At 42.8% G+C, this 57,671-nt stretch carries 46 protein-coding genes, 1 tRNA gene and 1 riboswitch (1 of these 48 running past the window's edge); of the genes, 8 read left to right on the top strand and 39 right to left on the bottom strand.

Annotation, left to right across the window (positions count from 1 at the left end; translation table 11 throughout):
- The 16 genes from LJE72_RS05090 to LJE72_RS05015 all read right to left on the bottom strand — a co-directional run.
- Positions 1-1,118, bottom strand: the 5' portion of a protein-coding gene (locus tag LJE72_RS05090; RefSeq protein WP_229246545.1) for an NCS2 family permease. Its footprint begins 259 nt before the window's first position; the window shows 1,118 of its 1,377 coding nt (coding positions 1-1,118); the start codon lies at positions 1,116-1,118; its stop codon lies off the left edge, out of view.
- Between the two features lie 106 nt (positions 1,119-1,224).
- Positions 1,225-2,220 (bottom strand): xanthine dehydrogenase family protein molybdopterin-binding subunit, encoded by a 996-nt coding sequence (locus LJE72_RS26165; RefSeq protein WP_282437838.1) that lies wholly within the window; start codon positions 2,218-2,220, stop codon positions 1,225-1,227.
- Positions 2,217-3,482 carry a xanthine dehydrogenase family protein molybdopterin-binding subunit gene (locus tag LJE72_RS26160; RefSeq protein WP_282437837.1) on the bottom strand — a complete coding sequence of 422 codons (1,266 nt, stop codon included), beginning with the start codon at positions 3,480-3,482 and terminating at the stop codon, positions 2,217-2,219. Before LJE72_RS26160 ends, LJE72_RS26165 begins: the two co-directional genes overlap by 4 nt.
- Positions 3,479-3,946 (bottom strand): (2Fe-2S)-binding protein, encoded by a 468-nt coding sequence (locus tag LJE72_RS05075; protein WP_229246544.1) that lies wholly within the window; start codon positions 3,944-3,946, stop codon positions 3,479-3,481. The genes LJE72_RS26160 and LJE72_RS05075 overlap by 4 nt, the downstream gene beginning before the upstream one ends.
- A complete protein-coding gene (locus LJE72_RS05070; protein ID WP_229246543.1) occupies positions 3,943-4,785 on the bottom strand; it encodes an FAD binding domain-containing protein in 843 nt (280 codons plus the stop codon). Before LJE72_RS05070 ends, LJE72_RS05075 begins: the two co-directional genes overlap by 4 nt.
- Positions 4,786-4,840: 55 nt before the next feature.
- Positions 4,841-4,940: riboswitch (purine riboswitch) on the bottom strand.
- A 231-nt stretch (positions 4,941-5,171) separates the two neighbouring features.
- On the bottom strand, positions 5,172-6,020 hold the full coding sequence (gene yqeB / locus LJE72_RS05065) for a selenium-dependent molybdenum cofactor biosynthesis protein YqeB (protein ID WP_229246542.1): 849 nt from the start codon (positions 6,018-6,020) through the stop codon (positions 5,172-5,174).
- Between the two features lie 98 nt (positions 6,021-6,118).
- The gene (locus LJE72_RS05060) at positions 6,119-6,742 is read right to left on the bottom strand and encodes a nucleotidyltransferase family protein (RefSeq protein ID WP_229246541.1); all 624 of its coding nucleotides are present in this window, start codon (positions 6,740-6,742) and stop codon (positions 6,119-6,121) included.
- A complete protein-coding gene (yqeC, locus tag LJE72_RS05055) occupies positions 6,724-7,569 on the bottom strand; it encodes a selenium cofactor biosynthesis protein YqeC (RefSeq protein WP_229246540.1) in 846 nt (281 codons plus the stop codon). Before yqeC ends, LJE72_RS05060 begins: the two co-directional genes overlap by 19 nt.
- Before the next feature lie 82 nt (positions 7,570-7,651).
- The gene (gene xdh / locus LJE72_RS05050) at positions 7,652-10,213 is read right to left on the bottom strand and encodes a selenium-dependent xanthine dehydrogenase (RefSeq protein WP_229246539.1); all 2,562 of its coding nucleotides are present in this window, start codon (positions 10,211-10,213) and stop codon (positions 7,652-7,654) included.
- Between the two features lie 2 nt (positions 10,214-10,215).
- Entirely contained in the window at positions 10,216-11,610 is a 1,395-nt protein-coding gene (hydA, locus tag LJE72_RS05045; protein ID WP_229246538.1) for a dihydropyrimidinase, read from the bottom strand.
- Between the two features lie 555 nt (positions 11,611-12,165).
- Entirely contained in the window at positions 12,166-13,116 is a 951-nt protein-coding gene (gene arcC / locus LJE72_RS05040; protein WP_229246537.1) for a carbamate kinase, read from the bottom strand.
- 2 nt (positions 13,117-13,118) lie between these two features.
- The gene (locus LJE72_RS05035) at positions 13,119-14,123 is read right to left on the bottom strand and encodes an ornithine carbamoyltransferase (RefSeq protein WP_073029515.1); all 1,005 of its coding nucleotides are present in this window, start codon (positions 14,121-14,123) and stop codon (positions 13,119-13,121) included.
- A 486-nt stretch (positions 14,124-14,609) separates the two neighbouring features.
- Positions 14,610-15,857 carry a YgeY family selenium metabolism-linked hydrolase gene (locus LJE72_RS05030; RefSeq protein WP_229246700.1) on the bottom strand — a complete coding sequence of 416 codons (1,248 nt, stop codon included), beginning with the start codon at positions 15,855-15,857 and terminating at the stop codon, positions 14,610-14,612.
- Between the two features lie 354 nt (positions 15,858-16,211).
- Positions 16,212-17,978 carry a sigma-54-dependent Fis family transcriptional regulator gene (locus LJE72_RS05025; RefSeq protein ID WP_229246536.1) on the bottom strand — a complete coding sequence of 589 codons (1,767 nt, stop codon included), beginning with the start codon at positions 17,976-17,978 and terminating at the stop codon, positions 16,212-16,214.
- Positions 17,979-18,153: 175 nt separating this feature from the next.
- Entirely contained in the window at positions 18,154-19,377 is a 1,224-nt protein-coding gene (gene dpaL, locus LJE72_RS05020; RefSeq protein ID WP_229246535.1) for a diaminopropionate ammonia-lyase, read from the bottom strand.
- 374 nt (positions 19,378-19,751) lie between these two features.
- Positions 19,752-20,027 (bottom strand): Uma2 family endonuclease, encoded by a 276-nt coding sequence (locus tag LJE72_RS05015; protein WP_282437835.1) that lies wholly within the window; start codon positions 20,025-20,027, stop codon positions 19,752-19,754.
- 98 nt (positions 20,028-20,125) lie between these two features.
- On the opposite strand from LJE72_RS05015, the gene LJE72_RS05010 reads away from it, so the two are divergent.
- The gene (locus tag LJE72_RS05010) at positions 20,126-20,470 is read left to right on the top strand and encodes a hypothetical protein (RefSeq protein ID WP_229246533.1); all 345 of its coding nucleotides are present in this window, start codon (positions 20,126-20,128) and stop codon (positions 20,468-20,470) included.
- 26 nt (positions 20,471-20,496) lie between these two features.
- Here the strand turns inward: LJE72_RS05010 and LJE72_RS05005 are convergent, their stop codons facing one another.
- From LJE72_RS05005 to LJE72_RS04950, 12 genes are all read right to left on the bottom strand, one after another.
- Complete coding sequence (locus LJE72_RS05005; protein ID WP_229246532.1) at positions 20,497-21,978, bottom strand: pyridoxal-phosphate dependent enzyme; 1,482 nt, start codon at positions 21,976-21,978, stop codon at positions 20,497-20,499.
- Between the two features lie 161 nt (positions 21,979-22,139).
- On the bottom strand, positions 22,140-23,381 hold the full coding sequence (gene thrC, locus LJE72_RS05000) for a threonine synthase (RefSeq protein WP_229246531.1): 1,242 nt from the start codon (positions 23,379-23,381) through the stop codon (positions 22,140-22,142).
- A gap of 10 nt (positions 23,382-23,391) precedes the next feature.
- Positions 23,392-24,720, bottom strand: a complete 1,329-nt coding sequence (ssnA, locus tag LJE72_RS04995; protein ID WP_229246530.1) for a putative aminohydrolase SsnA — start codon at positions 24,718-24,720, stop codon at positions 23,392-23,394.
- 336 nt (positions 24,721-25,056) lie between these two features.
- Complete coding sequence (gene preA, locus LJE72_RS04990) at positions 25,057-26,262, bottom strand: NAD-dependent dihydropyrimidine dehydrogenase subunit PreA (protein WP_229246529.1); 1,206 nt, start codon at positions 26,260-26,262, stop codon at positions 25,057-25,059.
- Positions 26,263-26,342: 80 nt separating this feature from the next.
- Positions 26,343-27,692 carry a nucleobase:cation symporter-2 family protein gene (locus LJE72_RS04985; protein WP_229246528.1) on the bottom strand — a complete coding sequence of 450 codons (1,350 nt, stop codon included), beginning with the start codon at positions 27,690-27,692 and terminating at the stop codon, positions 26,343-26,345.
- Positions 27,693-28,272: 580 nt separating this feature from the next.
- Complete coding sequence (gene ygfK, locus LJE72_RS04980) at positions 28,273-31,341, bottom strand: putative selenate reductase subunit YgfK (protein ID WP_229246527.1); 3,069 nt, start codon at positions 31,339-31,341, stop codon at positions 28,273-28,275.
- A gap of 369 nt (positions 31,342-31,710) precedes the next feature.
- A complete protein-coding gene (gene xdhC, locus LJE72_RS04975; protein WP_229246526.1) occupies positions 31,711-32,217 on the bottom strand; it encodes a xanthine dehydrogenase subunit XdhC in 507 nt (168 codons plus the stop codon).
- On the bottom strand, positions 32,210-33,091 hold the full coding sequence (xdhB, locus tag LJE72_RS04970; RefSeq protein WP_229246525.1) for a xanthine dehydrogenase FAD-binding subunit XdhB: 882 nt from the start codon (positions 33,089-33,091) through the stop codon (positions 32,210-32,212). The genes xdhC and xdhB overlap by 8 nt, the downstream gene beginning before the upstream one ends.
- Before the next feature lie 15 nt (positions 33,092-33,106).
- Entirely contained in the window at positions 33,107-35,467 is a 2,361-nt protein-coding gene (gene xdhA / locus LJE72_RS04965) for a xanthine dehydrogenase molybdenum-binding subunit XdhA (protein ID WP_229246524.1), read from the bottom strand.
- A gap of 309 nt (positions 35,468-35,776) precedes the next feature.
- Positions 35,777-37,546: a sigma-54 interaction domain-containing protein gene (locus LJE72_RS04960; RefSeq protein WP_229246523.1), complete on the bottom strand. Its 1,770-nt coding sequence runs from the start codon at positions 37,544-37,546 to the stop codon at positions 35,777-35,779.
- 150 nt (positions 37,547-37,696) lie between these two features.
- Complete coding sequence (locus LJE72_RS04955; RefSeq protein ID WP_229246522.1) at positions 37,697-37,990, bottom strand: DUF1294 domain-containing protein; 294 nt, start codon at positions 37,988-37,990, stop codon at positions 37,697-37,699.
- 100 nt (positions 37,991-38,090) lie between these two features.
- Positions 38,091-38,849: a YkgJ family cysteine cluster protein gene (locus LJE72_RS04950; RefSeq protein WP_229246521.1), complete on the bottom strand. Its 759-nt coding sequence runs from the start codon at positions 38,847-38,849 to the stop codon at positions 38,091-38,093.
- Between the two features lie 156 nt (positions 38,850-39,005).
- Between LJE72_RS04950 and LJE72_RS04945 the strand changes: the two genes are divergently transcribed.
- From LJE72_RS04945 to LJE72_RS04935, 3 genes are all read left to right on the top strand, one after another.
- A tRNA-Leu gene (locus LJE72_RS04945) sits at positions 39,006-39,092 on the top strand.
- A 376-nt stretch (positions 39,093-39,468) separates the two neighbouring features.
- Positions 39,469-39,660 carry a helix-turn-helix domain-containing protein gene (locus tag LJE72_RS04940; RefSeq protein WP_229246520.1) on the top strand — a complete coding sequence of 64 codons (192 nt, stop codon included), beginning with the start codon at positions 39,469-39,471 and terminating at the stop codon, positions 39,658-39,660.
- A gap of 503 nt (positions 39,661-40,163) precedes the next feature.
- The gene (locus LJE72_RS04935) at positions 40,164-40,643 is read left to right on the top strand and encodes a hypothetical protein (protein WP_229246519.1); all 480 of its coding nucleotides are present in this window, start codon (positions 40,164-40,166) and stop codon (positions 40,641-40,643) included.
- A 99-nt stretch (positions 40,644-40,742) separates the two neighbouring features.
- Here LJE72_RS04935 and LJE72_RS04930 read toward each other — a convergent pair whose 3' ends face one another.
- The 4 genes from LJE72_RS04930 to ppx all read right to left on the bottom strand — a co-directional run bounded on the left by LJE72_RS04930 (position 40,743) and on the right by ppx (position 44,783).
- Positions 40,743-40,976, bottom strand: coding sequence for a hypothetical protein (locus LJE72_RS04930; protein WP_229246518.1), 234 nt, complete (start codon positions 40,974-40,976; stop codon positions 40,743-40,745).
- A 106-nt stretch (positions 40,977-41,082) separates the two neighbouring features.
- Positions 41,083-41,514: a hypothetical protein gene (locus tag LJE72_RS04925; protein WP_229246517.1), complete on the bottom strand. Its 432-nt coding sequence runs from the start codon at positions 41,512-41,514 to the stop codon at positions 41,083-41,085.
- 49 nt (positions 41,515-41,563) lie between these two features.
- Positions 41,564-42,313, bottom strand: a complete 750-nt coding sequence (locus tag LJE72_RS04920; RefSeq protein ID WP_229246516.1) for an N-acetylmuramoyl-L-alanine amidase — start codon at positions 42,311-42,313, stop codon at positions 41,564-41,566.
- Positions 42,314-43,286: 973 nt separating this feature from the next.
- Positions 43,287-44,783 (bottom strand): exopolyphosphatase, encoded by a 1,497-nt coding sequence (gene ppx, locus LJE72_RS04915; RefSeq protein ID WP_229246515.1) that lies wholly within the window; start codon positions 44,781-44,783, stop codon positions 43,287-43,289.
- Between the two features lie 129 nt (positions 44,784-44,912).
- Between ppx and LJE72_RS04910 the strand changes: the two genes are divergently transcribed.
- The 3 genes from LJE72_RS04910 (at position 44,913) to LJE72_RS04900 (ending at position 49,286) form a co-directional block, all read left to right on the top strand.
- On the top strand, positions 44,913-46,442 hold the full coding sequence (locus tag LJE72_RS04910) for a Ppx/GppA phosphatase family protein (RefSeq protein ID WP_229246514.1): 1,530 nt from the start codon (positions 44,913-44,915) through the stop codon (positions 46,440-46,442).
- Positions 46,443-46,448: 6 nt separating this feature from the next.
- A complete protein-coding gene (locus tag LJE72_RS04905) occupies positions 46,449-48,563 on the top strand; it encodes an RNA degradosome polyphosphate kinase (protein WP_229246513.1) in 2,115 nt (704 codons plus the stop codon).
- A gap of 201 nt (positions 48,564-48,764) precedes the next feature.
- Positions 48,765-49,286, top strand: a complete 522-nt coding sequence (locus LJE72_RS04900; RefSeq protein WP_229246512.1) for a hypothetical protein — start codon at positions 48,765-48,767, stop codon at positions 49,284-49,286.
- 1,747 nt (positions 49,287-51,033) lie between these two features.
- On the opposite strand, the gene LJE72_RS04895 is transcribed toward LJE72_RS04900, so the two are convergent.
- The 7 genes from LJE72_RS04895 to LJE72_RS04865 form a co-directional block, all read right to left on the bottom strand.
- Positions 51,034-52,038 carry a sulfurtransferase gene (locus LJE72_RS04895; RefSeq protein WP_229246511.1) on the bottom strand — a complete coding sequence of 335 codons (1,005 nt, stop codon included), beginning with the start codon at positions 52,036-52,038 and terminating at the stop codon, positions 51,034-51,036.
- A gap of 413 nt (positions 52,039-52,451) precedes the next feature.
- Entirely contained in the window at positions 52,452-53,474 is a 1,023-nt protein-coding gene (locus tag LJE72_RS04890; protein WP_229246510.1) for a radical SAM protein, read from the bottom strand.
- Positions 53,475-54,137: a TIGR04282 family arsenosugar biosynthesis glycosyltransferase gene (locus LJE72_RS04885; protein WP_229246509.1), complete on the bottom strand. Its 663-nt coding sequence runs from the start codon at positions 54,135-54,137 to the stop codon at positions 53,475-53,477.
- A gap of 18 nt (positions 54,138-54,155) precedes the next feature.
- The gene (locus tag LJE72_RS04880) at positions 54,156-54,851 is read right to left on the bottom strand and encodes a TIGR04283 family arsenosugar biosynthesis glycosyltransferase (protein ID WP_229246508.1); all 696 of its coding nucleotides are present in this window, start codon (positions 54,849-54,851) and stop codon (positions 54,156-54,158) included.
- Positions 54,805-55,272, bottom strand: a complete 468-nt coding sequence (locus LJE72_RS04875) for a C-GCAxxG-C-C family protein (protein ID WP_229246507.1) — start codon at positions 55,270-55,272, stop codon at positions 54,805-54,807. Before LJE72_RS04875 ends, LJE72_RS04880 begins: the two co-directional genes overlap by 47 nt.
- Positions 55,211-56,227, bottom strand: a complete 1,017-nt coding sequence (locus tag LJE72_RS04870) for a lysylphosphatidylglycerol synthase transmembrane domain-containing protein (RefSeq protein ID WP_229246506.1) — start codon at positions 56,225-56,227, stop codon at positions 55,211-55,213. Before LJE72_RS04870 ends, LJE72_RS04875 begins: the two co-directional genes overlap by 62 nt.
- A 60-nt stretch (positions 56,228-56,287) precedes the next feature.
- Complete coding sequence (locus LJE72_RS04865; protein WP_229246505.1) at positions 56,288-56,803, bottom strand: rhodanese-like domain-containing protein; 516 nt, start codon at positions 56,801-56,803, stop codon at positions 56,288-56,290.
- Positions 56,804-57,098: 295 nt separating this feature from the next.
- Between LJE72_RS04865 and LJE72_RS04860 the strand changes: the two genes are divergently transcribed.
- Positions 57,099-57,350: a hypothetical protein gene (locus tag LJE72_RS04860; protein ID WP_229246504.1), complete on the top strand. Its 252-nt coding sequence runs from the start codon at positions 57,099-57,101 to the stop codon at positions 57,348-57,350.
- The last annotated feature ends 321 nt before the right edge of the window (positions 57,351-57,671 follow it).

Here is a 57,671-nt window from a genome sequence, read left to right as displayed (position 1 = left end):
GGTGCTGTTGCTTCTCCAGGAATCAACAAGATCAGCGGAGCAAAAATAAGGGATATCAAAAACAGACCTGCAACTGTAACTGCAGTCAATCCAGTTTTTCCACCCTCAGCCACGCCAGAAGCACTTTCAATGTATGATGTTACAGTTGGTGTTCCTGCGACGGCTCCAAACATTGTCCCAACAGAATCTGCCATTAAGGCTTTTCCAGCCCGGGGCAAATTTCCATTTTCGTCTAAAAGTCCCGCTTTACGTGACACACCTAGCAATGTCCCAATATTATCAAATAAATCCACTAACGTAAATGCAAATAGAATGGAAACCAAGCCATAGCTTAAAGCCCCTAAAATATCAAGTTGAAACGCCACCGGAGCTATGACTGTAAACGGATTGGTGACCGATACAAAACTAGATAGGCCCGTTGGTAATGAAGAGTAACCCATGAGCATGCTGAAAAGTGTTGTCAATAATATACCGATTAGTAAGCCGCCTTTGACCTTTCTCGCTATGAAAAATCCAGTAACAATCAAACCAAAAACAGTCACAATCGCACTTGCCGACTTCATGTTGCCCAGTGTCACAAATGTGTTGGCGTCTGCAACTACAATCCCACCATTCTTAAGACCGATAAAAGCAATAAATATGCCAATGCCCACTCCAATGGAGAGCCGAAGCACTTCAGGAATTCCCTCGATAATCCATTCCCGAACTTTAGTTACCGTCATTAGAAAAAAGACAACTCCCGAGATAAAGACAGCACCTAGTGCGGTCTGCCAAGGAAGTCCCATACCCAGGACGACAGTGTACGTAAAAAATGCATTAAGCCCCATTCCGGGAGCCAAAGCAATTGGATAATTCGCGTACAAACCCATAATCAGGGTACCAAAGGCTGCGGCTATCGCTGTTGCAGCAAATGTCGCATTAATTGGCATACCGGCATCAGCCAAAATATTAGGATTTACAAACAAGATATAGGCCATGGTAACAAATGTTGTTATTCCCGCCAGAATTTCTGTCCGTAGGTTAGTTCCCATTTCTGTCAAATGAAAAAATCGATCAAATAATCCCGTTGGCTCGTTCATAGGTGGTTTCTTCTGATCATTATTCGTAACGGTTGACATGTACAGCCCTCCCCATTAAGATAAATGCTCTATACTTACTTGGGTAGTTTGGTCTAAACCTATGCAAATTATTTGTCCTATTGCTTAAACCCTAACTTAGTACCACTCACCCCTCCTTCTTCTCTGCTAACCCTTGCAGAATTTTTTCCGGTGTCGCTGGTAGAGACGTAATCCTCACTCCCACAGCATCATCAATAGCATTAATGATGGCCGCAACTGTTGGAAGCATTGCCGGTTCACCGAGTCCCTTAGCACCAAAAGGACCAGTGCACTCTGCATCTTCCACGAATAAAGCTTCTATACTAGGCACATCTAAGGCCGTGGGAATCAAATAACTGGAAAGGGCCGGATTATTAATTTTACCCTCTTTTAATTCCAGTTCCTCAAGCAAAGCAAACCCTATTCCCTGGGTTACTCCTCCCGCAATTTGCCCTTCTACTTGAGTTGGATTCAGGGCTTTTCCTACGTCATGAACAGCAACCACTTTGAGAACACGGACCATACCCGTTTCAGTATTCACTTCTACCTCAGCCATCTGACATCCAAAGGCATATGGCCAGTAAGGAGCCCCCTGTCCGGTCTCCGGATCGACAGGAGTCGAACGCGCCGTCGAGCTTTCGGCACTTATAAACCGTTCACCCTTTAAACGTGCTTGAAAAACCATGTCAGCTAAAGGCATACAGCGTGAAGGATCACCTTTGACTCCTATATAACCCTCTTTAAGCTCTATGCCTTCTGACGTTGGGCAAGAAAACTCATGGGCAGCATAATCTAACAAAGAGGATTTTGCTTGGCGAACAGCTTTAAGGACAGCATTTCCCGTATTATAGGTTTGCCGAGTCGCTGCCGTCGTTCCTGAATCAGGCGTTGCATCCGTATCACCGGAATAAACGCAGATATCCTTGGACTCTAGTCCAAGCTCTTCCGCTGCGATTTGGGCAAAGATCGAGTTGCTTCCTTGCCCTACGTCGACCGCTCCCGTCAACACCGTCGCTGACCCGTCATCGTGAATTTCTACAAAGGCACTGGACACGTCCGGGAAACCGTTCCCATAACCCGTGCCATACCAGGAGCAACCTAAGCCAATTCCCCTCTTTTTCATTGAGAGACCCCCCCTCTTTGGAGATACGGCGCGATTTTCGCCAGGCACTGATCAAGTGGGACACTTCCCGTCAATACTTGTCCTGTAGCCGTAATACTTCCAACCTTAAAAAGATTACGCAAACGGATCTCTAACGGAGAAATTCCAATCTCCTTCGCGAGGAGATCCATTTGACTCTCATAAGCCAAGACTGTTTGGGCCGCACCAAAGCCACGCATGGCTCCAGAATAAGGATTGTTGGTAAAGACAGCATAACTGTCAATTGAAACATTCGGGATGACATAGGGTCCGCTGGCATGTACCGCAGACTTACGCAAAACGTTGATACTCCAAGAAGAGTAAGCACCTGCATCCCCAATAATTTTAGCTTCCAGGGCAACTAATTTTCCGTCCTTCGTCGCTCCTGTTTTATAGTGCATCCGCATAGGATGACGTTTGGAATGAGAATAAAAGGATTCTTCCCGGGTGTTTTCCATTTTTACAGGTCGGAGCGTATTCCAGGCCATTAAAGCCGCCATAATTTGAAGTGAAATGTCTTCCCGTCCTCCGAAAGCTCCTCCCACCGCTAAGGTTTTGACTTGAACCTGGCTAAAACGAAGCCCTAAAGCATGGGCAATCTCGCCCCGATCATAGTGAGCGTATTGGGTAGCTGTTTGCACCACCATGTGTCCCCGTTCATCCACATGAGCCAGCACTGCTTCGGGTTGCAGAAAGGCATGGTCCACATGTTGAGTACTGTACTCTTTTTCAATTACCACGTCTGCTTGAGCCCAGCCTTCTTGCAAATTGCCCCGCCGAATCGGCATGTGATATAAAACGTTTGTCGGCCGTAGGGTTGGATGAAGAGGGAGCGCATCAGGCATCATAGCCTCCTCCGGGTCAAACACCGCCGGCAAAACCTGGTATTCTACTTCTACGAGCTTGGCAGCGGCTCGAGCAATTTCCTCTGTTTCCGCTCCGACAACCGCCACCGGGTCCCCGACCATTCGAATATACTCTGCCAGGACAGGCTGGTCGCGAAAGAGTACACCGTGAGAATTATTAGGAACATCCTTAGCCGTTAAGACAGCCACCACACCAGCCAGGCTCATTGCCTGTTCACTGTTAATTCCCAGAACTCTGGCATGAGGATGCGGACTGCGAATAACTACTGCGTAGATCTGACCCTGCAAATTCACGTCTGCAGGGAATTTGGTTTGCCCGAAGACTTTCCCCCAGGCGTCTTCTCTGACAACTCGGGAACCTACTACTGAAGTTTTCATTCTTTTCCCTCCTCAGCAGCAATTTTTACAGCCCGCAAAATTTTATCATACCCTGTACAGCGACAAAGATTCCCTGACATGGCAATTCCAATTTCTTCATTACTAGGCTTCGAGTTTTTATCCAGTAAATTCTTCGCTGATAAAACCATTCCAGGGGTACAAAAACCACATTGAACGGCTCCAACCTCGACAAAGGCCTTCTGTACCGGATGGGGTGAGCGCCGATTTCCTACTCCCTCAATTGACGTAATGACACTTCCGTTGGCTTGAGCTGCCAGAACAAGACAGGAGTTCACTGTTTTGCCGTCCATAATCACGGTGCAGGCCCCACATTCTCCTTCCCCACACCCTTCTTTCGTTCCCAGCAGTCCCAAACGGTTGCGTAAAGCATCAATGAGACGTTCACTTGGTTCAACTTCCAAAGTATAAGGCTTGTCATTTACAACAAGTTTAATCTCTATCATGCCTGTGTCCCTCCTTCTGTGATGATCGACGCTAACGCCTCACGAAAGACTCCAGAAACCGCTACCCTTTTATAGGGTGCAGATGCCCGGGCCCCCAAAGCTTCTCGAACTATCTGTTGGACTTCCAAAATCCCTTTTTCCAACCAAGCCCCATTTAAGTCCAGACCGCTTAATTCCCGGCCAAGAGATTCACTTAAGAAAGCTCGTCTGCCTACTGCTCCTAAGGCTACGCGAACATTTTCCACCCGGGTTCCATTTATTTCTACCGCTACAGCGACACTTAATCGGGCAATGGCTAACGCTCTGCGCTTGCCTAATTTTGCAAAGCCACTCTGCCAACTATTGATAGGGATACGGAATCCACGAATGAGGGTGTCCTGCCCGAAGAGCGGTGTACGGCTTAAGAGAGTGGATAAAGGTACAAATTCCTCCCCCTCTTGCGAAATCAAATGGACCTCTGCCCCTAAGGCTAGTAGTGGCGGCAAGCCATCCGCAGCCGGTGAGCAGTTACCTAAGTTTCCGCCCAAAGTCGCTTGATTTCGAATTTGGGGAGAACCCATGGATTGACAGGCCTGCCAAAGGGCATAAGCATTTTGGGCAACGAGTTCACTATTTCCTAATTCTGCAAAGGTGGCCATGCTCCCGATTTCTATAAATCCGTCAACTTCTTTGATCTCGCGAAGTACGGGGATTTTGCCCAGGTCTATGAGACCCGAGGGCTGAGCTTTGCCGGTACGCATATGAAGTACAAGGTCGGTTCCCCCAGCCAAGAAAGTCGACTCGGATGCATGGGCTATTTCTATAGCCTCTTCCACGCTGTACGGTTGAAAATACTTCATTTTTTCACCTCATTTATTATTTTGCACGCAAAAAAACAACCTCTATTGCAAGACTCTATGGCCATCCCTGGCTCATAGAGAAGCAATTTCGGTTGCCTCGTAGAAACCCTCGAACCAATTATCGAGGTTATATGAGTAGAATTCAGTATTTAATTATTGAGCAATCAATTAATCTGATTCATTCTCTAAAACGGTTTTAAGACATAAGATCTAATACACATATTACAATATAAACATTCGATTTGTATATAGTTTATTCTGCTAAATATAAAAAATCGTCTTACATTTTAGGTAAAATGATCCACAAAGTGAATAAGCATCAATCGCCAAGTAAGAAGACTATTTTTCAAACTATCGAACTCGTTCAACTAAAGTTAAAACAATTTCTAGCCTTTTAAACGCAGTGGACTAATGATACCGGATTCCAGGATGCTTAATAAAACTGCGGCCCCTATAGCACGTGCTTTCTCCGAAATCGTCCAACAGTATTCTTCGTTCCCACGAGGATCTATATCCCCAATTTTTATATTCTCAGAAATCTGGGTATTTGTTCTCAATAACCCTCTTAAAACCCCATCGATTAAGGACACTACTTTGGCATTCTCTATCCCGTCTTCAATTTCACCCAAGCAATCTCCCGCAGAAACCTGTTCTCCAATTGCCCGCTTAGCTTTAAAGACCCCAATCTTATTAGAGTAGACAACTCGTTCTTTAGAAATACCCTTAACTTCTCCCGGAATCCCGGTATTGGGCTGAGCCGGTCCGGAATAAATAATCCGGCCTAGATGATGCCCTCGGTTAGTTTCTATAACGACATCTACATCTTCTCCCGCAGTAAACCCCGGTCCTAAACCGATGGTTAACGGGGCCATATTCTGTGTCGTCCCGATGTTTTGTTTCGCCATAATAGCATCCACCAATATTATAGGATTAAGCGCAGGTAATGTCTCCAAATCAGGGTCGACAAGGACTGGGATTTCTCCCGCTTTCCAAGCAGTTTCACAATCTGAGGGTAGAGAAGCTATACGACAAGCCGTAATTTCTTCAACTTGCCAACGGCCTTCTTCGATTGCAGTACCAAAACATACCGGCCAGCGGACCATTAAAGGCTCAGCTACTTCCGTCATTACTACTCTAAATCCTGCTTTAGCCAAAGCCCAACCGACGCCGGAAGCTTGTTCACCTGCCCCACGAATTAAAACCACCGGCCCATCCATTACCAGTTTATTGTTCATTCGCACATTTCTCCTTGTCTATAGGGTTTAAATTATTAACTGTTTAAAGCAGATATTAGAATTACATCTGTTTAGGAGGTTTAACTCTCTTAGCAGAACTATAGTTTGTTAAATAAAGCGTTATATTGTTCAGGTGTATCAACATCCAAAAACAAAGTTTCCTTAACAGTAAATTTAAGCCATCGATCCGGATATTTATTTAAAACAGCTCTTCCACCTTGCTCACCCCGAAGCGCCAATAGTTCCGGGAGGTATCGTTTATGAAAAAACACAGGGGAACCTGTTGTATCCTCGGCAATGGGAACAATGAAATCCGGACATAACCTAAGCACCTCTCCCAGGCAGGCTGAGAGCTCTTGAACATTAATTCCTACCTGATCCCCAGGTAAAAAAGCGTAACTATGTACTTGATTATTTATATTTTGTAATCCTATGTTAATCGTCTGCGCAAGAGGTTTAGGACTTGGAACATAATGCCAAATCCCGCCATGCTCTCTAAACTCTCTAATACCCTCTTCTGAAACATAGGTATCAATGGATTGCCGTGAGACAACGTGAATCTCAATCTTTGCTAACATTGATTCACTCTTATGCAGTTTGATCGTCTCAAGAACCGTTTCAATAACATGCCCTAGGACAGTGGTCTTCTTCCAAGGCAGAGCAAGTTTATCTCGCCCCATTCGAGTAGCCAAACCTGCGGCCATTACCACAAATCGAACCATCGTAAGCCCCCCTCTTTGGCATCCCCCACGGCTAGGCGTAAATGACTGGGTCTCGCTTCGAAGGGTACAGGATTCTGTTGGATTTCTAACCATTTATGCTTAAGATCGTGTAATAGATCCAATGAATCCATTGGATCTATTACCTTTTTGTTCTCAATGGTTTTTCCCGGACCATTCAAGAGAATAACCCAAAACATCTGCTCATATTGAGGAGCAAAGACAGGAGACCTCAAAAAATATCTCCAAGCACTCTCAGCTTTCCAAACCTGACCGAGAAGATCCTTACACCTGTGAGATCTATGAACCTGATCCTCTTGCAGAAGATCTCCCCATAACCCGAGATCCAGCACTAACACAGCACAATCCGTATACTTAGGAATTTGCGGTTCATAGGACTCCCAACACTTTAACTTGCGCTCTCGTGCACCATCTCCTTCAATCACCCAAAAACGGCGACCCTTCAAGTCGTGCAAGTCAAATGAGAGAATATCCTTTGAGATGGCATTGTCAACGGCTGTAACTGATGGGCCAAGCCATTTTCCACTTTCACCCTCAAGTTTATTATACCAGAACCAAGCACCCTTTTGTTTGGGGGGAGGATTGAGATTCCTCCAAGCCTTCATGTGTTCCTCAGGATAGACCTTTGTTGTAGTCGTTGCCACAACTTGCAAACCGGCGGATGCGATTTCATGAGACAGTGATTGAAGACACGTTGTCTTCCCGCCAGCCCCGATGAAGGTAGTAACAGGTAAATGCTGAGTCATATCCCAAAGACTGCCGCTTCCGATTGTCGAACTGATGGTAGATCTTGTTGTCGAACTAGTCATGTTTAACTCCTAAAGACTGTTTACGGATAGTTTACGTGAGTCTAAGACATTGTTCAAGCGCCAAAAATTAGAAAATTCAAAATTATTTTTTATTATACGGAGTTTCTTTCAGAGGCAAGGAACAACGCAGTTTGCCATCAAACTTGTAATATGCGGATGCAACTGCCGGAGCCGTCGGAATCGAGGCGATCTCCCCTACTCCTTTGGCACCGTAAGCTAATGGAGAAGAATTCTTTTCAATAATTACGGATTCAACCTCAGGCATTTCTGTCGAGCGCAAAAGTCCTAACTTGGCATACTTTACTGCCGGAACACCATTAAGAAGCGGAAAATCCTCACGCAAAGCATAGCCTAATCCCATGCAAACTCCGCCCTCAATCTGCCCTTCGATGGCTTTCGGATTGATGGCCCTTCCCACATCATGAGCTGCGACCACTTTTTCCACCATTCCCTGTTCATTTAGGAGAACAACATGAGTTGCATAACTATAGGCGACGTGGCTAATTGGGTTTGGCTTGTCTGAATTCATGGGGTCGGTTTCCCCAAAGTATTCCCCGTAAAATTCTTGCCCGTCTAAGTCCTCAAAGGTGGCATTATGCATCGCTTGTTGCAGTTTCAGAGAAGCTTGACGCACGGCCTCACCACTAAACATAGTCTGACGCGAAGCAGTTGTTGTCCCAGAATTAGGCGTCAAACAGGTATCAGGAGCACCAACTTCAATCTGTTCCAGAGGCAAACCCGTTGCTTCATGAACGATCTGTGTTGCAATAGTGGCAAAACCTTGTCCAATGCAGGCAGCACTGGTCAGGACTACCGCTTTCCCATTAAGAATTTTAATTTTTACCCGCCCTGTATCCGGAAGACCCACTCCAATACCGGTATTTTTCATAGCACAGGCAATTCCCGCAGCATGTGGATGAGACTCATACACTTCCCGAACTGCACGAAGTGTCTCCTTGATGGCAGTTCCTTCATCTGTAATCTGACCGGTGGAATTAACCATCCCTGGTTCGAGTGCGTTAAGGTAGCGAATTTCCCAAGGAGAAATCCCCACTTTTTCTGCTAAGAGGTCCATATTTGTTTCAGCCGCAAAAGAAGACTGGGGAACACCAAAGCCTCTAAATGCACCAGCCGGAAGATTATTTGTATAAACGCAGAGCCCGGTTATATCTACGTTGGCTATTTGATAAGGACCACTAGCATGGGTACACGCCCGTTGCAGAACAGCGGTGCCTAAAGAGGCATAAGCCCCCGTATCAGCAACAATCTTGGCTGACATAGCCGTCAGCTTCCCCTTCTCGTCACATCCAGTGGTGACTTCCAATTCCATAGCATGGCGCTTGGGGTGCACTAAGATACTTTCCTGGCGAGTAAAGGTTAGTTTGACAGGTTTTTGGGTTTTTATCGCTAGTAAAGCGGCATGATGTTGGACACTTAAATCTTCTTTACCTCCAAATCCGCCACCGACCAATTTGCTGATTACACGCACCTTTTCTGCGGGCAAGCCAAGCATCGCCATAATCCCATGTTGATCATCATAAACACTTTGATCTCCAACGTAAATTGTGACCCCTCCGTCTTCCTGAGGGATGGCTAAAGCACTTTCCGGTTCCATAAAGGCATGTTCAGTAGGCGGGGTTGTATAACGATTCGTAACCACATGTGCGGAATTAGCAAGCGCTTCCTCAGGATTTCCTCGTTTAATCTTGGTTGTGCTTAACAGATTCCCTTTTTCGTGAATGCGAGGAGCTCCTTCAGCAAGGGCTTCTGTCGGACTCAGGATCGGTTTGAGCTCTTCATACTCCACTTTAATCAAATTTAAGGCTTCTCGAGCTTGCTTTTTCGTCTGAGCGGCAACCAAGGCAATTGCATCCCCGATATACCTTGTTTCTTGTCCGATGGAAACCATGGTCGGCCAATCAGGAAAAATATGACCGTGATTGCGATCTGCCGGAATGTCCTCTGCGGTTAATGCCGCTTCCACACCCGGATAAGAACGCGCTTCAGATACATCAATGGCTTTGACAATGGCTCTAGGGTACTTAGTTCTTAAAACCGCTGCATAAAGCATATTATCTACCTGCATATCATCCACATATTGTCCCGTTCCCATTGCTTTTTCACGAGCGTCCACACGTTGTACACTTGTTCCGATTCTAGCCCCGGGCTGCAGAGACGACTTAGGGTGTATTTCCCCCCGTAATACCTGAGCTGCCAAGAAAATGCCTTGTTCAATTTTTATATATCCTGTGCAACGACAAATATTTCCGCGTATACTCTGCTTTATTTCTTGAGAAGTGGGGTTGGCATTCTTATCAAGCAAAGCTTTAGCACTGATAATCATACCTGGTATACAAAAGCCGCATTGAACTGCGCCTGCTTCGGCAAACGCCCAAGTATAAGCTTCCTTTTCTCCCTCGGATAGCCCTTCAACGGTCAGAAGTTTTTTTCCGGATGCCTTAGCGACGGTCAAAATACAAGCTCGCATAGCCTTGCCATCCACTAAAAGCATGCACGCACCACAAGCTCCTTCTCCACATCCATTTTTAAGTGAAGTTACCTGTGCCTCATCTCGCAAGAAATCAAGCAGATTCTTATCCTCCTGCACGCTATGAATTGCGCCATTAATATCAACAATATACATTATTACCCAACCTTTCTCTTAAGGAATGGCTTACGGGATAAGTATATCCCCGTGGGTTTATCCACCTTTAGCTGTCCATCCCGGACAACCTGTTTTCCACGTAAGAATACATGAATCGCCTGACCGGTCTGCTTAAAACCTTCGTAAGGGGTGTAATCGACCTGCTGATGCAAATCCGCAGCCCTTATCACCGATGATATACGGGGATCCCAAACGACAAGGTCTGCGTCACTCCCAGGAGCTATGGTTCCTTTTCGGGGGAACAAGCCAAAGAGTTTTGCTGCATTCGTTGAAGTTAACGCTACGAAATCGTTTAAGGTTAACTTCCCAGTCAAAACCCCATAGGTATACAACAATCCCATGCGGGTTTCAACGCCTGCCGCTCCATTGGGGATTTTGCTGAAATCATTCAGGCCCTTATCTTTTTGTCCTTGATAATTTAAGGCGCAATGATCCGTGGCGACCACATCTAAGACCCTATTTTTTAAGCCTGCCCATAAAACTTCCTGATTACACACCGGACGCAAAGGCGGTGAAATTACATATTTAGCACCGTTAAAACCTTCGGCACTGTAATAGCTGTCATCTAACAAAAGATATTGAGGACAGGTTTCAGCGTAAACCTCTTGCCCTTTCAACTTCGCATCATTCACTGCCTTAAGTGCCCCGCTGCAGGTAAGGTGGACAATATAGAGGGGAGCATCAGCCAACTGAGCAAGGGTAATAACTCGTGAAGTGGCTTCCTCTTCTACTACCGGAGGCCGAGACAGCGGATGATATTTTGGAGCAGTTTTACCCTGAGTTATATGTTCATGTACCAAATCATAGACGATATCACCATTCTCACAATGCACACAAACCAGGGCCCCATATTCTCCGGCTTGGCGCAGAGCTTGTAACAAATCCCCGTCGTCAACTTGCAAGACGTTCTTATAAGCCATATAAAGCTTAAATGACGGTATCCCTTCTTCTCGAATCAACTCCGGCATTTCTTGGGCTATGGACTCATTCCAATCTGTGATTGCCATATGAAAACCGTAGTCGGCATAACACTTGTCCCTAGCCTTTGTATGCCAATTCATCAAGCCCTCTTTTAAAGTTTCCCCTTTAAACTGAGTGGCAAAATCCAGGATAGTTGTTGTCCCGCCTAATACAGCTGCTTTTGTACCAGATGAAAAATCATCTGATGTCGAAAAATCCCCCATTGGGAGATCGAAGTGAGTATGTGGGTCAATTCCTCCCGGAAACAAAAAGCAGCCATCCACATCTATTGCCTGATCACCAGGTTGCTTGATATCGCAGCCAATAGCTACAATTCTCTCGCCTTCAATGCGGAGGTCTGCTTGATATAGATCTGCAGCCGTAACAATAGTTCCACCGTTTAATACTATACCCATGTTCATTTCTCCTTAAGGGAAATCTCCTCATCTTGGGTCACAAACATTATGGAAACTTCCTCAGTGTTTAATCTGAAGAATCTATCTATCTTATCAAGGGCGATTCAGATTCTTTAAATATTCATCTGGCCTTCGGCCTCTGATTACTGATCTCTGTAATAGTGGCATTCTCAAAATTCTGACTCATGGGCTATTAATCGAGATTAAACCTATGACATGCTATCTAGGAGCTTAGCGCCACTTTTCCCACGGGCATGGGCGATCTAGTTGTCGCTGTAACCACGTCGATAACGAGAAGCTACTCTCCTCTAAAAGAAAAGCCGGTATTAGTGAGACAGTTAGTTATTGGATAAAGAATTGACGCAGATCGTTTCCCAAGAGGAATCGTTTCTGCGCATATTTTGAATTCAAAAAGCAACTTAAAAAGATTCGCCCTTCTCATTCCAGGTAAATAACAGAATAAATATATCCTTTTTACTATTGTCTGTGAGACTTGAGATGAAGAATTTAAACTTCTTCATCTCAAGTTTTTTATTAATTTAAATATATCTAGGATCAAGGATATATATGGGTCCCAGTCTTCCCTGCGACGGCTTCTTCCAGCGATTCAGGATTGGTAATGATCGCTTCTTTTCCGCCATTTTCCAGGAAGCTGATAACGGCTTGGATTTTAGGCAACATGCTTCCCGGAGCAAAATGGTTTTCAACCACATATTGCTTCAGTTCAGCCAGCGTCACCTTATCTAAGGCTTTTTCGTCAGGCTTGCCGTAATTCAAATAAACAGTAGGCACTCCCGTCGAAATAATTAAGACGTCCGCCTTAATATCCGCGGCCAAAAGGCTCGTCGCAAAATCCTTGTCGATAACCGCGTCAACACCGTGTAATAAACCGTCCTCACCTTTGACTACAGGGATTCCGCCGCCACCAACGCTAATTACACAATATCCATCGCGTACTAGCTTATTGATAACATTTTTTTCAACAATCTCTTGAGGCTGAGGGGAGGCAACCATCCGGCGATACCCTCTGCCTGCATCTTCAATCATAACCCAGGCTGGGTTAGCCTTTTGAATTTCCGCGGTTTGCTCTTTGGTGTAAAATGAACCAATGGGTTTAGTTGGTTTCTGAAAAGCCGGGTCATTTTCGGAAACCACGACTTGAGTCACAATAGTGACAGCCGTTTTATCCATACCCCTTTTCTTGAATTCATTATCCATTGCTTGTTGGATTTGATAACCAATGGCCCCTTGGGTGTCTGCCCCACAGCTGACCAAAGGAACCTGATGCATTGCTGCAACATCCTTAGCAATTTCCGACCTTCTTAAGATAAACCCTACTTGTGGACCGTTGCCATGAGTAACAATCACTTCATAGCCCTGCTCGATCATCCCGACAATATGCTTGGCTGTTTCTACAACAGCCTGATATTGATCCTCAACGGACTCATGCGCGTTATCACGAATCAGAGAATTCCCACCAATTGCTACAACAGCTAGTGTACTCACAATTATTTTCCACCTACCAACAATGTCATAACAGCTTTAGCTGTATGCAAACGGTTTTCTGCAGCATCATAAGCGATAGAATGAGGTCCATCGATAACAGAGTCTTCAACTTCATTGTTGCGGTCAGCAGGTAAAGCATGCATATACATTACATCTTTGCTGGCAGTAGCCATTTTTGCTTCAGTGCACTTCCAGCTCTTATTAGAAACGAGGGCATCATCAATAACTGCAGTTGCACCGGAAACTGAAGCACCGGTTTGATCCGTAACCCAGTTACCCCAGCTCTTAGGAATAACGATATCCGCATCTTTATAAGCTTCAGCCTCATCATGAGTAATTGTCAAAGTACCGCCATGCTTCTCAGCATTTTCTCTGGCTTGGGTGATAACCCACTCAGGAAGCTCCCAACCCTTCGGATAAGCCAGCCAAACATCCATACCATAACGAGGGAAGAGAAGAACTTGGGTTACAGGCACAGAGATTGGTTTCTTATGGCTTTCAGCATAAGCCCAAATGATCGAAATCTTTTTGCGTCTCAAGTCTTGGTGCTTCTCTTTAATCGTCAGCAGATCTGCCAAACCTTGGAATGGGTGATAAAGGTCATCTTGCAAGTTCATCACCGGAACTGACGACCATTTTGCCATCTCGGTCAAGTATTGGTTACCGCGACCCCAGTTGCAATAACGGCAAGCAATCATATGGCCAAAACGAGAAAGAATAATCGCGGTATCTTTCGCAGTCTCACCATGAGCAATTTGCATACTGCTGGAATCCAAGAATCCTGCATGACCGCCCAATTGAGCCATACCGGCTTCCATTGAGTTTCTGGTTCGAGTGGATTGCTCGAAGAACATTAAAAAGCCGGTTTTATTATGAAGATAATCAGTATCTTCGCCCATAGCAAATTTTCTCTTAAGATCTAAAGAAACATCAAGCATTGTATCTATTTCTTCTTTAGTAAAATCCTCTAAGTTGATAAAATGTCTTCCTCTGAATACTGTGTTCATTTATTAATTCCTCCTAATAATTATGTTTTATTGAGAGTAGACCTCATGCCGCTATGCGCCACTATCCGAAGATGAAAACAGGTCGCTGGGGTCGGACGGCTTCGCCCACATCCGCTCACCCAGCACTCCGAGGCTCGCCCACACGCTGGCGCGGGGCTATCTTCAGCGGGGAAGTATTCTTTGGAGATTGCCGCTTCAGCGAAAATGTCCACCGGACACTTTCGTGCCAAACCTCCGGGTAATACCTGATGTGAACCTGTGGCTCCGCTTCCCCGCGCCAGCTTTGTGGGCCTTACCGCCTCTCTCCATGCAATGGGTTCTCTCTTGTGGGCGAAGCCGCCCTTTGGGGTCTGACTGGGGTTTTTCAGGGTAGCCAATTATTAAGACTAAAAAATATGAAACTTCAACTAAAGGTTACCGCCGAATCGCGACAAAGAGTAGCGACGGAACGTGTGCGAACGGAGTAATGCCGCCTTGCTCCCATACTTACTTCTTAATCTCTACTAAATTCTCAGTATCCTTAGGCATCTTATCAGCATACTCCTTGACATAAATGCTAGGAATCGCTGCATACATAGCCGCACAATCCACAAGTTCCTTTTTCCAGGTTCGCTCATTTGGAGCATGTGCTTGGTCTTCATGTCCCGGTCCAAAACCGATGCAAGGAATTCCATAGCGACCCATGATGGAAACACCATTTGTGGAGAAGGTCCACTTGTCTACCACTGGATCTTTACCGAATAAGCCTTTGTAAGCATCTTCAAGAGTACTGGTTACAGGATGTCCCTCTTCGATTAGCCAGGTTGGGAAATAGCATTCAGTTGGATAAACCAGATTAGTATAGGACGGTCTATCATACATATACATGGTAACTTCTGCATTAGCAGCTTTTACTGAAGGAAGGTTTTTAATTTGTTGAACTGCATATTCCCATGATTCGCCAGCAGTTAAGCGACGATCGACGGAAATCCAGCAACTGTCTGCAACTGCACAACGTGAAGGGGAAGTGTGGAAGATTTCCGAAACTGTCAAGCTGCCTTTTCCAAGGAATGGGTGGTCCATAAGATTTTCATGCAAGCTGCGCAGCTCTTGCAGAATTGGGGCCATTTTATAAATGGCATTGTCCCCACGCTCTGGAGCAGAACCATGACAACTAACACCTTTTGTCAATACCTTAATTTCCATCCGGCCACGATGTCCGCGGTAGATCTTTCCATCGGTAGGTTCGGTAATTACAACAAATTCAGGTACGACCTTGTCTTCTTTGATAATGTACTGCCAGCATAATCCATCACAATCTTCTTCCTGGACGGAACCGACAACAACCATGGTATAATCATCTTCTAAGCCAAGATCCTTAATGATCTTACCTGCATAAACCATCGATGCCATTCCACCGATTTGGTCAGAGGCACCACGGCCGATAATGATTTCATCATCTTCAAACCCTTTATAAGGGTCATACTGCCAATTCTCCAAGCTGCCTACGCCTACTGTGTCAATATGTGCATCCATGGCAATTAAGTGTTTGCCATGGCCAATATAACCAAGAACGTTACCTTGAGGATCAATCTCAACTTTGTCAAAGCCGACTTTTTCCATCTCTTCTTTGATGCGAAGAACTGTCCCTTTTTCATCGCAACTTTCACCTGGTATTGCGATTAGATCCCGTAAAAACCGACTCATTTCCGGCTCATATTTTTTAGCCAGTTCGAGAACTTTCGTGAATTCCATTTTCAAAATACAATCCCCTTTCAATGCTGCTTTAAATTTAATGTGAATTGTCGGATCCCCTTACTTTAAAGATGACCTTTCGTTTTACATGGTTTAATAAATGCAAGAACCATGCCAAGTAGTTTCATTCAAAAAAAACATTTATATCTTAGGTCAGGTGTATCTTTCCCCAGAAATCTTTGTATTATCACTTTGTTCCAATCTCATTCTGAGACACTTTAATAACCACCTGAAATAAAAATAATCTCTGAAAGACTGTCAATTCGACATTCTTCGTTATAAGTCTCATTATGAGACAAAAGTCTACCTTTGAAACATATCTTAGCTATGAAAATAGAAACCTGATTTAATTAACTAAGAAAAAGTTCTATTTTCACCGATTTCGTATTCCTTAATCTTGCGATAGAGAGACGCTCTGCTAATTCCTAATAATTTTGCTGCATCTTCCTTATGCCCATTCACATCAACAAGCGTTAAGGCTTTCATAATTGTTTCCCGTTCTAAGACTTTGAGGTTTAACGAGGAATCTATCATTTCGGGTTTATGTTCCGTCTTGATTCTTTTTGGCAAGGTATCAGAGGTAATCATCCCCCCAGCCACCATGGTTACGCAGTATTCAATCACATTCCCCAATTCTCGGACATTCCCCGGCCAAGTATAACGGGACAAGATTTCTATAGTTTCCGAGGTGATTCCACTAACCGACCTATCAGTTACTACAGAATAATAATCTAAATAAAATTTGGTCAATATAGGGACATCTTCTAAACGTTCTCGCAAGGGTGGAATCGTCAGCGGAATAACATTTAAACGATAATAAAGGTCTTCTCTAAATTCGCCCGTTATTACCATGTTATCCAAATCTCTGTGAGTGGCAGCTATGACACGTACATCCACTGGAATTGAGCGAGTACTGCCTATTCGCTCAACCCTCCTTTCTTGTAGCACTCTCAATATCTTAACCTGTAAGTGAAGGGGCATATCCCCAATCTCGTCTAAAAAAAGAGTACCATTATGAGCAAGCTCAAACTTTCCTAGTTTCCCACCTCGCTTAGCCCCTGTAAAGGATCCTTCTTCATATCCGAACAATTCGCTTTCCAGTAGATTTTCAGGAATGGCACCACAATTTATGGCGATGAAGGCATGCCCTTTTCGTTTACTGCTCTGGTGGATCGCTCGAGCTAACAGTTCTTTTCCTGTTCCGCTTTCTCCTTGGATCAAGAGGGTTGCCTTACTGGGAGCAACATGTAAGGCCATGGCTTTTAAGTCTTTCATCTTCTTAGAATTTCCGACAATCTGTGAAAAATGAGTTTCAATATCGTTCACAGTCGCCGCTTTGACCAATTTCTTGATTTGCTGAAGATCCCTGAGAGTAATTACTGCGCCTTCAATAATTCCGTCTTTCTTTATTGGCACTACGTCACAATATAGTTGTGTAGCCACCCTTTTCCCCTGAATGTTGCCAGAAAAGGTTTCTCCCCGTTCAACGGCAAGCCAAAGATTTTTGTTATCCAACAGGTGATATAAAGCTTGTTCTTCTTGCGCATCAATGTCCAATAATTTAGCCGCCAGCGTATTATAATGCGTCACTTTTTGCTGATCGTTAACTAACAAAATGCCGTCATGCAACAGATTCAGTACTGTAACTAATTGGCTTGTTAAAATGTCGCGATCATGATTTTGTTGGATTTCAGTTGCCTTCCCAACAAGAAGATCAGCCATCTTTTCCAAAAAAAGCAACAGGGATTGTTTATTGTCCATTAGCCGCTGAGTTTGCTCCTCATCAAAGCTTACTAATCCAATAACCCCTATGATCTGATCCTCTATGCGTATGGGTATGGCAACCTCAGCATACTCCATACAGTTCCCTCTGCAGGGGCAAGGCTGACAGAGTTCGTTGAAGCCAGGGTTGTCAATAATAACCGGAACTCCTGTTTTCATTACGTGCCGATAGACAAAGCCATCATCCATTGGGCAACCGCATTGGCTTTTATATTTCCCCGTACCGGCAACCCGAATTAAGTCGGCATCCGCAATTTCAACTTCGATTTTTAGCGCTGCAGCAATCGCGTCTGCAGTTTGTTGGACTGTGCTCTTAATATTACGCAGGTAATACAACATGCTTTACACCTCATATTATTCGCTTTAACCTACATTATATACAACTATTCGCCTTATATCGCTTACTTCCTACTCCATAAGGCATGTAAGAATAAAAGAATTATAAAAGGGAAAAGAAGCACCTTATCTTTAACGATTGTGTGCTTCCTTTCTATACTAGTTCCAGAACTAATTATTAACGTCCCGCAGAGGGCAATTCTCCATCCCAAACAATACTGCGATATTTAAAGGGGTCAGTATTTCCTTCTGTATTAAAGAGTAGTATTTGAGATTTTTCGTCCAGATGAAGAGCTTCACGGGCCTCTTTTAAGCCCTCATCTATCATTAGCGTGCTAAGCAAACCGGCGGTTACAGCGCCAGATTCACCCGAGATCACTTTCGGATCCCCCAGCAATGGATTTGCCAACACACGCATTCCTTTCGCCGCTACCCAGTCAGGGCATGAAACGAACACATCACTGTAATCGCGCAAGATATTCCACCCTATCAAGTTAGGTTCTCCGCAGGCAAGTCCTGCCATAACAGTAGCCATGTCACCGCCAACTACCCGTGGTCTGCCATCCGCTGCAAGAGCAGATTTATATAAGCAATCCGCTTGATCCGCCTCCACAATCACGGTTTCCGGGCGTCCCTCTTTAAATAAGGAAGCAAAATATCCTTGTACAGAACCTGCCAGAGCTCCAACTCCTGCCTGAACAAAAATATGAGTGGGCTTCTCAATACCCAGATTGTTAAGCTGTTCTATGGACTCCGCCGCCATTGTCCCGTAACCTTGCATAATCCAACTTGGAATCTCCTCGTAACCTTCCCAAGATGTATCCTGTACAACTACCCATCCGTGCTTTTCTGCTTCTACAGCTGTCATTCGTACAGCATCATCATAATTCATATCAGTAATCTCAGCTTCAGCACCTTCAGACCTGATCCTTTCCAGACGATATTGTGAAGAGCCTTTGGGCATATAGACTACAGACTTTTGACGTAATTGTCGAGCAGTCCAAGCGATTCCACGACCATGGTTTCCGTCTGTAGTGGTGGCAAAGGTTATATCGCCCAATTGCTCTTTAACCTCTGGGGAAGTAAGGACTTCGAAAGGCAGTTCACTAATATCCTTGTTCAGTCGTTTCGCTAGGTATCTGCCGATTGCATAGGAACCCCCCAAGGCTTTAAACGCATTGAGGCCAAACCGATATGACTCATCTTTTACATAGATTCCACCGACCCCTAAATTGTTAGCAAGCTTGCTAAGTTCGCGAAGGGGGGTAGGTTGATAATCCGGGAATGTGCGGTGGAAATTTATTGCCTTTTCTATGGCCATTTTATTAAAAAGTTCTGTTGAAGCACCGATTCCGTTTTGTTTAACCATACTGTTTTGTATCCATTTAATCTTTTCAGACATTTAAAGTACCTCTCCTCTTTTTTGAATATTGTGCAATAAAACGACACATTTAATACGGTATCAAAAAAACAATTTCTTGTTTTGCCTATAAACCTTCTATCTCCCCCTAAAACGAATTCATTGACTAAGCTTTCCGCTATGATATTCAATGCAATTATCATGCCAACGTCGAATGCCAATCCAAAAAAGAAACCTGCCAGATATTTTTTGATCTAGCAGGTCTCTTTTTTGGGGATTTGAGATTCTTGCAATCTCTATAATTTAGTGATTATCATAAAAAGAGAAGTGTTCATTAACCGGATACGATAATGCGAATCATTCAGGCGGAAACCGATGAGTCTGATGTCAGTGTACTTCTCTAAAGCTGTATCTCCTTATGTAAATACTAAACCCAAATCAATCTCCAAGTCTTCAAAAATTTCAACCTTTATTTTATCATAGTATTGATACAGCCCACTTCGTTGATACTTGTTATCCTTATCAAGAACATATACATCCACAACCCTATCCAAAGGAAATGCCAACCAGTATTCACTTACTCCACTCTGCTCGTACAAGAGGAATTCTTCCTGCATATCCTTTTTGGCAGTCGTGAGTGATATAATTCTAATTATCGAATCAACGGCACCCTTACACCCCTTTTTGTCCATTTAAAAAGATGTGACATGTTTCTGTTACGATTATTCTTATAAGCTATGATTAAGTGGTTATCATAGCTTACGAAGTGTTAATTAAGGAAGTGATTCAAATGGACTTAGTGAAATGGGTAAAAATACAGGCTCTCTATGACTCTGAAAAACAAGCCCAGAAAACTGCAAATATTGTTGCTACAACCGAAGCCAGGTTAGCCAATCAACAACACGGACCTCAGTATGAAGTGGAAACCCGCGTAGATCAAATAGACGGAAAATGGCAAGTGTTTTGGCGAAAAGTTTTTATCGGCAATAAAACTGATTGTGGCGGAGGCTGCCAATCTTGTAGCGACAGTGAACCAAAACCTAAGAAAAGTACGGGCAAAGTGTTACCTTTTCTGCAATACTGCTTGTCCCTAAAAAAGAGGCAGTGGTTCCTGTGCAAGAACCGCTGCCTCTAGATAATCGATTTACTTATTTAGCAAATTTATTTTGCAATACCGACTTTCTCATTGAATTGTTCGATGAGTTTATCGAGTTCTGGTCCCATCTGGTGCAACTTACCCCAGTATTCGTCATAATCATACCATTGTGCATTAAGATCGTCTACATCATACTCTTGTTGTTCAATCCATGTGTAGTACTTAAGGTTGTGGATACGCTTCTTGGTCATGTAAGTTAACTCTTCCATGCTGTCAGTTCTAACGCCCAAAACGTTTCTGTTATGATCAATGGCAGCGTTAAGCGAAGCATATTTACTGCCTCTTTCCGCTTCCATTTCCTGCAATCTCGACTGATACATCTCTGCAGAGTCTGTAAGTACCGTCATAACAATGTCATTCTCGGTCAACTCATAGTATTTGGCAAATTTTATGCAGGATAGAATATTTGCTGCACCGGAAATTCCAACCCAAGAAAGCTTCTCAATAACCTCTTCAGATATCCCTTGCTCTCTCAAATAGTCCTGGCCGGCAGGCTCATTAAAGAGACGGAACAATCCCAAGCTGTCATTGTCATCAATGGCGATGACCATATCAGTATTTTTAACATTATGAACCCAGGGGATATGTTTATCCCCGATTCCTTCAATTCTATGTTCACCAAAACCGTTATCTAGTAAGGTTGGGCATTGTAAGGCTTCGCCAACAGCGATTTTAGCATGTGGATATTGATCTTTTAAGTAGTCTCCGCTGCCCAGCGTACCGGCAGAACCCGAAGTTAAGCATACTCCCGCAAATTTCCCCTTCGAGCCGATTTCAGCTTTGATAATATCATTCATAGCATTTCCGGTAACTTCATAATGCCATAAATGATTACCAAGTTCTCCAAATTGATTAAAGATCACAACATTATCTCGGGTTCTTCGGAGTTCCCAGGTTTTATCATAAATTTCCTTGACATTACTTTCACTGCCGGGAGTTGCAATAATTTCCCCTGCGACGGTTTTCAGCCATTCAAAACGCTCTCTACTCATATTTTCCGGTAGAATAGCAATCGATTTGCACCCTAATAAGGCGGAATTGTAGGCTCCGCCACGGCAGTAGTTACCGGTTGAAGGCCAAACTGCTTCATGATATTTAGGATCAAATTGTCCCGTCACTAAACGAGGTACTAAACAAGCAAAACTTGCCCCAACCTTATGAGCACCCGTCGGGAAATACTTACCTGCCATAGCAATAATTCTAGCTTTAACCCCTGAAATTTCAGGAGGGATTTCAACGTAGTTCGGCAACGGATTAAATAAGCCGCCATCTTTAACCGGTTGGTTTTTCCAAGAAATTCTGAATAAGTTAATGGGATCAACATCCCATAAGCCAGTTTTCTTCAACTTCTCTTTTACTGATGCCGGTATCTTATTTGGGTCCTTCATTTGGGCCAGGGTAGGAATAACAACATTTTTTTCTTTAACACTCTGCACGGTCTTTTTTAGTTGCTCTTCATTAATGGTTAAATTGATCAAGCTTCTCATATTTGACCTCCTTCAATTCGTGGTTCGAAATTTAGTAGTTCCTCTTCTTTTGTCAGGCAATTCACGAATTACTTTTACGTCGTCCTTTTCGTATATCGCGTTCGCAGTTCATCACTTCCCGTTCGAACCTCGAACAACGAATATCAAATATCGAACCACGACTAAACCTTCCCTTCCAACTTCACCAAGAGCTCCTTCAGGGAAGGCTCGACTTTGATGGGCTCGCCCACCGCTTTAATCGCGTTTTGAACATCCTTCAATCCATTGCCTGTGACAATAGAAACGACTTTTTCGTCGGCTCCTATAACTCCTTTTTCCACCAGGACCTTAAGCCCGGCAGTTCCGGTCACACCGGCAGGCTCTCCGAAGATACCGCTTGTTCTGCCCAATTCACGCATGGCATCCAAGATAGCCTCATCGGATACTGCGACCATCGTACCACCCGATTCACGAACAGCGTTTAAGGCCTTATCCGGATTGCGCGGCACTCCAACTGCAATACTATCGGCAATCGTGTTCTCTTCCTTGGGAGTCCAAGGGCGATCTTCCACGAAGGCATCGACGAGGGGGCAACATCCTGTAGACTGAACTCCGGCAATTTTAGGCAAGCGGTCGATCCACCCGGCATTATAGAGGTCCTTAAAGCCTTTCCAAACCCCGGCTATAGTGCAACCATCCCCAACAGAAAGGATCACCCAATCCGGTACTTCCCAGTTTAATTGCTCAGCAATCTCCAAAGCGACGGTCTTCTTCCCTTCAACCAGGTAGGGGTTAATCGCAGCATTACGATTATACCAACCAAAACGTTCAATCGCCTCCGCTGAAAGCCTGAAGGTGTCTTCGTAAGACCCTTGAACACTAATCACTGTAGCTCCAAAGATCAGCAATTGGGCAATCTTCCCTTGGGGTGCACGGCTCGGAACAAAAATAACAGATTTAATACCCATGGCAGCGGCGCTGCCTGCCAAAGATGAGGCCGCATTACCGGTAGAAGAAGCGGCGACCGTCGGTGCCTTTTCTTCCACTGCTTTAATGACAGCAATGATCGAGGCTCGGTCTTTCAACGAAGCTGTCGGATTCTGACCGTCGTCTTTAACATACAGGTTACTCATACCTAAACTTTTGCCTAAACCCTGAGGTTTATAAAGAGGACTCCAACCCACTCGCAGATGAGGGCGTGCAGAGTCTGGACCAATGGGCAGAAAAGGCAGGTAGCGGAAAATAGAATAGTCTTTGGATTGGGTTAGTTGCTCGCGAGAAGTCAGCCGATTGATTTCTTTGTAGTCGTATTCTACATCCATAATGCCGCCTTTTTTGCCGCAGGATGGACAAGTATAGGTACCCGCCTCGGCAGGAACTTGCTTTCCACAATCAATACAGCGCAGTCCTAATACATTCTTCATCAAGATCACCTCAAATTCTATTCCAAAGTTTCTGAGCCAACTCCCTGGAACGAGCACCAATAGCTTCTTCATCAATGTCTATGAGTTTTCTGTCGAGCATACGTACGCGCCCATTAATGACGGTTGTTTCAACAGACCGTCCCGAAACTCCGAAGAGGAGATGTCCGCTCCAATTGTTGGACCCTATGGGAGTCGGCGGTACATAATCAACAACGATGACATCCGCCCATGCACCTTCGGTCAATTCGCCAAATTTCCCGCCAAACAAGTCTGAGGCAATCTCAGGATTATTGCCATAAAGCATTTGCGGCACCTCACCCCAAGCTACACTCGGATTGGCCATGGCATGTTTATGAAGGATATTTGCCACTTTTCCGCTCTCAAACATGTCACAGGTATAGCCATCGGTCCCAAGTCCTACTTTAACCCCTTCACTGAGCATTTTTAGAACCGGAGTTACTCCGACAGCATTCCCCATATTTGATTCCGGATTATGCACAACTTGAGTTTTCGAAGCTTTTAAGAGATCGATTTCATGATCATCGATATGTACGCAGTGGACAGCAATGGTTTTTGGTCCCAGAACTCCGAATTTCTCCAGCCGTTCAACCACCCTCATCCCATATTTGGAGAGACTGTCATCTAAATCTTCTTTTCCTTCTGCAACATGAACGTGAAATCCTGCTCCCAAGCGTTTAGCTTCCTCACTGCACTTAGTCAACGTTTGATCGGATAAGGTCAGAGAAGCATGGAGTCCGAACATTCCGGCGACCATGGAATCTGGCTGAGCCTGACACTGGGCAATAAAGTCGACATTCTCTTTAATTCCCTCTTGAGCGATCTCATCTCCATCTCGGTCCGAGACTTCGTAACAAAAAGCAGCACGCACTCCCATTTCTTTAGCAGCTTTTGCTAAGGTGGACAAACTGCCTGTAATAGCCATAGGACTGGCATGATGGTCAACAATTGTGGTTGTCCCTGTCTTGATGCACTCAATCAAAGGAGTCAATCCACTGTAATAAACGTCATCCAAGGTTAACAGTTTATCAAGTTTCCACCAAAGTCCCTCTAAAATATCTCCAAAGGTTTTAGGAGGTTTGCTTTTAGAGTCCATTCCGCGGGCAAACGTGCTATAGAGATGCATATGCGTATTGATCATTCCAGGCATAATAAGTTTTCCGCGAGCATCGATAAATTCTGCCTCGGGAAACCGCTTTTGTAAATCTTGAGTTGAGCCAACCTCTAAAATCTTGCTGTCTTGGATCAGAACACCGCCATCTTGAATCACCTGATTACTTTTGCCCATAGTTAAGACCGTACCGTTAGCGATCAAAATCATTAAACCATCATCCTCTCTATATTAAAGTGGTTATAACCTTAAAACCTATTTAGAAAAACTTGGCTGGCACCTGAAGACACTGTCTTCGCACGAATTAGTCATTCTGTCAGCCATAGGCACAAGGGTTAGTTGCATTATGCGCCGGCCATGACTCGAACAGGACGTTCGAGATTAGAGCGCTGTCACGGATGACAGGTGCCATAGTGCTTGAGTGTCCCCGGCAGCCAGGACCGGAACCATAGATGCTCGAGATTAGTACCGCCACAGAAGGCAAGGTGTTGTAACGGTATGAGGGGCTGACTAATATGAAAATATCCGACAACATGGCATCTTATTTCACAACAATGTGCTTTGTTTACCGTTGGGTCGGATTAAAGTTATCGCCTTTGATAAACACATAGAGCGACAAATACCGCACCCTATGCACTTATTAACATCGACTCGAGGAAGTCCGTCGACCAAGCTTATTGCTCCATGTCCACCTGATCCGCAAGCAATGCAGCAAGCTCCGCAACCATTACAGTCTTCTATCTGAATATGCGAAACTACTTGAATGCCTCTCGGAAGTCTGGAATGTTCCACTAAATAAGGCAGTGACTTACCAATTACCTCCGTCAGACTCTGGAAACCCTTTTCCTTCATCCAACCTTCTAAACCCGGCTTCAGTTCATCAATGATCCCTAAACCAAACCGCAAAACAGAGGTACACAATTGCAAGGTGCTCGCGCCAAGAAGAAGAAATTCAGCACAATCTTTCCAAGTAGCAATTCCGCCGCTGGATGCAATATCCAACTTAACCTTTTGGGCGATTTCGGCTGTACAGCGCAAAGAAATCGGCTTCAAAGCGGGTCCGGAAAGTCCTCCATAGGTTGAAAGTCCTGCAATATTAGGATAAGGAATTAAGGTATCTAAATCCACGCCGGTAATGCTTTTTATGGTATTTATGGCACTGACTCCATTGGCACCACTGCGTTCAACCGCTTCAGCAGTGGCCATTATATCGGAATCCAGTGCCGATAGTTTGATGACAACAGGAACATTTCCGGCTGCTTCTTTAACCCAAGAAGCAATTTGTTCCGTTCCTACAGGTTCTTGTACTTTAGTACATAAAGTCCATTCAGTACCATGGGGATGCCAGATACTGCATTCAATAATATCTGCACCTGCGTCGATAAAACGTTTAGTTAGGGATTGCCAATCTTCTTTAGTAAAGGCCATGATACTGGGGACGACCACTTTATTCGGAAACTTTCTTTTAAGAGTCCTCACATTTTGTTCAACAATTTCAACAGAATGTTCTGAGACAAGGTCTATATTCTGAAGACCGATAAAGGCATTTTCTTGTTCTATTCGAGTGACCATGGGGAAAACTCGACTTACTATTCTGGAATCAACCGCAACAGTCTTTAAGACCGCCCCTGCCCAACCAGCTTCAAACCCTTGAATTAAAAGATGCAAATGGTCTGTAGCCGGAGACGGAGCTAAGATAAAGGGGCTTTCATGTTTTATTCCGCAATAAACAACGGATAAATCGACGGTCATTTTCTAAAACCCCTTCGATGTTACGAATTTGTTTAGAATCAGGAAGGGTGGGAGAGAAAGCTCTCTCACCCTAATGTCTCTTACTCACGAATTCCAGCGTTTGCTTTGAGTTCGCCTAAGTCTCCCGCCCCTTTGCTTCCGTTAAAGAAAGCATTGAGGACAATAGCTACGATTGAACCTAGCGTAATTCCACTATGCATAATGGTCTGACTCCACGAAGGGAAGTGTTGGAAAAATGTTGGAACCATTACAGGAATAACCCCAATTCCGATACTGATAGCAACAATGAAAATATTAGTATGGTTATGTTCGAAGTCAACTTTAGCAAGAGTCTTAATCCCACTTGCCGCCACAATTCCGAACATGGCAATCCCTGCTCCACCAAGTACTGCGTTAGGCAGGGAGGCAATAATTGTAGCCATCTTAGGGAATAAACCTAAGACAACTAAAATTATCCCGGAGGTTGCAACGACGAAACGGCTCTTAACACCTGTTAAACCGACTAAGCCAACGTTCTGGGCAAATGCAGTGTAAGGGAAGGCATTGAAGATTCCACCAAGTGCAGTAGCTAAGCCATCTGCACGTAAGCCTGCAGTAAGTTCATCTTGTCCGATTTTTTTACCGACCATTTCACCAATAGCCAGAAAGTCTCCCGTCGACTCTACCATAACAACTAACATAACTAAAATCATGGAGATGATCGCCCCAACATCAAATATTGGGAAACCGAAGTAGAAAGGTGTTGTAATGCCTATCCAAGGAGCGTCAGCCACACCCGCAAAGCTTACAAGTCCGAAGGGGATGGCTACTATAAGACCGACGATTAAACCGAGCAATACTGCAATGTGGGAGAGAAAACCTGTAAACAGTTTATTGATCAAAAGAATGCTTACAAGTACAACGGTTGCCACGAAGATAAACGTTAACGACCCGAAATCCTTATTTCCGGTTCCACCCGCAGCCCAGTTTATACCTACTGGCAAGAGAGATATCCCGATGATGGTAATAATAGTCCCTGTAACAATCGGCGGAAAGAAACGGATCAGCTTACTAAAGAAAGGTGCCGCTAAAAACGTAAATAGCCCCGCCACAATAACTGAACCAAAAATCATAGTCATGCCGCCCGACTGAGCCATGATGACCATGGGCGTTACTGCAGCAAAAGTAACCCCTTGAATAACCGGAATTTTGATTCCAATTTTCCAGATCCCCAAGGTCTGGAGCAGGGTAGCGATTCCACAGGTGAATAAGTCTGCGTTAATTAAAAAGGCAGTTTGTTCAGGGGTTAACTTTGCTGCTCCTGCAATAATCAAAGGAACTGCAACCGCTCCAGCGTACATAGCAAGTACGTGCTGTAATCCATACAAAAAAAGTTTTCCGGCAGGTAGCATTTCGTCAACTGCTGCCACTCCATTGTTGGTATTTGCCATTATTAACTTCCCTCCTTATTTTTAAGTGCGGTGAGATTAATTAAACCAACTGTCACCTCCTTATAATCGATATCCTTGAGTAAGTCCCGCAACTAATTCAAGGGGTCTACTTCGCTCTGACCTCTTAGGAATCTCAGATACCCGTTTTGTTTAACAAGATCGCCGGCAAAGTATTAAATTTTGGGTCAAGGGCCCTTTGCAAGGAGCATTGTTGCGCCCATACCTTTGTTTCTGTAGCAATATTCGTGCCAACTCGATTAATTAAACTGAAATTGCCTAAGAAACGACCTTTTCCTACTTTAGCCCCTAATTATCTTTATCAAAAAGATAAATTTAATTCAAGGTTTTCAAGTCTTAGCCTTCGAAAAATGTCTGAATGCGGGGCACATAGGCAAATATGCAGGTCTTATCATTATGATAAGACTCGTACCTTAATGATAAGATTTTTCAATAGAAGAATTGCTTTTTTAGATCACCAAAAGAAATTCCACTATCGGAAAAGAAAATTGCTCTAAACCATAATCATTTTAATCCCGAGAGAAGTCGACTCGCGAAAGTTCGACCTCTCTCAATATGTGCATTAGTTCAAAACTTTATACAGATATTCATAGTCTTTGTAAACGGTCCAGATAAAGGCCGCAACCTTATCGTCGATCGGTACATCTGTATTGCCGGATTGATCAAACTTCACCTTGGATATTTTGTCATCGAGACGCAGCATAAATTCTCCGGTAGAGCCGTCACCTAGGAAATAGAAGCCGATATTAGGACTGTCCATGAAATCTTTTTCAGTCCAGAAAAGAGTTAATTTGACTTTATACGGTTCACTGGAATACGGGCAGAAGGTTCCACAGTTTCCGCAGACATTGCACATTCCATCCACGTGCAGGATCTGATTCATATTGGTTAAGCCCTTGCCCTTGACCGGAATCATAAGGTTGGCACGGTTCGGGCAAACCTCGGCACAGATATTGCACACTTTATTACACTCTAGACATCTGTCTGATTCCAGTTTGTGATCGGCAACGGGTTTCATAACAGCTTTCTTTTCAGCAATTTCTAACAGCTGCTTTTCATGATTAAAGGAGATTTTTGACGTGAACTCTTGTTTGAATTCCAACCCTTCTTTTTTCAGAATAGCTTTAGCCGCCATGGTGCCATGCTTAGCAGCACCAACTACAGTCCAAGGTCCAGCAAGGGCATCCCCGCCGATGAAGACATTTTCCACGCTGGTTTCCAGTGTTTCCTCATTGACGAGAATCTTCCCTTTCTCCCCAACTTCAATTCCATTGCTCTTTAACAGATCATAATCGATTAATTCCCCAATAGCAGATAAAAGGGTATCAATCAACAATTCTTCAAAGGCACCTTCAACCGCCACAGGTCTCCTTCGCCCGGATGCATCCGGCTGACCAAGTGCCATCCGCTGGCATTTCAAGACCCCATCAGTCAAAGATAGGGGAGCTAAAAGTTCCTTAAAGATTACTCCATCTTCCTCAGCATAGATCAATTCTTCATGATCTGCAGGCATGTAGTCTTTGGTTCTGCGATAGACGATATATACATTTTCTACACCCTCGACTCTTAATGCAGCCCGAGCAGCATCCATAGCGGAATTCCCGCCGCCAACGACCACCACGTTCTTACCGAGTTTCAGAGCATCTTTATCGGCATTAAAGGCTTCCAGGAAGGGAATTGCTCCCATGACCCGCTCTTTATCCCCGTTGATGTCCAAATCGTTGGTCTTACCTGCACCAATGGCCAGATAAATGTACCGGAATCCTTTTGCCTTGTATTCAGCCACTGAAACATTTGAGTCAATGCCAAATTCAAACTTAACACCCATTCTTTCGATGAGCTTAATATCTTTAGTGATCGCTTCTCTCGAAATTCTGAAATCCGGAATAACATATTCGACTGTACCACCGGCTTTCTCCCGCTTATCAAACACCGTAACTTCCATGCCTCCTTTGGCAAGGAAATAGGCTGCAGCCAGTCCGGATGGACCCGCTCCAATCACGGCGACTTTGGCAGATGACTCCGGTTTAAGGGCAGAGAACTTCTGCATATAGGCATCATAACCCTTTTCGGCGGCCACTAATTTCTGCCCGCGGATATGCACGGATTCATCATAGTCTAAACGAGTACATTTAGTCATACAGTTATGAGTACAAATTGTACCTGTGATGAAAGGGAATGGGTTTTTTGACACAATGACATCAAAGGCTTCCTCGTAGCGGCCTTCCCCTACCAAACGCAGATATTCCGGAACATCCTGTTCAATAGGACATCCCACCGTACAAGGGGCAATGAAGCAATCGAGAACCGGGAGCTTAAGCTCTGTTTTTCGATTGACCAGATCTCTCTTTTCTTTGAGATGATTGGCATCGCATAAGGAACTTTCAGCAAGGGCCTTTAATTTCTCCATATCCAGTTTGCCGGACTCCTTATTATCCATGAGCGGATCCAAGATGTCCGCCATTTGTTTAAAGCGCATATAGGCTCCGGGTTTTAACAAAGTTGTAGCCACAGTGATGGGCTGGATTCCCGTCTCGAAGATGCGATCAATATTGAAGGCATCCGCTCCGCCCGAATAGGAGATTTTGAGATCCCCCTCAAACTCAGAGGCCAACTTATAGGCCAGATTAATCGTCAAGGGATAAAGGGCTCGCCCGGACATGTACATCTCTTCGCCCGGCAGTTCCGACCTGCCAATCTTTACGGGTAAGGTGTTGGACATCTTGACCCCAAAGTCTTTTTGCTGCTCTTTAGCAAAAACCTTAAGGCGTTTTAACATCTCAACTCCATCCTTAAACTGCAGGTCATGAGTAAAAGATTCTTCCTTGAGTTGAATATACTTGTAGCCCATTTTATCGAAAGTGTTCCGCACATACCCATACCCTAAAAGCGTCGGATTCATCTTGACAAAGGTATGCAGTTTCTTTTCACTAAGCAGGTATTTGATAATGGCTTCAATCTCTGCCGGCGGACAGCCGTGCATGGTCGACAAGGTGATGGAAGTACAAATATTCGGTGAAATATTTTCAATAAAGGCACGATCGACCTGCTTAAACTGGTCAACATTCTCGAGTAAAGAAGCCAGACACTCTTTATAGATCTCAGTTCCGGATGCATCCTTAAGCCCCTCTATAAATTGATCGACTTTCGAAGACTGAATTCCTTTAAGATCATACCCCACACTCATATTGAACATAAAACGTCGGTCACTTTGGTTAAACAACTCTTTTTGCAACACATGGAGCGCGAACCATGCTTTAACATACTCGTCAAAGGCGCCCATAATCGGAAGCTCGGTAGACCATTCTGTGTTATAGCACTCATCTTCCGCCAAGATACAAGGCTTAGGAATCTCTAACTCATCCATGATTTGAACGGATTTTAACTCAAAAAAACGACTTCCGCTTAAATAGGACGCAATAATATTTTGAGCAAGTTGGGTATGGGGACCGGCAGCCGGGCCAACCGGAGTATCCATAGTTTCGCCAAAAAGCCCAATTTGTTGATCATTGCTTTTTCGGAAAAATTTGACCTCAGAAACTCCAAAAATGGTTTGAGTTCGTTTATATTCTTCAAGCATCCAATTGACCAGTTTATTGAAGGGAATCGGGATCATTTTGTCACTCATCATTATCTATCATTCCTCAATTCTTATGTTTGATGGAGATTCTTCGCTTGGATCGGGCAGCTTCGCCCACTTCCGTGCACACAGCACTCCGAGGATCGCCCACACGCTTTCGCAGGAGCTTCGCCAAACCTCCGGGTAATACCTGATGTGAACCCGTGGCTGCGCTTCCCGCGAAAGCTTTGTGGGCCTTACCACCTCTCCATCCATGTGTTCACTCCTGTGGGCGAAGCTGCCTTCCTTTTGGGTCAATGAATTCTTGAGCATGCTTTTGGGGGTGTTTATCAGCGTAGCCTTACATGCCGCTACCGCCGCACCTGCAGTGATTGAAAATAAATCCTTAGGTTGGGTGGCTTCTCCTGAAGCATGTTCCAGCTATTTCCCCTTGTAATGAGGGCTGTCAACACATGTGCAAACATGTCCTTCTAAAGACTTTTCAGCAGCTTTCAAAATACTCTGATATCCGGTACAACGGCATAGATGCCCCGAAAGTTCGCGTTTCAACTCTTCTCGGGTGTAATCTTTTCCGCTCTCCTTCAAGGCCGTAGTGGTCAAGACGAGGCCAGGGGTACAGAATCCACACTGTACAGCACCCTCCTCGACGAAGGCTTTTTGCACCTCAGAAAGCTCTCCGTTTTTCTCAGCTACACCCTCAATGGTTTTAATGTCCTTGCCATCTGCCCAAACCGCCAGGTAAATGCAGGTATCGTAAGGAACACCGTCAATAAGCACACTACAGGCACCGCATTCTCCTACCCCACACCCTTGCTTAGCACCCGTAAAACCCAAATGACTTCTTAAGACATCCAGCAAGGATTCGCGTACATCAACCTCGAAATTATAAGCTTTTCCATTCACCGTAAAGGCAATTCGTTTAAACAACTTCCGCACCTCCTGCGTTGACAACGGCTATTTTCAGAGCTCTTTGCGTGAGCTCTTCCACCAGATGTTCCCTGTATTCTTTAGATGCCCGCCAAGAGGTTCGCGCCTTGGCAGATTTAACTGCCAGCTTTCCAATCTCCGCTAGGGTTTCCGATGTAATCTTCTTGCCCTTGGCATATGCCTCCGCCTCAAGACACCTTAATGGAGTCGGACCTGCAACCCCAAGCCCAATTCTAACCTCATCGAAGTTTCCGCTTTGCACTTTACAAACAACCGCCACCCCGAGGGTGGCAATATCCATCGCTTCACGCATAGCAAACTTAATGTATTGCCCGCCAAATCCTTTGTAATCTTCCGGTGCAATAAGAATCTCGGTAAGAATTTCCCCTGGGTTCAAGGCAACCTTGCCCGGTCCCATATAGAATTCACGAATCGGAACCACCCGCTCCCCATTCTTATCCTGTAGCTTCAAGTGGGCATTGAGGGCAAACAAGGATGATGCGCTGTCTGCCGATGTAGCTCCATTGCAAACGTTTCCGCCGATGGTCGCAATATTTCTAATTTGCGGACCGCCCATAGAGATGGCCGCTTCCGTTAAAATCGGAATCAAATCCTTCAGCATGGGATTGTGAAAAATCATAGAGAAGGTAGCCATGGCACCAATAACAATCGTCCCATCTTCCGCTGCGCTAATACTCTCCAAGGATTTAATCTTGCGCAGGCTCAGGAGCTCGGCATCTTCAAGTTGCCCCCCGTGCATTTTGATAAGCACATCTGTCCCGCCTGCAATAAGTTTCAGATTAGGGTTATCTGCAAGCAACAATGTTGCTTCGCTTACAGTTTCAGCATCGTAGTATCCTTTAATATCGTACATCTCATCACCGCCTTACTAGATTAATCCCGTTTCTTTAAACTTTTCAAAAACACGTTGGGGATTCATCGGTATCCGATTAAAAGCCACATCCGTTGCGTCAAACACTGCGTTGCGTATAGCAGGTGCAGGAGAAACTATCGGAGGTTCTCCCAGTGATTTTACCCCAAAGGGTCCGGTTGGATCCTCTTTTTCAACGAAGGCCGCACCAATATCCGGGGTATCCATGATTGTAGGAAGCTTATAGTCTAATAAGTTATTATTAAGAGGTTTACCCGTCTGCTCATCAAAGAGCAACTGTTCAGAGAGAGCATACCCTATCCCCATACTGACCCCGCCGTGAACTTGTCCCTCGGCCAAAAGCGGATTGACAATCTTACCAGAATCATGAACATTGAAGATTTCCAGAATCTTAATTTTTCCGGTCTTGATGTCCACTTCTACCTCGGCAAAGGTTACCCCATAAGGGATTGCATTAATTCGTGCATTATTCGAGACGTCACTCGTAATTGGTTGGGCATTAACTCTGTCATAATAGGATTGCATCGCCACAACTTCTAACGCTATGACTTGTTCCCCCGAGTCTTTAAAAACCACAAATTGATCCTTGATATCTAAGAGATGAGCAGGAATATCCGTCATTCTGTTTGCGAAAGCAAGAACTTTCTCTCTAACTTCCAGAGCTGCCTTTTCTACCGCCATCCCTGATACATAGGTTTGTCTTGAAGCATAAGACCCGGTATCAAAGGGGGTAATGTCCGTATCTTGGGTGCTTATCACATGCACCATATACATGGGAATCCCCAGAACCTCAGCCACCATTTGAGCAAAGACCGTGTCACTTCCTTGACCGATTTCTGTTGCTCCCAGTTGCAGCTGAACTGAGCCATCTTGATTCATAACAATACGGGCTCCCGCAAGTTCTAAGGCCACCGGGTAAGTCCCCGAAGCATAGCTGAAGCAAGCCATGCCCACCCCTCGGCGTTTGTCTCCGCTCTGGTCCTTATATAAAGCCTTTTTGGCATCCCACTTAATTAATTCTCTGCCCTTATCAATACATTCCCGGATACTGCAGCTCATAATCTTATTTTTACTCAATGGTTCCACAAACCCGACTTCAACCAAGTTTTTCTTCCGAATCTCGATGGGATCCATCTTGAGCTTTTTCGCTATATCTTCCATATGAGATTCAAAGGCAAAGAATATCTGAGGCGTCCCATACCCACGCATTGCTCCGGCAACGGGCAAATTTGTGTAGACTGTTATAGGATCATATTTCAAAGCTTTAGTTGGATAGAGATAGCGGAATTTGCCTCCTCCGCTGCTGGCTATTGAATGGCCGTGGGAAGCGTAGGCACCGGTATTTGAAACAGCCGTTATATGAATTCCGTTGATCTTGCCATCCTTGTTAATTCCGGTCTTGATCTTAAACTTAAACGCATGACGAGTACGGGTATCAATCATCGCCTCTTCACGAGAAAGTTCCAGCTTCACAGGTCGGCCACCCGCAGCCAAACTCATGGCAACATTCAAGGGTTCAATACAGACATCCTGTTTATTTCCAAACCCGCCCCCAACATAAGGCTTAATTACTCGGACTCTGCCCCAGGAAATACCCAGGGATTGGGCAACAATCCTGCGTACAATATGGGGAATCTGAGTCGAGGTCATGATAACGATCCTTCGATCCGAATCAACATAGGCATGGGATACTTGATTTTCCATATGGCAATGTTGGACAATACTTGTTTCGTACTCACCTTCGATAACATGATCCGATTCTTTCAGAGCTTCTTCAATATTCCCTATGGCGTATCCGTTTGAAGCCAGAATGTTTCCTTCACAGTCATCATGGATCAAAGGAGCACCTTCTTTAAGGGCAGCGTCAGTGCTGGTTAAGGCTTCCAACACTTCGTATTCAACCTCAATTAACTTTAATGCCTTTGAGGCGATCAAAGCATCTGTCGCAACCACAGCTGCTATATTGTCTCCTACGAATCGAGCCTTCTGAGTCAATATATAGCGATCTTCTTTGTCACGATGACTTTCATCCAGAGAAAAAGGATGTCCCGCGGTGCCATATTTTAGTTCTGCAACATCAACTTCGTCCGTTGCAATAGCCTCAATCACCCCGGGCATGGCTGTAGCATATCGAATTTGAGGAAGATCTTTATAGGTTAGAACAGCTTCAACACCAGCCAAGGCCTTCGCTTTGCTTACATCGATTGATTTCACAATCGCATGGGCATAGGGACTATGCAGGATTTTCCCAACCAACATATCCCGTTCAGAAAAATCATCCGTATATTTGGCCTTGCCTGTCACCTTGGCTACAGCATCGACTCTTGTAACGCTTTTCCCTACAACTGTATAAGCCATTTTGTTTCCTCCCGTCCCTAACAATTATTGACCTTTTAACGATTCTAGCATATGTAACAGTGCAAAATTCATGCCAACAGGATCATATGTCGAAAAATGAGTTAACTCCCCGAGTTTACATTTAAGTTGAACAAATAAATTTATCACATTGATAGGCGAAAAATCGAATAATAGCCCCAACCTCTAGTAGCACCTCATTATCATAATGATAATATAATTATCGAACTAATATATGCTAATCATTATGATAACACCTATTAGTTCGATCTATTTTTCATTAGACCAAAGCTTCAAATTGTCTTCTCAAAATCACTCAATATTGTAACGAGCAAGTTTGCGATAAAGGGTTGCTATTCCGATACCCAAAGCCTTTGCAGCTCTTTCTTTACCCTGCACACCTGTTCCAAAGGCCTGATAACAACGCATGATAGTCTCACGTTCAACCTTTTCAAGGTTGAACCCATTTGATTCAGCCTGGATCTCAATCTTTTTTAATCTCGGAGATAAATGTTCCTCTGTTAAGGTTTCATCTTTGGCCAAATTCATGGCATACTCCATAATGTTTTGCAATTCACGAACATTGCCAGGCCACCCATAATCAAACAGCCTTTGACGGAATCCATCCGCTATAAATCTAACCTCTTTATTAAGCTGTTGATTAAACCCTTTAATAAAGTGTTCAGACAAAATCTGCAAATCCTCTTTGCGATCCCGCAAGGGTTTTATATCGATAGGAATCACATTAATTCGATAATAGAGATCTTCACGAAATTCTCCCTTGGCCATCATTTCCTCAAGGTTTCGATGAGTTGCCGCAATTACTCGAACATCAACAGGAATCGGAGCTATTCCACCAATCCGTTCTATTTGGCGCTCCTGCAGCACCCGAAGAATTTTAGCCTGCAGAAACAAGGGCATGTCTCCTATCTCGTCGAGAAAGAGCGTTCCTTTATTGGCTAATTCAAACTTTCCGATTTTACCCCCTTTGCGCGCTCCGGTAAACGCACCTTCTTCATAGCCGAAGAGCTCACTTTCCAGCAATGCTTCCGGAATCGCCGTACAGTTAATTGCCATAAACATACCTTGTTGTCTGGAACTGAGATTGTGAATTGAGCGAGCCAACATTTCTTTCCCCGTTCCACTTTCCCCACGGATCAAGACTGTCGACTTACTTGCGGCAACAACCCTGGCTCGTTCACGAATCTGGCAAACTGTATCACTGACACCTAAAATATCGTCAATGGTGTACCCTGCATCTTGTAAGGAAAGCCGATGAACAATTTTTCCAATTTCATCAAACGGGCGCAAGGTCACGCCAATGCTCTTGACTCCCTCTTCACCATCAATGGGCAAGGCGCGCAAAATCATGTGAACCCGATTTCTCTTAGTTTCCAAATGCACTTCCCGCTCAACGACTTCATTCACATTCGTCCCCGCTCTGAGAATATCCGCGACGATTTGCGGTATGAACAAGCTCTTCAGATGACTTCTCGGGGTCAGTAAATTAGTGCTGAACAAGCGCTTGGCCGCTTGATTATAGTGAAGGACATTTCCCTCGAGATCGACGGTTATGAGTCCTTCTTCTAAGCAATCGATAATTGAATTAAGATAGTGATTGGCTGAAACCAGACCCGCTAAAAATTCTTGTTCTTTCATCTTTAGGGCAATAGTTTCCGCCATCTTGGTTAAGAAAATCAGATAGGATTGCTGGTTTTCTTGAATGAGTTTAGCTTGGGTTTCATTAAAGCAAATGAGACCGATGGCCCCCACTGCCTTATCATCCAGATTGATTGGGGAAACAACTTCGTATTTTTCAGAACAATTCCCCCGGGCTTTGCACGGGGCGCAAAGAGGATGAGTTCCGGGCGTTTCTATAACAAATTGATGACCGGTCCGCAAAACTTCCTGGTATATATACCCCTGCCGATCCATGGATTGACCGACCCCTTTGTGATACCTGCCTGTTCCGGCAATACGCATCAGATTATGATCCGCTACCTCAACATCGATTTTCACAACCGTGGCAATGGCTTCAGCGATTTGTTGTGCATAATCTTTAACGGCCATAAGTTCAACCATTAAGCTACCCCCATCAATACTATTATTTCTCATAAAGTCGGTTAATATGACAACTATCTTATTTTTGCTTCACCAATTGATTAATTTTGTTATTTATTATTCGTTTCAAAATGATAATATCCTTTAAATATTTATCACTTTGAGAATTTTTTAGTATAACTTTACACCAGAGCCCCCTAAATAGTAAACTATCCCAATTAGTATGAGATTAACTAAAATTAATATAGGCGCTCCCATAGTGAACTTCAAGCGAGTAGTCTTATGATGGAAATACTTCATTCCTGCATAAAGCCCACCCCCTCCCAGCATCGCCCCCATGAGGAGCAACCTTGCTTCCGGAATCCTCCATCGGTTCAATTTTGCCCGGCGTTTATCTCTCCCCATTGCCACAAAAACGTAGCTATTCCAAAGGAAGCAGGCACCAAGGAAAATCCCCAAACTCATTTCCATCTCCTCCTAATCTTTCGAACACCTATAGTTTACCTCACTGATTAGAAAAACCCCTAGCATGTTAAATGCAGGAGCTTCTCAATCCTCTTGTCTATTAAGATATTGTATCATAAATCTTTCTCAATTCAGCCCCACCAGGTAGAAGGTCTTTCAACCGGTCTGGTCCCGAAGATAGCAACTTAAAACCAAATTTCATTAACTGAACGTCATCATGGTTGATCTGGTTTAATATCTCCTCATTTATATCCATCTTTTCACACAAGGAAGGGTTATCTATTAAAAAACTCCTGAATTTATCCAGATCATAGCAGGCCATAAAGGAAAGTTTAATAATCTCTTCATCAGTTTCCCTGTTGACGGCAAGTTTTAAGTGTTTAGGTATCGCGCTAAACCCCTGTTCCATTTCTTCATAGATCTCTAAACCCTGGTCCCGAACCCATTCCTTTATGGTTTGTGTCTTTGTCTCATTTAGCCCGTGGCAGCGGGAACTTTCAAAAACAAAAGAATATTTCCCCCCGCCCAGCATGTCCACCGGCGCAATTCGGCAGGACCAGGACCGCTCCGGGTAAACCCGGCATCCCTTGGGTGTGATGAAAGGACATTTCAGGTTATCCTCCTCAGACATCTTGATTTGCACAATAGAAAAACCGGAGTGATGCACCGGCACCTTAATGGTGTATTTATCCAGAAACTCTCCTGAAGAAAGGCCCAGGAAATTTTTCATCCTCAAGACATCGTAAGGAGTGAGACAAATATTGATATCCCGGCAACATTTTTTAAAGCAATCCAGCCCATCATGGCAATGAAATTTAAACTCATCGTCTTCACCTAGGACTAAATCTCTGTGATCCATAAATTCGCCACCTTTCAAGTCTTTTATTATTATAAATCATCTCTCAGGGATAAGATAGTTTAAATAACCACATACCGACAGCCTCGTCTGGGTCATAACTATATGAACATATCTATTGACAAACCATCTATCTTCTCATATAATAATCAATGTTACGCGGTCATGGCGGAACTGGCAGACGCGCTAGATTCAGGTTCTAGTGCTCGCAAGGGCATGGAGGTTCAAGTCCTCTTGACCGCACCACTTAGAAAATTAGCTATACACATAAATACACACGTAAAATAAAATGAGAACCGAGGGTACACTACCTTGGCTCTCATTTTTATTATTTTTATACGAATATTGTCCAAACTAATTTTCAGTAGAGAGCGTATTCAAAAGAATATTCGATGACGCTTTCCCAAAATCGCTTTCATAAACCCTATAACGATCTTCCGTAAGACCACAAAGATTTGCAACTTCCCTAATACTATATCCGCGAGATTCCCTTACGGCTTGTAGGCTGATCTTAACTCCCCGTCTATGACCCTAAATTTTTTCCATTAAACTGGAACAATTCTCCGACAATAAGACCTGACTCGTCCAGGCCCGATACTAGACTAATGTTGCAGGTGGTAGCTTGAATCGAATTAATGAGATCTTAACAGAATTGGACATGACCCAAGAAGAGCTTTCTCTCATTTGCGGAGTACCACAACCTGAGATCAGTCGAATAGCTAATAACAAGAAAAGAAAGATTGAATTAGAAACTGGAGTTAAAATCGCGCGGGGCCTCGGACGCACGGTAGAGTATGTTTTCCCAGACAATTAATAAAACCCTAGCAGCAATGGCAGGGTCTTATTAATTGTCGCAAAACCATTGAGATTGAAAATCACAAAAAGGAGAACGGCCAAGCTCTCCTTAAAAGCAGAAGCCCAGCTCCACCATGCCGGACTTCTATGATTGATACCACCACCAACGACCTCTACACATTACATTATATGACCTTGGTCAGTAAAAGCGTGACAAGCGTCGGTTAATTGCAGGCGTCTTTTTTATGCTCCAGCAGCTCTCGTACTCCGCCTATCGATGGCCTTTAGGACGTGGCAGAAACCGATGATTCGGACAAGCTTCGGGGAGGTCGCGTGATCCCGCTTCGAGCTGGCTTTGCAAAGTTGGCCTTTACATATATTTGATCTTTGAGAACAGAAAAAGCCCCCATCGCTTAGTGAGAGCTGAGTAAGCGAAGAGATTCTGTCGAGGGGTATATTCCTGCCAACCTTTGCTAATCATAAAACCAATGGGGCCCAATCATAGTTTGAGGAGGCATCTATATGGAACCTGATCTCCCCTATTTATATTACTATTTAATTTTCGCATTTGGATTATTATTTTTAATTCTCGTTTTCATCCCCAAACAAGAAATAAAGAAACTGTTTTGGTTTGGACTATTATGGGGATCAGCTTTAGATTTTATAATGGAACATATCTACCATTTTGTTAATTTAACTAGGTACCTGCATACGGAACCCTTTAATATCGGTGTTCTCCCATTATGGACAATTTTAGCATGGGCACCGGCAGTAATGCTGTTTATTTACTTCCAACCCCAGCGAAAGGAAAGATATGTCTATTGGGCTTATATAATAATTTGGAGTTCCTTTATCTGTTCTGTTGCGGTTATTTTGAAACAACTTGAGCTATTGGTGTTTATTAATGGCGGCCCGTGGATCTGGTTTATAGGAAGCTTTGTCTTTTTATCTCTTATGTCCAAGTATTATCAGTTTCTTGAGGCAAACAGACCGAGCTTGTAACTTTATTTGACAATCCGTCATAATATGTATTGTGATGATTGGCATTTTTTCAAGGGGGGAGAGCTTGGTTCACTCTCCCTTTTACATTTTCCACAATAACTACTTGCAGGTCTGCAGCTCGTACTTAAGTTCAAATACCATTATTATTACCCCATCCACTTCGCTTTGACATCTAAAGACCTTCATACGATTCCCAGCAAGTTTTTCTTGGGTCATGCGGACAACTTTCTGAACTTTAACGCCAGTTCCTTTATACCGTAATCGTATTGGGTGAGGTTTGCCAGTTGCATCGAACCAGGCTACCATCTCAATGGGTGTTGTTATTATTTTCATTTGCGTATTTCGCCCCATCTTTTTGCTTAATACCCATTGTCCTAATGACACCAAGCTTTCAAAATATTCTAGCTTTTTACTGCCATTTTAACATAAATTTATATAACTAAACTTGCACTACTTGTGCAACAGGTGTGACAGCATCGCTATCAGTCGAAGTCGTAGCCTGTGGTGTAATAATTGGCGGACTAACATCTAATACCTGCGGCTTATCAATTGTAGTCGTAGCAGCGACAACTGATAATATATCGGTTTTACTTAAACTAGGCTGACTAATATTATGCGTACCAGCTGCAGTGATCGCGACTAAGAATGAGTTAAGTATCGCTAGGCCAATTGCCTCAACAGTAAAATTACCTGTTACAAACAGCGTAAATAACTGGATTATCAACGCGAATCCCACAGCCATGAGCCTGATCCACCAGTCTCCTAGGTGTTGCTTAACTGGCTCTTTAAAGAACTGGACTAAGAGATACGTCACGGCCACAAGTCCAGCATAGCTCCCCAGGTAGGACGTTGTAAATAAATCCGTCGGCATATAAGTCCTCTCCTTAATATTGGTTTTCAAATTGGCAAGCGCTTGCGATTTAACCCAGATACTTTTTAACTGCAGCTGCGGTATCGTATTTGTCGTTGCCCGAGAGCAAAACCTCGTTCGTATGTCCGGTCGTTGGTCCGCCGACCACGATCAGCTTCTTGGCACTCATGGCATCCTTCGGTACGGATTGATCTGACGGACGTATGAACATTGCGCAATTGTCATTCCTGGCGGCTACATCCGTGCCAGCCCAGTAGTCCTCTTTGGTATATAATAAAACCGCTACATCTAACACATCATTTCCCCCTTCTAAATCTTTAAACAACCTATCCCACGGAAATCCTGAGCCTGGGCAATTGGATTTGTTTACTGAGTCAATCCTATAGTGGCCGATGATGTTATCCCTCGTCACAGGTATACCTAGATTCTCGATGAGCCATCGATGTAAGGCTAGATTTGCCTGGTACTGTGCTTCAGGCATTACATCTCCGTTTTTTCCTTCGTGCTCGATACTGACTGTGTAATAGTTCGGATTAACTCCCGAAATAAGCAAAGGCCAGTTGGGCTTATTTACCGCACCATTTGCCCATGCCGGATATTTAAGGTCGACATATTGATGGATTTCACCGTTCTTCCCAACTCCGAAGTGAGAGCTTACTTGACTTGCCGGATTCGCGAACCATGAATCAGTACCCACTAATGTACCTTCCATGATGTGATTGACAATTGTATTAAACTTGTACCCCTTTGGTTGGCTGTGATTTGGTGATGGCACCCATTTCATATCTGGTTTATCCAATCTTCACATCCCCTTTCTCTTCGATCCCTAAGTCTTCGCCTTTACTGAATCTCCTTCCTTCTTTTACTCATGTATACTTAAGTATAACTAATGGTAGGCTCCGGCACGTGTGTGGTCGATGACCATGAACGCAGCAAAATCCCAATGAGCCGAACCCAAATCCCGCATATTCAAAATGATGTTAAGCCTAAATAGTCCCTATTCCCTATACTAATAACTGACTTCCCCTTACCAAACTTTGCAAATAGAAACAGCGCCCCTTTCAGAACGCTTTTGCTCAAAGAACCATCGCATTTCCTCTTAAGTTTTAATATGATAAGTACGACTAAGGAAAATATCCGGGCGCAAGAACAGAGCAGGTAAAATTCTCATTCGCCTGCTCTTTCCAACCTTTCGACATACAACTTTTTTGATATCCTGTAACCACTCTGCACCAAATCATCACTCGTCATCCTGGCATTGTTGCTCTTCCGAATACTCGCCCCAATTCAATCCTCGGCTTCTCAAAATCCCCATAAAATCCAACAACGACCGCCCTGAAAGTTTCGTATTAGTTTTTATCTAAAAAGGGAGCAGTTACTTCCTTATGGCTAATATTGGGATAAGGATCGAATAAGTTCGCTGGAACGGAGCAATGAAAGAGTCTGCAGTGAATTTTAACTTTAAGTTAACTTTTCCTTAACTGGGAATTAACGATCATACTTTATACTAATAAGTAATGATATATGGATTTGGATTTTTCCGACTTAAGTCTAAGCCGTATAGAATGAGCGAGATGACAGTAACATCTCGCTCATCGACATTTCCGGAATGTTCTAACGTCATCGCCGATACATAAAATAAAAGGCTGGAAGCTTGCTGCTTCTAGCCTCCTACCCGATTACTACCAAAAGTATAACTGGTTGTATACTTTACTGAAGTATCAGGGAATTGGTGAGGATCTATTTGGTGGAAAGGCAACCATCGACAATGATTATTCCAACTCCAATGTTTTACCGAATACTTTGTAAAAATTACTACCGCGGTCCTCAACGGTTTTCCTCTCGCTTTCGGTAGTACCCTCTGATAATAAACGCAAAAACAAGTTGTCAGATCTTAACTCACATACTACATCAGTTACATTACCATTCCTTTTCTTATCGAGAGATTCTGCTAGTCTTAAAATGATTCCCAGTCTTTGAACAATTAATCTATCTTCTTTTACTAATAGCTTGATATACGGAGATTTGTCAAGCACAAAATTTTCTTTTACGCTGAGAATCATTGTGTAAGCCGCCATAATTAGTTCCTTATGTGATAGACCATTAATCGGTAAATTAGCCATCATATAGATGGAATGTTTGTGATAACTATAAAAATTTATAGTTTTGCCGCAATCATGTAATAACGATGCAGTTTTTAAAACCTTGTAAGAATTGCCATTCATCTTATGGATAGGCTGCAGCTGAGTATACAAGCTTTCCGCAAGCTTCCAAACATGATGGGCATGTGGTTTATCAATACTTAATGTTTCCATAATATTATTAATAGAAAACTCAAGTACGTCGTTAATCACTTGGTCTCCATGAAGGATTTCATGTAACAGCCCTTCTCTAATTCCACTGCCACTTACAATTAGTTGAGGGCTATTACAGAACTCTATCAATGCTGAAACCACAGAAAATGCCCCTAAGAACATATCGCTCCGGTCTTTAGAAAGCCCCTTTATCTTTTTACGTTGCTCAGAGTTGTTGAATTTTATATAGTCATATAAATTCAAGACATCAGCAGAATCCATTATGTAATTATGAGAACGATCTATTGGATAATCAGTATTTTTCCTTGAAATCCTAGAAATATTACGAATTGTTCCACCAACTCCTATCAGCGGTAAATTCGTTGCCCTACCCAGCCAAGATATTCTACCGAATTGTGAGAGAAGGTAGGTATTTAATTCTTTTTCAATAGTGCTATTCATTTTTTCTCTAATTCCAAATTGATCAGTAATGGTAATTGCACCAAAAGGGAGACTGACTGCTTCCTTAACAGTTTTGCCCTCAACCCAGATGAGTTCTGTACTGGACCCACCGATATCTATAATTAACACATTCGAATAGTCCATACTATTGATGACACCAAAATAATCATAATAAGCCTCTTCTACACCGGAAAGAACCTTTATTTTGAATTGTAACGTGGATTCAACTAACTTTAGAAATTCCGCTTGATTGCTCGCCCTTCTGACAGCTTCAGTTGCTACAGGGAACAGTTCGCATTCGCCTAGACCTTCACACAATGATTTAAAATAGGATAACGTATCAATAGCTCTTTCAATCCTAATTGGATTCAATCGGTTATCTTCAGTCATCCCCATTCCTAATCGAACGGTTTCCTTTGCTTCATCAATAATTCGAAAATAGTTACCACTGACTTCTATTAACATTAATCTTATTGAATTAGACCCAATGTCAATTATTCCGATTTTCTTCATGCTATTTCTCCCATAATATTTATATGCTTGAGACGTTTGATAAATCGATCTATATACTATATGAAATCTTAACTATTATCAAGGTTGGTAAAATTCGATCACAAGAGGTACATAAGGAGCCGTAATAAAATGAAAAAGAAAAATGAAGTGGTAGCCGCCATTAATGTAGGTTCAGATTTCTTAAGAATGAGTATTGCACAATTACATTCCGATGGTACCTTAAGGATATTAGAGGATACTTCTCTGCCAAATAATATCGGCAAGGATACCTTTACAACTAGAAGAATCTCCCCTAAAACTATTAATGAAACCTGTGTTCGATTAAAAAGTTTCGCCAAATTAATGAAGGATTACCGGGTAAAAGTATATAGAGCAATTGCTACAAGTGGTCTTCATGAAGCAGATAACCGGGACTACATTATTGAACAAATAAGACTTATAGCAGGAATCCATGTGGAAATTGTCAATAATGTTCAAGAGCGATTTTTGATATATAAAGCTTTAAGAAATTATTTAAATGAAGTTGATCATATTGACCTTGCGGATTCAATTATTGCCAATATAACTTCTGGCGGAGTCGAGGTTTCAATGTATGCAACTGAGGGATTAAAGTTTACAGAACATCTCAAAATAGGACCTCTAAGACTGAGAGAAGTTCTCTCATCCCTGGAAGCAAAAACTATTTCATTTCCCAGGATTATGGAAGAATACATTGAAAGTAAAATATATTTACTTAAACCTAAACTTAAAAAAATGCCCATCAAAAAGTTTATTTGTCTTGGCGGAAGTTTAAGCACATTATTAGAAATCAGCAAGCTGGAACACCAAGCTTATATCAGTAAGGAATCTTTTGATACTCTTTATTTTCAGGTCAGAGATATGAGCAGGGATCAAATGATCGAAGCATTTAATATTACTTCGGCAGAGGCAGAATTATTATTGCCCACCATATTAATCATTCATAGTTTATTGAGCAGGACAAAATCTAATGGCATCCATGCCCCAATGATTACTAATCGTCAAGGGATCCTCTATGAGCTTATTGATAATTTATATGAGATGCCAAGAAAATCCAGCGACGAAAATGATATTATAAGTTCTGTGTGGTATATGGCTGAAAAATATGGTGTGGATGAAAAACATGCGGCCTATGTCGAAAAAATATCCTTAGAATTATTTGGAAAAACGTGGAAATATCATAAACTTGGGGATCAGGAAAAATTATATCTTCAGGTGGCAGCAATTCTTCATGATTCGGGAAACTATGTTAGTTTAAGTGAACACAGCAACCATTCCTCGGATATTATCAGATCTCAAAGCATTTTAGGTTTCTCAGATAAGGAATTAGAATTAATCGCTAATATTGCCAAGTACCACACAAGGAGGATTCCTACATATTCTGACCGAAGTTATTATGTTTTGAGTCATACTGAAAAAATTTTAGTTTCAAAACTATCTTCAATCTTAAAAATTGCTGAATCAATGGATATTTCACATAAGCAAAAGATTAGTGATTTTGAAATACTCAGTTCTTCAGACGACGAACTTCACCTGCACCTAATTAGTAATAAGGACATTATCCTGGAAAAGTGGGACATCATGAATAATGCAGAATTTTTCCAAGAAGTAATGGGTGTAAGAATTAAACTGAAAGGATAAAAAGCATTGAAGAGAAATCCTTATACAACCCAGCAATTTTTTAATAGAGAACTTAGCTGGCTGGAATTTAATGCAAGAGTTTTAGAAGAAGCTCAGGATACCAGCAATCCCCTTTTAGAACGCTTAAAATTTCTTTCAATTGTAGGTTCTAACCTTGATGAATTCTTTATGATTCGAGTAGCATCCTTGCATGATCAAGTCACTGCAAAGTTCGTAAAAACTGACCCTGCCGGTCTCACTCCTCAGGAACAACTATTTAGAATATCCTGGAGAACTCACAAACAAGTTACGGATATGTACAATTGTTATAATCGTTCACTAACTAAATCTCTAAAGAAAGAAAACATTCATTTTATCAGATATAAGGATCTAAACAAAGATCAGCTTGATTTTATTCGAGATTATTATGCCAATAATATATTTCCGGTTCTTACCCCAATGACCGTCGATAGAAACCAGCCATTTCCTCTAATTTTGAACAAAACATTAAATATTGCCTTATTATTGCAGGATACTGATAACGATGATAGCAATTCGATATTTGGGACTATTCAAGTCCCTTCAGTCTTAGATCGGTTAATAGAAATTCCAACCATTTCTTCTCAAAGGGTATTTATCCTTTTAGAAGAAATAATTAAAGCAAACCTGGCTGCCTTATTCAATAAATTCAATATCAAGGCCATAGGGTGTTATCGTATTACTAGAAATGCTTATTTGGATGTTGCTCAGGATGAAGCGGAAGATCTTCTCACTGCAATTCAGATGTCGCTAAAACAAAGAAAATTCGGAAGTGCAATTCGCTTAGAAATTGAACAGGGTATGAATCCTTTACTGCTGAAATTCTTAGAAGAAGAGTTGGAAATTTCAGCAGAAGCGAATTATAAAGTTAAGGGACCACTTGATTTAACATTCCTCATGAAACTAAGTGGACTTGATGGGTATGATCATCTAAGATATAATCCACTTAAACCACGAGCTTATACAACCCTCTTAAATGACGATGAGGATATATTTCAGTCAATCACTGAGAAAGACATTTTATTACATCATCCCTACGATTCTTTTGATATGGTTGTCGACCTTGTCAAAAAAGCTGCCGAAGATCCTAATGTTCTCGCGATTAAACAAACACTTTATCGGGTAAGCGGCAATTCTCCCATTATTGAAGCATTAGCTCAGGCCGCTGACAACGGGAAACAAGTTACTGTTCTCGTCGAGTTAAAAGCTCGCTTTGATGAACAAAATAATATCACTTGGGCTAAGAAGCTTGAAACTGCAGGGTGCCATGTGATTTATGGACTAGTCGGTTTAAAAGCCCATTGCAAGGTATTATTGATTGTTCGCCGGGAAGAGGGTATCATTAGACGATACGTTCACCTAGGAACTGGTAATTATAATGATGTGACTGCAAAAATATATACAGATTTAGGTTTGTTAACCAGTAATCCGTATATTGGAGCGGATGCCTCTGCAGTTTTCAATGTCCTCTCGGGTTGTTCCAGCCCTTCCCATCTCTACAAATTAACCATTGCTCCAATCAGCCTTAGGAAAAAATTCCTCGATTTAATCAACAAAGAAGCTGATATTGCTAGAAGCGGCAGGCCCGCTAGAATAATTGCCAAAGTAAATGCTCTGGTAGATAAAGAAATTATCGAAGCATTATATGACGCTTCCTCTGCAGGAGTTACCATTGATCTAATTGTTCGTGGTATATGCTGTCTGCGACCAAAAATTCCTTTGATTAGCGAGAATATTACTGTTAGGAGTATCGTTGGTAGATTTCTTGAACATAGCCGAATCTATTATTTCTATGGAGACGGCGAGGAAGCTATTTTCCTTTCTAGCGCGGATCTTATGAAACGAAATTTAGATAGAAGAGTAGAACTTCTCTTTCCTGTCGAAGATCCGGCAGTTCGAGAAAAAGTCATAAATATCCTGGAGGTCGCTTTGGAAGATACAGCGAAATCAAGGGTTTTGAATTTTGAAGGAACCTACACTAAAATCAATACAAAGAGAAAGGGGCTTATAAATAGTCAGGAACTGTTGCTTGGCTCAAGTGAAACCCATTCAGAAGAAGTTGAACTTAGTCGTGTGAAACTAGAACCAATTTTCTCTAGGTAAACACTTAGAATCTAAAAGGCCATTAGACTACTTCTTCACCTATAATACATTTATGGAAGAAAAAGAGATTGTTACACATATCGCCTCAGGGTTCGATATCAAAACGGTTAGTTTAACATTTAGACCTCTTTTACGAAGTTTTAGTGCAGAGTTTGAGATGTTAGAGGGACGATTCAGAATAAGGAAATGAGGAGATCTAATATGATTAAAAAAGCTGTTGACAAAACACCCAAAACTGATCCTATACTAGAGGTTAAAGAAGGTATTGAAGCAGAAAGTCAAATTGAGGCAGTTTCTGAATTAGAAAACGCATTAGAATCCACACTGGAAGAGGAAAAAAATGTTGAGTCAACCCCCAAAGTAGAATGTGTGGCAGAGTCAATCCACGAAGTTGAGCCTCAAGCTGAGCTTATTCCCAATGAAGAAAGTGTCGTTGATGACTTATCAGAAGCAGAAAGTAAGGATGTTGAATTGCCGGCTGTTGAAGCTGAGGGCGATTCACTTTCTGAAGCCTCAGATATGGGCAGTCAAGAAGCAAAAACTCTTGAGCTTAAAATAGCAGAATTAGAAGAAAAGGTCGCCAATATTCAAAGAGAGCTAAACCTTTTAGTCGACAAAAAGAAGAAAAAGAAAAAAGCTGATAAAGTTAAGTGTAAATGTAAAGATAAAAAGGTCGATATTTCAGAATGCAAGTGTAAAACCAAGAAATCAAAAAAACATTAATGTTAATCTTTAACAGGGGGTAGTTTGACTTATTCATAACCTATGAGTTCAAGCCCACACTTGTGCAAAATAATGGCAAGACCGTAAAGCGCATAGGCACTTTGCGGTCTTGCCATTATTTTGTCACAAATCCCCTAACCCATTTTCTTACATAAGCCTGCAAATAAACAGAATAAATATGATCAAAAAAAGATACCCGCAGATAAGAGATGATTATTAAAAGCAGAAACCCGGCTCACCACACCGGGTTTCTGCTCATACGGAATATCAAAATAGTAGATACAACCACCAATGACCTCTACGACCCTCCACACTGTACTATATGTCCCTGTCCAGGAAAGGGTGACAAAGCGCCGGGAAAAGAGCCATGGGTGTAAATTCATATAGCATTATCATATTTGCTCCAAGTAATAGAATTATTAATTTTGTCTATATAGCCCATCTGCTCTTTAGAGAAGGAAGTTGCATCTGTAAAAAAAGAAATCCTTAATACCCCACTGGTAGCTGATTTTTTAACCAGTACTCCAACCCCGAAATCCTGTAGCTTTCACCAAAAGATGCAGCCCATTCCGTTAAATAACCCTTATCATCGGCTATTTTAATCGGTTGAAGTGAATAGGAATGAAGATGGGATGACTTTTTATAACAATATTACTAATGATAAAAAGCTGAAAAGCTCCCATAAGACAAGCCTGGATTTGAACACTCTTACTCATTGCCTATGTGTTCAAGCACTCACTTGTGTGACTGAGGAATAGATCACTGTTCAATCAATCATAGGAGGAGAGGGGGTATTGGTATGGCAGATACGCAGTTGAAGACCCTTCGGCTGACTTTTGTTACAACCTGGATTCCCGGCCACACATAACGATGAATTGCTGCAAGTTCAGTAAATTCAATGACTTCTGGATTTTAAAGCACAAAGTTTACCTCGTTATGTTGAAAACACATAACGAGGTAAGAATCCAGTGTTTATGCTGCTTTGCTTAATACTCGTTATGTGTTTTCGGGAATCCAGGTTACAACATTGGGGAGCACATTTACCCTTACGCTGCCGGCACCACAGGCAGACCTGACTGCCGCAGAGGCTAAGGCGGGTGATCCTACTGGGAGAATGCTTTAAATATTATTACTGTTAACCAATTTAAATATGATAATATTAGATATATCATTATCTAAGGAGATTTAATTATAATGAAGAAAATCCTATATCATTCAGCGACAATACTTCAATTTTTTTTACTTATTACCGCCTATGTAATTCAGACATTATCAATGAAAAAGATGGGAGTAATGCGATTTATTGTCTATATGAACCACACATGGAATAATCTATACCCCATTGATAAATTTCTACATATTATGATTAGTATCTTAGCTATACTGACTGTTATCATCCTTATAATATTTTTAAAGATTAAAAAAAATGGTACTGTTTTAGATAAAGTGGCTTTACGTATGATCGTTTTACTAACAATCATGACAATGGTATCTGTCCTTTTTACCTTAGGATTCTCAACAGCAGACTATCGCTCCTATTATTTCATCAGTTTTATATTGGCAATGGTCACATTGATACAAGATATTAAGATTTTCCTCTATTTAAGAAAGCGAGCCCATTAATTGCTGTACTCCCTCGCTTTTTGAGATTAATAATTCTGGTGTATAGGTCTACCATGTTTAATTAACACAAGTAGTATTGAAAAAAGTCTGACATGCTTATGCTATCAGACTTTTTCGATATTAATTACTTTTTGTATTTTGCTGCTGCTTCTTCAGGAGTGATAGCCTGTATGGGATTTTTTTCATCCATCTGCCACACAAACCATCCATCATCATACAATTTTACATTTTTCCAACCATTCTCATAGGCCATTAGCCAAGGGATAGTTGCTCTCCAACCGGTTCCACAATAAAATGAAATTTCATTATCTTTTGTTATACCCTCTTCAGCCCACATGGCTACCGCCTTATCAAAGTTGATAAACGTTCCATCTTCATTGAGGTAGTCAGTTTCATCATGTCCCCAAACTGCTCCTTTGGGTTCACCAGCTCTTTTAATGTAACTATATCCGCTTTTCTTACCCGTAAATTCATCTAAACTCCGAATACTTACCAATCTGAAGTTGTTATCTTTTGCCAGCTTATCTTTTACTTCGTCAGACGATAAGACATAGTCTGGATGTGCAGGTATGGTTACCCCAAAATCTTTTTCAGTTTCTTTAGCAGTTTCTATCCCGTCATTAGTTGCATATCCTGCTTTTTTCCAAGCGTTCAATCCACCATCGAGGACTTTAACATTTTCAACACCAGCCCAAATACATACGAAGGCGACTCTCTCTGCACCTGAGTCTTCACCATAAATGATTACATTAGTATCTTTGGTTATACCATAATTTTTCATTACCTGTGTAATTTCCGCGCCTGTTCTGATATCCCAAAACTTATCTTCTTCGATTTCATCTGTATTTAGATGAACCGCTCCCGGAATATGGGCTTCTGTGTATGCTTTATCCTCGCTGACTTGACCCCAAGCGGCCTCAATAATTACATAATCTTTTGACTCTGGTTGTTGACCATCAATGACACCTTTTACCCAATCTGCGGATACAAATACCTTTGTCTTTTCGACTGCCTTAACCGTCGGGGTTTCTGCAGCAAGCTTTTCCGGTGTTGCTGTAGAACCGCAGCCTGTTGCAAATGTAGCTACCACTGCAACGCCAATAAGAATAGCAAGTAATTTCTTCTTCATTAATTTTTACTCCTCACAAAATATAATTGGGCAAACCTTCTTATAGTTAATTTCGCCGCTCACCAACCCTATGTATCCTGCCCCAGCTTTGCCTGGAACCTTTTCTTAAACGCTAAACTTAAAAAAACGAGAACCAAGAAACCGCTAACCGCCCAGAAGAAGCCCCAAAATCTAAGGCATGTAAGGCCTGAAGAACCATGAACGCCATAGAAGCCAAGGGCACCAAAATACCAAAGCTGGAGACAAATAATCTTAGCCCCAGGATATCTGCCTGAGCAAGTAAACCTATCGATGTATTGACCTCAAGTTAAACCCTGGTCGGAGAAAATAAAGTAAGACTAGCCCAATTAAGCACAAGTTAACGATTCCACTGGTAACTTTCCGTTTTGAAAACGGTACAAACTCTCACATCTTTATACCCTAACTGACTGAAAGAACTGTGACGGTCCTGAAAGAACTTCCCAATCTGCTTCCCAATAAATTTCTCTACACCGCTCAACACTAATCCCACGGTGAGTTTCACCCTCCACATCACGAGGATTCGACCCCACTTCAGCCCATAAAAGATTGGCACCAGCTACCGCCCCGTGGACATTGGGTTCATGAGTACAATTTCCGAGAATGTGATGTCCCATAGCTAAGCGGACCACGGCTAGAATATGTGCCATTTTCCCTTCGCTAAGCATTCCATACTGACTCAAGGGCGTCGAGGGAATCGTAATACGCCGCATTGCCCCACTGAATACCGGGTTCGCTTCTCGAGCAATGAGGGTTTTCTCGACGAGTTCTTCCACCGTGTGTTCAGGTCCTACAGGTTCCACACAATTTCCTAGGATAAGTCCCGCTTCCTTCGCTGCTGCAAAGCTCTCTAGCCGTCTCTTCGGATTGATGGCTGTCGTATTCCCTTCTCCTAAGCGCAGAGCGTGATAAACACCATTCACACCGACCCGTTTAAGCTCTAAGGCTTGCTCGTAGGAAAAGTCCCCGATATTGGCTACGAGTACGCTTTCCTTTTGGAGCTTATTCCTAACCTTCTGGGCAATCTCAATAAACCGTGCAAAACTAAAATTGGCAGTGGTCATTAAGTAGATAGCATTAGCTCCCGCTTCTTCTAAATCGAGACATCGGCTGATAATCTCAGTTGTTGGGAGAACAGATGGCTCAGGAAACACTTTATTGCACGCCGCAAAGGAACAAAACTGGCAGTTCTTCGGGCAAGGTCCGATATCGATTCCAATCTGACCGTGAATTTCTGCTTTACCTCCGGTTACTGATTCACTGATTTTACGAGAGGCGTATTGAATCGCATAAAAAGCTTCACTTTTGCTTGGAACTCGGAAAAGCTCTTCAATCTCTTCTCTAGCCAGAATTTCTCCTCTTAATGCCTTATCGAGACTTCTAAAGGCCTCGGTCTGGTTTGCTTCTAATCTCTGCATCTACTTTACTCCTCCCAATTGATCAATGTATTTCCAGGCTTGATGGTCTTTGTTTGCAGGATTTGTCATGAAGACCCGAAGATCTTCAATGGTATCTAAGTCTTGCATCTTCTTAAGAAGGCGATAGCTTAAACCAAGGGAATGGACCCTTTCTATAGTCTGCCTAAAAACTTCAGAACTCCCCCAATTTATCCCTGTAAATAAGTCCGGTATGTATTGCTTTAACCCGATAAGATAATATCCTCCATCAAGAGCCGGTCCCAGAACGACATCGTGTTGTTCAAGTGCTTCGAAGGCACTCTGGAGGGTCCGCACAGTTAAATGAGGTAAATCCGAACCAACCATAACGCTGAACTTATAGTCTTGGAGAGATATTCGGAAAGCTTGACTCATCCTTTCCCCTAGATTATCCCCTTCCTGAGGAATAAACTGGCTCGCTTTCGGGAACATGGATATAAACTTCTCGGTGAGTTTTTCCGAATAAAAGATATTCCCAGGCTTCTTAAGTTCTCTTTGAACTTTAATGATATCCTGTAAACAAGCTTCGTGAAAACCTGCGCATTCCTCCGCAGAAAGATGAGGCATCAGCCTCGTTTTCGTCTTCCCCGGAACCGGAACTCGGGTCATAAGAATGAGAGCTTGTGAATTCACTGTGCCATACATATTTGCTTCCTTTCACTCTTATCCTCTGCCTAAACCATACACCCTTGAGAGAAACTTTGGATTCACTCGAAGATAAAACCCTAGTTTTAATAACTGCATTACAAGAAGTGTGCGCAGGATTCCTTTTCGAAAACGCCTTGAGCTGGTTTGAAGAGGCCTCTGAATCACTTGCACTTTGGTCCCTCGCTTAAGTCGGCGAGAGAACTCCAGATCCTCCATCAGAGGAATGGGACGAAAACCACCCAGTTTCTGAAAAACCTCTCTCTTCACGAATATTCCCTGGTCTCCATAAAAGCTTTTAAACCATTTCGCCCTTTGATTCGAACTCCAGGCAATACATTGATAGATAAAACGCTTGGAATCAAAGGAGATTTGAAAACATCCGCCGCCTATGCCTTGTTCCGTCGTTTTTACAATCTCGAGAACATAATCCTTCTCCAACTGCGAATCAGCATGTAAGAACCATAAAATCTCTCCGCATGAGTTTTCCGCACCCCGATTCAACTGTCCACCCCGTCCCGGAGACATAACAATCACTTGATCTGCATATCGGGAGGCGACCTGGCAGGTTGAATCTGTGCTTCCTCCATCGACGATGATGACTTCTAAGGAAACCTTTTCTTTGTTTAAATGTAGAATCCGAAGGGTATCTTCAAGCACCGCTTCTTCATTTAACGTCGGAATAACGACTGACACCCGGGGTCTGGTTCCCATTGACACTCTCCCAAAACTCATAAAAAACTCCTGCCGTCATAAAGGTTATTCGTTGACATCCTTTATACCCTATTTTATCCATAATGCTTTGCTTTTTACGCAACTCCGAACACTGAGTTGAGCTAAATGTCTGATTAAATTCTTCGGAAAGCTTGCGGGCGTATTTATTTGAGAGTTTTGTTTCATATCGGTTATCCAGGATACCTAACACCATTTGGGCACCAATCAAGGCACCACAGATAGACCCGCACCCCATTCCATGTTGAAAGAATCGTCCTGCGGCAATAATCCCTTGATCAAGATTCAACTCCCATAGATCATTGGCAGCCAGCAATACACTTTGACAGCAATTATAACCTTTACTGAAATAATGGGCGGCTTGCCTCTCTATCGTCGTGAGGAACTCTTTTTTCTCCAACATCTCGTCGTCCTTCCTTTATCCATATCCATCCTCCCCAAAGACTGGAGAAGCTGACAAGTAGTGCAAATAGAATTGAAGCGGTGAGCGCAATGGGACCGGAAATTCCCATAGGAGCAAATAACGCGATATAAGCTCCCTCCCGTAGGCCATAGCCATTGATTCCTATGGGGAGCATGGCGGCCACAGAGGTAGCCGGTATGATTACAGCGGCCTCGATAGGATTCAAGTCAGTTACCGAAAGGGCTTTGAATATACACCAATTCACCATCACGACACTCATCTGGAAGAGCACTGATCCGATTAACCCATAGAACATTAAACTCGGCTGATTTCTTAAACGCATTCCATGAGCTATTATTCCTGCTAAAAAACTTTGAACCTTCGGCAAGAAACCCAACCGCTTTTGCAGCCATCCAGTGAAATGCGGAAAAAGAAAAAATGATAGAATAAGAGTCCCCACCAACATGACCGCCCCAAAAAACGCTAAAAGATAAGGTATTTGAACTTCAGTCAACAAAATAGCAAGGATTGCTGTAAGACAAAGACCAATTGTCGCTAAAACACGCTCGACAACTACGGAAGTCGTTGAGCCAGCCATATCCCCGGTGACTTTGCCCACCCAATAGATTCTAAGTCCATCCCCACCAATACTGGAAGGGAGGAAGTTATTTAAAAAAAGTCCTGCCCAATAAGTTTTCCATAAAACCCTTAGAGGAACATAAAGTTGCGAGGCCCTTAAGATGAGCTGCCATTTATAGGCACTTACTCCCACAGAAATAACCACCCATCCTAAAGCAATTGCCATCCATAGCCCTTTAACGCGATGGAGAATTTGAGTGACTTGCGGCCACTCAATGGTACTGAACATCCAGGAAAGCATAAGTATGGAGGCAAGGATTTTTAAGGGGAGTAAAAATCTTTTGAAATTGTTTTGTTCTCTTAAGGTGCTTGCCATACTTCTTGCCTCCTTAAATAAAGAACCCCTCCATTAACGGCTGGAAGGGTTCGAATCGACTTACTTCTCAAGTAACTCACTATAAGGCCAGCCGCTTTGTCCCTTCTCGAGGGTGAACAAGCGAGATTCGTCAATTCCTTGATCATAAAGATACTGATAAGTACGCTCGGCCCCCCCTTTACCTGCAGGGCAAACAATTACAATGGGGTCTTTAGACGCTTTAAGTTGGGGAAGAATTTTAGCCAGCTTCGCTTTCTCTTCCTCTGTTTTTACCGGATAGGCATAGGTTGGGATAACCCCTTGAATATGATGTGCATCATATTCAGCCTCAACTTGGATATCCACGATTTGAAGGGGGGATTTCTTCTCGATTGCCTCTTTCAGTTGATCTGCGCTATAGTATTTCCAATCCTTAATGACTTTCGGAGCGGGCTGAGCAGTTTGGCTCGCTGCTATAGATTCTGCGGGTTTATTCTCCTCACCGGTCTTGTTCGCTGTGGTACTAGATCCACAGCCTGTTAAAAGGAGAGTCAGTCCTAAGGCTAAAGAAATTGCAACCGTAGAAATCTTTTTCACTCTATTTTCCTCCTATGCTGTTCGTTTACAATGAACAGATTATCAGTTAAATATTATGCTGTCAATAACCATTTATTTATATGGTTATGTTCCACTTGCAGGGTCATGTCTAACTAACGGCGTAAAACTGATCTGGGAAGCAGCAAGCTCGTTGCTTACTGCTGACAACTTCGTATTTGTCGGCAGTCTCATTATTTCTTTGAATAGTCTAAAAATAATTAATATTGTAGGGAGGCAGGAAATTCAGAATTATTCGCGAACTTTTCTTTTATTAAGAAGTAAATGGAATGTCAAAATGAGTTTAAAAGGAGAGAAGCTTATGAGAGGAAGATATTATGTAATTGATAACCGAAACAAAAAATTAAATGGGAACTTCAAGGCCACCGTAAGAGAGACTGCCGATATCATTTATTTAAGGACATTCTATGACTATAATGCTGCAAAAGAGGACCAAGACGATGGCAAAAGAGCGATTATTTCGGTGAGCATAATCATCGCATTTTTATTCTTCTATACTTACATTGTTATGGTCTCAAATTATAATTAAATAAAATCCTCATTTCCAAGGGCTTTAATATATTAATAAATCTAGAGTAACTACCAAGTTCGGTTACCTTAACTCTTTCACCAAGAAGACATCATCCATTACAGTGATACCCATTTCCCGCAAACGCCGAAATCATTCAGAAATGAACTGATTCCGGCGTTTAATGTTGTAACTTTGGGATTTTACTAATTATAAAAAAACCTGCAAAACCAAATGGTTAAGCAGGTTTAAAGGCACAATACCTCACAATAAATAACTAGCCTTAATTAATCAATAGTTTTTATCAGCGTAACCAACCCAGCCGCCTTCTTTAACAAGTGT

The organism is Desulfosporosinus shakirovi, assembly GCF_020595055.1.
Lineage (GTDB): Bacteria > Bacillota > Desulfitobacteriia > Desulfitobacteriales > Desulfitobacteriaceae > Desulfosporosinus > Desulfosporosinus shakirovi.
Note: the sequence above shows the minus strand (reverse complement) of the source record. Positions and strands in the feature narration are given on the sequence as shown.

What these genes read in the sequence shown, in the direction of transcription:
- LJE72_RS26165 (WP_282437838.1), bottom strand. Translation starts at nt 2,220, where the DNA reads ATGAAAAAGAGGGGAATTGGCTTAGGTTGCTCCTGGTATGGCACGGGT.
- LJE72_RS26160 (WP_282437837.1), bottom strand. Translation starts at nt 3,482, where the DNA reads ATGAAAACTTCAGTAGTAGGTTCCCGAGTTGTCAGAGAAGACGCCTGG.
- LJE72_RS05075 (WP_229246544.1), bottom strand. Translation starts at nt 3,946, where the DNA reads ATGATAGAGATTAAACTTGTTGTAAATGACAAGCCTTATACTTTGGAA.
- LJE72_RS05070 (WP_229246543.1), bottom strand. Translation starts at nt 4,785, where the DNA reads ATGAAGTATTTTCAACCGTACAGCGTGGAAGAGGCTATAGAAATAGCC.
- yqeB (WP_229246542.1), bottom strand. Translation starts at nt 6,020, where the DNA reads ATGAACAATAAACTGGTAATGGATGGGCCGGTGGTTTTAATTCGTGGG.
- LJE72_RS05060 (WP_229246541.1), bottom strand. Translation starts at nt 6,742, where the DNA reads ATGGTTCGATTTGTGGTAATGGCCGCAGGTTTGGCTACTCGAATGGGG.
- yqeC (WP_229246540.1), bottom strand. Translation starts at nt 7,569, where the DNA reads ATGACTAGTTCGACAACAAGATCTACCATCAGTTCGACAATCGGAAGC.
- xdh (WP_229246539.1), bottom strand. Translation starts at nt 10,213, where the DNA reads ATGTATATTGTTGATATTAATGGCGCAATTCATAGCGTGCAGGAGGAT.
- hydA (WP_229246538.1), bottom strand. Translation starts at nt 11,610, where the DNA reads ATGGGTATAGTATTAAACGGTGGAACTATTGTTACGGCTGCAGATCTA.
- LJE72_RS05035 (WP_073029515.1), bottom strand. Translation starts at nt 14,123, where the DNA reads ATGAACACAGTATTCAGAGGAAGACATTTTATCAACTTAGAGGATTTT.
- LJE72_RS05030 (WP_229246700.1), bottom strand. Translation starts at nt 15,857, where the DNA reads ATGGAATTCACGAAAGTTCTCGAACTGGCTAAAAAATATGAGCCGGAA.
- LJE72_RS05025 (WP_229246536.1), bottom strand. Translation starts at nt 17,978, where the DNA reads ATGTTGTATTACCTGCGTAATATTAAGAGCACAGTCCAACAAACTGCA.
- dpaL (WP_229246535.1), bottom strand. Translation starts at nt 19,377, where the DNA reads ATGTCTGAAAAGATTAAATGGATACAAAACAGTATGGTTAAACAAAAC.
- LJE72_RS05015 (WP_282437835.1), bottom strand. Translation starts at nt 20,027, where the DNA reads ATGGACAAAAAGGGGTGTAAGGGTGCCGTTGATTCGATAATTAGAATT.
- LJE72_RS05010 (WP_229246533.1), top strand. Translation starts at nt 20,126, where the DNA reads ATGGACTTAGTGAAATGGGTAAAAATACAGGCTCTCTATGACTCTGAA.
- LJE72_RS05005 (WP_229246532.1), bottom strand. Translation starts at nt 21,978, where the DNA reads ATGAGAAGCTTGATCAATTTAACCATTAATGAAGAGCAACTAAAAAAG.
- thrC (WP_229246531.1), bottom strand. Translation starts at nt 23,381, where the DNA reads ATGAAGAATGTATTAGGACTGCGCTGTATTGATTGTGGAAAGCAAGTT.
- ssnA (WP_229246530.1), bottom strand. Translation starts at nt 24,720, where the DNA reads ATGATTTTGATCGCTAACGGTACGGTCTTAACTATGGGCAAAAGTAAT.
- preA (WP_229246529.1), bottom strand. Translation starts at nt 26,262, where the DNA reads ATGACCGTCGATTTATCCGTTGTTTATTGCGGAATAAAACATGAAAGC.
- LJE72_RS04985 (WP_229246528.1), bottom strand. Translation starts at nt 27,692, where the DNA reads ATGGCAAATACCAACAATGGAGTGGCAGCAGTTGACGAAATGCTACCT.
- ygfK (WP_229246527.1), bottom strand. Translation starts at nt 31,341, where the DNA reads ATGATGAGTGACAAAATGATCCCGATTCCCTTCAATAAACTGGTCAAT.
- xdhB (WP_229246525.1), bottom strand. Translation starts at nt 33,091, where the DNA reads ATGTACGATATTAAAGGATACTACGATGCTGAAACTGTAAGCGAAGCA.
- xdhA (WP_229246524.1), bottom strand. Translation starts at nt 35,467, where the DNA reads ATGGCTTATACAGTTGTAGGGAAAAGCGTTACAAGAGTCGATGCTGTA.
- LJE72_RS04960 (WP_229246523.1), bottom strand. Translation starts at nt 37,546, where the DNA reads ATGGTTGAACTTATGGCCGTTAAAGATTATGCACAACAAATCGCTGAA.
- LJE72_RS04955 (WP_229246522.1), bottom strand. Translation starts at nt 37,990, where the DNA reads ATGAGTTTGGGGATTTTCCTTGGTGCCTGCTTCCTTTGGAATAGCTAC.
- LJE72_RS04950 (WP_229246521.1), bottom strand. Translation starts at nt 38,849, where the DNA reads ATGGATCACAGAGATTTAGTCCTAGGTGAAGACGATGAGTTTAAATTT.
- LJE72_RS04935 (WP_229246519.1), top strand. Translation starts at nt 40,164, where the DNA reads ATGGAACCTGATCTCCCCTATTTATATTACTATTTAATTTTCGCATTT.
- LJE72_RS04930 (WP_229246518.1), bottom strand. Translation starts at nt 40,976, where the DNA reads ATGAAAATAATAACAACACCCATTGAGATGGTAGCCTGGTTCGATGCA.
- LJE72_RS04925 (WP_229246517.1), bottom strand. Translation starts at nt 41,514, where the DNA reads ATGCCGACGGATTTATTTACAACGTCCTACCTGGGGAGCTATGCTGGA.
- ppx (WP_229246515.1), bottom strand. Translation starts at nt 44,783, where the DNA reads ATGAAGAAAATCGGAATAATTGACATTGGGTCTAATTCAATAAGATTA.
- LJE72_RS04910 (WP_229246514.1), top strand. Translation starts at nt 44,913, where the DNA reads ATGAAAAAGAAAAATGAAGTGGTAGCCGCCATTAATGTAGGTTCAGAT.
- LJE72_RS04900 (WP_229246512.1), top strand. Translation starts at nt 48,765, where the DNA reads ATGATTAAAAAAGCTGTTGACAAAACACCCAAAACTGATCCTATACTA.
- LJE72_RS04895 (WP_229246511.1), bottom strand. Translation starts at nt 52,038, where the DNA reads ATGAAGAAGAAATTACTTGCTATTCTTATTGGCGTTGCAGTGGTAGCT.
- LJE72_RS04890 (WP_229246510.1), bottom strand. Translation starts at nt 53,474, where the DNA reads ATGCAGAGATTAGAAGCAAACCAGACCGAGGCCTTTAGAAGTCTCGAT.
- LJE72_RS04885 (WP_229246509.1), bottom strand. Translation starts at nt 54,137, where the DNA reads ATGTATGGCACAGTGAATTCACAAGCTCTCATTCTTATGACCCGAGTT.
- LJE72_RS04880 (WP_229246508.1), bottom strand. Translation starts at nt 54,851, where the DNA reads ATGGGAACCAGACCCCGGGTGTCAGTCGTTATTCCGACGTTAAATGAA.
- LJE72_RS04875 (WP_229246507.1), bottom strand. Translation starts at nt 55,272, where the DNA reads ATGTTGGAGAAAAAAGAGTTCCTCACGACGATAGAGAGGCAAGCCGCC.
- LJE72_RS04870 (WP_229246506.1), bottom strand. Translation starts at nt 56,227, where the DNA reads ATGGCAAGCACCTTAAGAGAACAAAACAATTTCAAAAGATTTTTACTC.
- LJE72_RS04860 (WP_229246504.1), top strand. Translation starts at nt 57,099, where the DNA reads ATGAGTTTAAAAGGAGAGAAGCTTATGAGAGGAAGATATTATGTAATT.